The following is a 51,539-nucleotide window of genomic DNA, read 5'->3' on the forward strand; positions in this document are numbered from 1 at the left end:
GCGGCGACGGATCACATTACCCTGTTTCCTCCGGGATGGAGTGCGACGATACTTTTAGTGACTGCTCTGCTGGGGTTCTTAATCAGTCCGAGGGTCTTTGCCAGCGATAAGGCAATGATGCGGAATGTCAACGATTTTTTACCCGTCACCCAATCCCAACCCCAAGCCTTTCGCACCGCCAGAAAACCCGAGGAGCGATCGCTCATTGACTGGGTGCGAACCTTAACCGTTTATCCCGAACCCGATGCTTATACCGGGCAACAGGTCAATGTGCAAGGGTTTGTCATTCATCTCCCAGACTTGCCCGAAGAATACTTCTTAATCTCTCGCTTTGTGATTACCTGTTGTGCGGCAGATGCCTATCCCGTCGGGCTGCCAGTGAAATTATCCCAAAGTCGCAGCGCCTATCCGCCGGATACTTGGTTAGAAATTCAAGGGGAAATGAGTACGGAAGTTTTGGGCGATCAGCGTCAATTAACGATTGTGGCGAATTCAATTCAAGAAATTCCCGAACCCCGAAATCCTTATGAATATTAAGTGATGGGGTTCCCTGAACTAAAAACCGGGTAAGTTAACTCACCCGGTTTTTAACCTGAACTGTTTATATAACAGTCCCAGGTTCGGGGGATTCGGTTGTGTCTTCCCCAGTTTCTGCCCGACAATTTAGGATTTTTGCGTAAATTTTTGAAACAACAGTTGCAGTCCCAGACAAAATAAACCCAAGGCAGCAAAGGCAAAAATAAAGGTTGCCAGGGTACTCACCCCGGTGACTAATGTCCGCACTGCGGCGGAAATATTCACGGCGATGGGATTATCCGAGTGAATCGGTTTGTTGGCAAAGGTGGAGGCGATCGCATGGGTGAGCATCATACAGGCATAGGCAAACCCTCCGGAAATCAATGAACCCATAAAGCACCGCATCAGGGTGGGTTGGACGGTTTCTTCATGGGTCACTGAGAGGGGTTTGGGTTGAGTCGGTGTGGGATTGGTCATGAATTTTTTAGGGTGAATGAACTGTTTAAATTTTAACGTTTTGATTTGGATATCGAGAGAACAGACCCCTCCTAATGGACCCCTGGGGCTAACTGAATCCCGGTATTAATGAATTGAGCAATCCAAAAATCTAGGTCCGGATTTCCTAGGGTGTTTTGAACTTGCGCGCGGATTTGTTCTGCTTTTTCCCGGGAGTCGGTGAGGGCAAATACGGTGGGTCCGGAACCGGACATCAGGGTTCCTAACACATCACATTGTTCAAAGGTTTGCCGCAGTTTTAACACTTGAGGATATTCCGGCAAGACGACTTTTTCTAAGTCATTGTGCAGGAATTGGACTACTTTCATCTCATCTCGCTGGGCGATCGCCTTGACAATAGGTCCGGAATGGACTCGCTGTTGTCTCGCGGCTAAATCGGTGGTTTCTCGAACGTAGGTACTGCCAAACTGCTGGCGATAGGTTTGATACGCCCAAGCGGTAGAAACCCCTAAACTGCGATATTTTGCCAAAATGACATACAATCCTTCTAAATCTGGCAGGGGTTCGAGTTCGTTTCCTCGTCCCGTTGCCAAGGCGGTCCCCCCAGTGATACAAAAGGGAATATCCGAACCCAGTTGACTGGCTAAATCTTGTAATTCCGGTTGAGTTAAGCCGAGGTCCCAGAGCATTTCTAGTCCCACCAAAACCGCAGCGGCATTGCTGGACCCCCCAGCTAATCCGGCAGCAACGGGAATCTGTTTATCGATGAAGATATCGGCACCGCCATATTGCTCAAAAGCGTTGGGATATTCGGTTTTGAGGAGTTCGGCGGCGCGGTAGGCGAGGTTGGTGCGATCGCAGGGAACCTCGGGATGTTGGCAGTGGATCCGAAATTCCTCGGTGCCATTGGCGCGAATCTCCAGGCGATCGCCTAAGTCGATGCTTTGCAGGACCATTGACAATTCGTGATACCCATCGGGGCGATCGCCGATAATTTCCAGATACAGATTGATTTTAGCCGGTGCAATTAAGGAATAAGAGCGCATGGGGGATATTTAAGGGGTGACGGAAGGTTCTAGGGTTAAGAGGTTACTTAAAGCCACCCACTGCGACACACTCAGGTCTTCGGCACGCACTTGGGGGTTAATGTTTAATTGTTCCAGAAACTGGGTCAGTTGATCGCGATCGACCAGTCCTTTTAAATTATTTCGTAACATTTTACGCTTGCTGGAAAACCCAACTTTTACTAAAGTCTCTAACCACCGAGGGCGATCGGCAGGAAGGGCTAAGGGTCGCGGAGACAACCGCACCACCGCAGAATCAACTTTAGGCACGGGGTAAAAGGCTTTGGCGGGAACGGTACAGATATATTCGCACTCAGCGACATACTGCACCCGCACAGATAATGCTCCATAAGTGCGGGATCCAGGTGCGCCCGTGATCCGTTCGGCAACTTCTTTTTGAATCAGCAGGACGACAGACTGATAGGGAATTTGGGGCGGTTGGGAAATGGTGCCGAGGAGTTTTTCTAAAATCGGGCCGGTGATATTATAGGGAATATTGGCAACGACTTTATTGGGATGGTGAAAGTGTTCCGGAGTTTGGGTTAAGACGGACTCTAAATCCAGGTCCAAAAAGTCCGCGCATAAGAGTAAGAAATTCGGGATATCCCCTAATTTTTTGGCAAGTTTTTGGGACAAATTGCGGTCAATTTCTACGGCGACCACAGATTCAGCCCGGGAGAGTAACTGGCGGGTGAGGATGCCGGTCCCGGGGCCAATCTCTAGGATGCGATCGCCGGGAGATAATGCCGCCGCGTTGACAATTTCATTGAGGGCTTTATCGCTTTGCAGCCAGTGTTGAGCAAATTGTTTTCGAGGATAAGGCGAGGGCATTGGATTCAGGGGTGGGTTCGGTGAAACGTTTAGCTTTTTTATTGTACCGGGTTTGGGACGGAAAAATTGCCCTCTCTCTCCCGGAAGATTTGCGGGTATTTCTGGAGGAGGAATTTTTGAGGATTTGCCCCGGATACCGATTTTCCTCCACCTACAAAGAAAGAGATTAAAAACGTTCTACCTTAAGGGAGAGGAAGGTTAGAGTAAAAGTTACTAAAGTTTACATATCGTGTAAAACACCATTAAGGATATACAATTATCATGGCAAATTTAGCAGACAACATCAAACAAGTCAAAGAAACTCTCCCGAATATTACGCCGACTCCACCGGATATAAAACCCCAGGTTACCCCAGGAGAACTCAAGTCTCGTCTGGAGTGGGGAGAACCCGGTTTAACGATTATCGATGTGCGCGATCGCGAATCCTTTAACTACGAACGCATCACCGGCGCGATCTCCATGCCAATGGAAAACCTCGCCGAAACCGTCAGTTCCAGCTTAGAATTCAAGCGGGACATCTACCTGTATGGTGACAGCGACGAGCAAACCAAACAAGCTGCCAGCGAACTCCGCAGCGGCGGCTTTATTAACGTTGCTGAAATCAAAGGCAGTTTACCGGCTTGGAAGGCGATCGGCGGTCCCACGGAAGGGATTGCTTCGATGGAAGGTCCTTCCGGTCCTAGTTCCGTGAAGAAAAGCGAAAGTAACGTGGCTGCTCGTGTTGCCAAGCAAGGGGATTTAGAAGCCAAAAAATCTCAACAACATCGCTAGAGTTAAGTTTTTAACTCGGCGATTGATTGGGTGATTAAGTCTAAATTAAGCTTCTAGGCTTACCATCATCTTTAATTGTAGAGGCGCGATTAATCGCGTCTCTACTCTGGCGTTTTGATCGCGGGTTTTGAGACTACTGAGCGATCGCAGTGAAGGAGTCCAGATTAACGACTTTCCAGGTACTTGCTAACGCCTCAGCAATCGCACCTGTAATAAAGTTATCACTCCAATAGGCGACATGAGACAAAGGATTCCAACTGGTTAATAAATTCCCCACATTCACCGGCCAATCTGTCGTTACAACCTTTTCATATTCAGGACTCAGAGATTTGAGCGGATAGGAAATAATATCATTGGGGTCATAAAAATTAACCCATTCCCCGACTAAATTCGGATGATAATTCGTTAACGGCTTCGCCGGAACCTGGATGGGACGGTCAAACTTTTGATGCAAACTCCACAAGGCGATCGGGCTTCCGAGACTATAAAATAAAGTCAGGGTTTCCCCGCGTTCTAACGGGGTATTTCCCATCTGGTTCCTCACGGATTCAGGCATCAGCACTTTACTCCCCCGGGTCCGCGTAAATTCCTGAAGATCATAAAAGTAATTGCTGGCGATCACGGTCCCCAGACTATGAGCAATGGTGCAGAGGGGGGCGGTGGGACCTGCTTTTTCCGCTAAAGTTCGCAGACTTTGTGCAACCCTGCCGTGAATCCCATCATACAGACGGCGATCGCGTTCCGATGTGACTTGATAGGCGATCGTATCTCCCAAAACATTGATGAAAAAAAACCGCAACCATTCAAACCGCAAATTCTCTCCCTTCACTTTGTCCCATAACTCTTGTTGTTCCGGTTGCAGCAGCGGTGCCCAATAAATATATTCAAATACTAATCGAGATTCAGATTCTTCTGGGGAAATTCCCAACTGCTGGGCAAATCTTTCAATAATTTGACGGGATAACTTACTAAAATATTCCGGTTTTTCTAACTTCCCCTCATCCACATCCGGATCTCCCGACCCCATGCCATGAATGACCGCAACAGCTATTTTTTGAACTGACATGATGCTAACCCTTTTAAAAAAATTCGCAAACTTTTCCCTATCATAAATCCCTTCGCCCTTCTAAACTGCCTCCTGTAGGCTGATCTTGACAATCAGGGGTGGGAACGGCACCCAACCCCCAAATTTCGTCATCTCAAGCGGGTTTAGCCTTTTAAAAAATATCAAACCTGACCCCTTCAGGGGTCAGGTTTGACTGAGATGATTATTGCTCAATCATTTACTCTTCAATCTTTAATTCAGCCACAACCCGCAGCACTTCCGCCACTGTCCAAGCTTGAGCGAAAGCCCCCGTCGGTGTCATCGGCGCATCTCCGTCAAAAATCTCACTGAGATTGCCGATACAAGCTTCTAACAAATGATTGGCAAGGGGAATCAGGAATGTAGCCGCAGTTTTCGGGTCCTTTGTGACCCGCAAATAGGCTGAAATATAAGGTCCAATTAGCCATCCCCAGACGGTTCCCTGATGGTACGCGCCATCCCGTTCTAGGAGGGTTCCCCCGTAATGTCCGATATAATTGGGGTCGGTTGCAGCCAGACTCCGTAATCCGTAAGATGTGAGTAGCGATCGCCCACAAGCCTCAACCACCGCTCGTTGTCGCTTACCCGGTAACGGACTATCCGGCAAAGAGACCGCAAAAATCTGATTCGGGCGCAAGGAGGCGTCATTGCCATTGGCTGTATCAATCACATCGTAACAATATCCCAACTCTTCATTCCAGAACCGCTCAAATCCCGCCAAGGTGCGATCGCCTAACTTCTGATATTCCCCCTCGGGCTTTCCTAACTTCCGCGCAAACTCCCCCATTGTCCGCAAGGCATTATACCACAAAGCATTCACCTCCACGGCCTTACCCTGACGGGGAGTCACCACCCACTCGCCGACTTTCGCATCCATCCAAGTCAGTTGCACTCCCGGTTCCCCGGCATACAGCAATCCATCCGCCTGATCCATTTGAATTTGATATCTTGTGCCTTGTTGATGCCAGTCAATAATCTCTCTCAACACCGGCCATAATTCTTTCAGCAGCTTTTTATCTTTTGTAGCTTGATAGTAAGCCCGGATAGCCTGAAAATACCACAGGGTCGCATCAACAGTATTATAATCTGGGGTTTCTCCCTGATCCGGAAACCGATTGGGTAACATTCCCTGATCCACATACTGGGCAAAGGTTTGGAGAATTAATTTCCCAATCTGTGGACGTCCGGTACAAAGGGTTAAACCGGGGAGGGCGATCGCCATGTCCCGTCCCCAATCCCCAAACCAAGGATATCCGGCAATAATGGTTTTCCCATTGCGATTCTCAGGGTAAGGGCGATCGACAATAAAGCGATCGGCGGCCAATACAAGCTCACGCACCCACTCCGGGGATTTTCGGGACAACTGATACGCTTTCGCTTTTTTACCTTTCAATCCTTTCCCTTTGAGGGCGCGTTTGATTAACTGTTGATCCCACTCCCGACGAGACTGTAAAGCACTTTCCACCCCTAAACTAGCATGGGAGTCCGTACTCACTGCGATCGCCAAAGATTGTCCCGGTTGTAACTCACCCTGAATGGTTGCCACTTGCAGTAAATCTTCCAGACAGTCCCCTCCGCGACTCTTTTCCACCGCAAAATCAAACCCATAATGCCACTGATGCGCCGGACTAACTGCGCCTCCAACGGCATACAAATAGAACGGAACCGCCCCGGGAAAGGCCGTAATACACAGACCCGACTTCACCGACTCCACCTGCATCAACCGGCTATTCCCTTGGGTCGTATGATGGCGATCGCGATAGGTTGCAAACCCTTTTATCATCAAAGTAATCGGCAAACTGGACCTGCGTAGGGTATAAGAAATATAGGTAGTATTTTCCCCCTGCTGCATCCAAATTCGCTTTTCTAACAACGCATCCCCAAACCCATAACTCCACACCGGAATAGAACCTTCTAAATGAAAGCGATCGAGTACCAAATATCCTCGCGGTTCTACCGTCCCATCCGCCCATCGATTCGTAAACAGAGGATAATCTTCATTCCCATAACTCGCCACTTCATCTAGTTTAGAAAACATCAGGGTATGACCCAAAGGCGGATGAAGTGCCGCCATCAGTAATCCGTGATAGCGCCGTGTCAGCAGTCCAGCCACAGTACCGGAGGCATAGCTGCCGGTCCCATTTGTGACTAGCCATTCGCGAGATTCAGCGGTTGCTAACTCGCCACACAATTCTCGACCCAGTTCACTTTTGAGCATAATTTTTTCCGTTTATTTAGATTAAATGATTCTGATTTCAAGACTGAAATATGAACACCGATATCTTAGGGGCAGTCTTAAGATTCTGCCCCGAGAAGTCGGCTGATCTCGCCCAATTTTTATTATTTAATCATCTATTTCCTCAATAAATGTGAGATAAATTATTCCTCAGTAATCCCCTCGCTTCATCCTTCCGTAGAAACCGGACTAGGTACAGAGTCGGATTTAGGGAAAAACTTTTCCGTGACCCCTGCCGTGACCAAATGAGATAACAATCCCATCGGACCTGCAAACAAGCATAACAGCAGGGAGTGAGTCGTCCAATCCCCGGTTTGCTGTCCTTGCCAATAGATCCAGCGACCTACAAACAAGTCCATGACTAAATAATGAACCCACCCCGTAGCGGCAGGCCCTTCATTGCCAAAAAATCGGGCAATATCTGCCAGAGTGGGATTAGACATGGCTTGGGCTGTTTCTGCATCCACTTGTCCGAAAAATAGATAAATATACAAGAGGGCGAGGGGGACAAAGGGCAGATAGGATTCCATCACCTTGCGACTGACTCCCCAATTGGGTAAGACAATCATCAAGAACCAGAAGGGCAAGACAAAGAGGTTCCCGGCATTAAACAAAAGTTCAAGGTTCATGGTTCGCTGTTTTTCTCTCAATTTGACCAAATGTTACAATAAAACCACGGACACACAAAATTCAGCGGGAGAAGTTTGAAGGGGCAATCCCCGGGGGTTGCCTCGGACAAAGGGTTCGGTGCATCGAGGCAAGCCGTGCTAAGATCAGCGAAAACCACCGCTTAACGGTTCCTATCCAATCCCAGGAGAACTCTGATGACTGTTCATGATTTATTAATGCTTGTGCTGTTACTTTCCCCAGGTTTAGCGCTTTCTGCTTTGGTAATGGTCGCTTTTGCGGCTGGGGGTTGAGATCCGGTGAATGGCCTAGAGACGCGATTGATTGCGTCTCTATTTTTTTCTCCAGAGGAATTTCTTTGGGATAAAAACGGTTCTACTCTAAAATAGAATCCTCCCATTTCACGGTTCTCACAAGCCACCCTTTGAGATCTGCCTCTGGGGAAGAGGTGACTCCTTTGCTCCCGGGGCGATCGCCAAGGATAAGATTACCTTAAAGACATTTTGTATCCTCCGTTACAACTTTTGAATCAAGCCCAGGCAAACAGCGAAGAAGACCGTTTTTTTAGGGTGCAGTCTGGTCTTAAAGTTGAGGACAAACCGACAACTGATTTGGCTGAAACTCATTGTTGACAAGGATTCTAGCCCCACACTCTCCTCATTCCTACTCCCCTTCTCGTGGGAAATGTTAATTTTTGTAAAAAGCCGTTTTAGGGGTTCCCATTTTGACCAAAGCGTGCTAATATGTCTGTCGAGAGTGAATTCGGTAGTAGCGTTTGTTTCTGGTATTGAGTAGGTATTTCCCTTTTCGTATTGGCAGCTTCTCTCCGAAATCTCAAACTCTACAACTCGTGAATTTTGGAGACATCCCATGTCTATTTATGTAGGCAACCTTTCTTACGACGTAACTCAAGAAGATTTAAGTGCTGTTTTTGCCGAATATGGTTCGGTTCAGCGAGTTCATCTTCCCACAGACCGCGAAACAGGCCGTCCTCGCGGCTTTGCCTTTGTGGAAATGAAGAGTGAGACTGAAGAAGCTGCGGCAATTGAAGCACTGGATGGTGCAGAATGGATGGGTCGCGATATGAAGGTCAACAAAGCCAAACCCCGGGAAACCCGGAGTTCCTTCGGTGGCGGAGGCGGCGGTGGTCGTCGCAACAGCAACTTTTCTTCTAACCGTTACTAATCCGGGCGATCGCATCACACAGTAATTCAACCCTTTGAATTTTATCTGAAAACGCTGAGGCACTTGATGAAGTGCCTCAGCGTTTCCTGTGCTTGTGAGTTGTATAGCGATTCTTTCTTGGAGGAATTGGAGCCTCTTGTTCCCTTGCTGTAATCCTGATTTTCAATCCGATCATTTTAAAAAATTGTCGCGGCTGATTTCTAGGGACCCACCCAGTCCTTTGTCGGTAAAAATCAGAAATCAGCCCCGAAAAAAGCGGGATGAATTAGGGTTTTTCAGCAGCGATCGCCAATTTGGCCCCTTCAATGCGACGCACCCGATCCATCACTGCCACCACCTGTCCATGTTCAACGGCTTTATCCGCTTTTAACACCACCACAGAAACAGGTTCAGCCTTCATGCGATCGCGCACCGCTTGTTCTAAATCCTCCAGGGCGACTGCCTGTTCATCCAGCATCAACAATCCCTCAGCATCAATAGAAACCGTTAATTTCACCGTCTCCGTTTGCACTGCCGCCGTAGAAGCTTGAGGCAAATTCACCGGCAATCCTTCGGATTTCGATAAAAACATCGACGAAATGATAAAAAACGCCAAAATACTAAAAATGACGTCAATCATCGGGACAATATTAATCTGAGCTTGAGTTTCTGGTTCATCGGGTAGACGCATACTTTTGTTCCCCTCGGTCTCTTTCATAACGATGACGATAGAGTAACTCAAGTTGACCCCCAACTTCTTGAATTAACGCAATCTGTCGCACATAAAAACTGCGAAACGTATTGGCAAACAGCAGGGTAAAAATTGCTACCACTAATCCCATCACCGTAGAAACGAGGGCCTCGCTAATCCCACCCGTGACCCCGGTGGTATCGCTACCTCCCACATCCCCGAGTCTCAGGGAGCCAAACGATTGCATCAAGCCTAAAATCGTTCCTAATAACCCCAATAAAGGGGCGACATTAATAATCGTCTCAAACACCATATTGAAGCGCTTGAGCAGAGGAAATTCCGCCTGGGCCGCACTTTCGAGCGCCAGTCGAAACTCTTCCGGATTGGGGTCATCTAACGCCAAGGCCTCTAAAAAAATTCGGGCGACTGGTAAATCTGCATTCAGTTGCAGCTTTTTCATCGCCAGATCGGGGTCTTGGCGGTAGAGTTGCAAGACTTCTCGGACCATTCTCCCCTGGCGGCGATTCACCCGAAACCAGAAGAATAGACGCTCTGCAATCAGCGCTAATGCCAGAATTGAAGCAATCAGGAGCGGTACCGAGACTATCCCGCCCGCAGCCATTAAATTACCCATGTAGTTTACGTTCCTCGAACCCACAACAGAGACCCTGGCGGGTCCTGATGCTGTTATTTGATAAAGATTCTCAAAAAGCCTATATCAAATTTAGAGAGTTTGTCAAGAGGGGTTGTAAAATTAAGGTGAAAGAAACCGACGAGGGTTGATATCAAGTCAGGGACAGGAGTTTGGAGCGATCGCCAGGTCGTCCCAGCTTGTTTCCCCGGTTTAAAATTATTGCAACTTAGTCCCAATTATTGCAACTGCCCCTCAGAAGCGCTTCCCTGGAACCCTGCTCAAACCCCTCGGTCTGTGCCAGAATAAAACAGGCGATCGCCTCATGGAGCATCCCTGCTCCTGGACTATCGACAAGATAGGGAGATTCACGCTGTGCGACCGGACCTCAAAGACTTGCCCATTCCCAAAACTGAACTCAAACGATTGAGTGGTTTAGATATTGAAGCGGTTAACCACTTTTCTATCCCCACTCTACTCAGTTTAGATCCCGGACCCGATTCACCGGGGTTAATTCGGTATTTACCCTTTCTGGTAGCCTTTGCGATCGGGTTAACTTATCCCGTGGCGATCGCAATTTTAAATCTCACCTTTCCCTTCGAGTGGTTATTCCTAAGTACCCAACTGGTTTGGGGATTATTTCTCACAAAACTGGTCCAGTTTTTCTGGGTGAAAAAACACGTCGGCCAATCTCTCCCGGGATTGTTGCATGAAGTGGAACGATTTAATGATATCATCCGCGTCATTGATATCAACGATCGCCTCGAAGAAGTGGGAAATCCGGACGTTCATTTACGCGATCGAGAACAAGTGCTTGAAGCCCTCCAATTGACCAAAGAAGATTTAATTCGCGCCTTAAGAACCGAACGAATCCTCCGCAAACATCAAACCTTCATCGCCCGAAATCCCGAAATTTTTGCCAACAACTTAACCGCTTTAGCCGCCTTGCAAGTCACCGACAAAGCCAGCGAACATGGACGTCTGCTCAATGAAGCCTTGCAAATTGCCCTCAGTGCGAATCAGGAAATCGGCAAATTATCCCGTCAACCCCCATCCCCTTCTCCTCATAGTCCCGATTCCACCTAAAACAATCTGACATCCGGTAGGGAAAATTAATCCCTAGGTTTGTTAAGATAGCGACCAGTCCAAGGGTACTCTGAGCTAATGGCCCTGACTGGGATGAGCAAGTGGCAATTTTATCCATAGGAGCATCAAACCGTGCGACGAGATTTACAAGGCTTAGAAATTAGCAGAGGAGAACTCAGACGCCTCAGCGGGGTGTCCGTAGACGAGTTAATTCGACCTTCGACGATGGAAAATCCTAACAGAAGGTCAAATTTTTTATATAAAGAGACGTTACTCATTAGTTGTTTAACGATTATTTTATTTATCGCTCTCTTAGCCCTGGGAGATTGGATTGCCTGGGAAATTAGAGGAGTTCCTCTGGATTTAGCCTTTAATAATGCACCATCGTGGATTGTTTTAGGAACCCTAGCGAGTACCACCTGTATGAGTGCGATCGCCACCCGGTTGATGTGGCTGAAAAATAATACCCGGAAGGGGGATTCTCTTCTCGGGCTTCTTGATGATGTCGAAAATTATAATGATTTAATTAAGGCGATCGAACTGAATGACTCCCTGGAAGATGTGGGAAATCCAGGAGTCCGACTGAGCAACCGCGATGACATCATTGATGCTTTGAAACTCACCCGTCAAGATTTAATTCGCGCCTTAAGAACCGAACGGATTTTAAGAGAAAATCGCAACTTTATCGAACGCAATCCTGAATTGTTTGCCAACAACTTAAATGCGATCGAAGCTTTGCAAGTCAGCGACAAAGCCAGTGAACGCGGACGCTTGCTAAATGAAGCCTTGCAGATTGCCTTAAATACCCAAGGAGAGCTTAGAAAATTGCAAGATAGACGGCATCATTATTAACAGGTTTTAAATACAGATCCAAGAGATTTGCCATCTCAAACCCTCGGGTTTGGGTTGTTTTTGGGCCGATCACGTTGGATGGTGTCGCAGACTTTCTCCCCAAATTGCATCCAGATGTGGGGTTGAATCGCGATCGCCGGTTCCCCGAAGATGAGAAAATGGGAACAATCGCGTCAAAAGTAACCATGAACACTCAACCGAAAATTATCGTTCTCGATGACGATCCCACGGGTTCCCAAACCGTCCACAGTTGCCTGTTGCTGACTCAGTGGGATGTAGAAACCTTGCGCCTGGGGTTGCGCGAGGAAGTCCCTATCTTCTTCGTTCTCACTAATACGCGATCGCTGACCCCAGATCAAGCCGATGCCACCACTCGCGTTGTCTGCCAGAACCTCAAACAAGCACTCGCAGCAGAAAACATCTCAGATTTCCTGGTTGTCAGTCGTTCTGACTCTACCCTACGCGGACATTATCCCATCGAAACCGATGCGATCGCCGAAGAACTCGGTCCCTTCGATGCACATTTCCTCGTCCCCGCCTTCTTTGAAGGGGGACGCATTACCAAAAATAGTACCCATTATCTTATCATTGATGGTGTAGAAACTCCGGTTCATGAAACCGAATTTGCTAAAGATTCGGTATTCGGATATCAATATAGTTATCTTCCCGATTATGTGGCAGAAAAAACCAAGGGACGTATTCCTGCCACAGAAGTTGACTGCTTTTTAATCCGGGATTTGCGTTCCTCTGAAACCGGCACAAATTCTTCCCTTCAAGAACGGTTAATGCAGTTATCGGGTAACCGTTGTTGTGCCGTGGATGCAGAAAATCAAACGGATTTGGACAGATTTGCTGCGGAGGCGATCGCCTCCGCCAGCCAAGGGAAACGCTTCCTCTTTCGGAGTGCAGCCAGTCTTCTGACTTCCCTGGCAAATCTAGGACCACAACCCGTTCCCGCCACGGACATGGGTCAATTTGTGCGAGAAGCAAAACCTGGGGCTATTATTGTCGGTTCTCACGTCAAAAAAACTACCCAACAATTAAAACGACTACTGTTAGAAACCTCCGTCACCGGCATTGAAATTGATGTTTCTCATTTACTCGAAGACTCACCCACCCAACGGGAAAAATTATTACAAACCATTCTGAATCAAGTCCACGAAGCGCACCAGGCGGGAAATACTCCCGTAGTTTATACCAGTCGCCAAGAACTCGCTTTCCCTGATGTTCAAACCCGCTTAGAATTTGGCGTAGCCGTTTCTGCCTTATTAATGGATGTTGTGCGCGGGTTGCCCAAAGATATCGGATTTTTAATTAGCAAGGGAGGGATTACCTCCAATGATGTTTTAAGTACCGGATTAGCCTTAACCAGCGCCCGTCTTCTCGGTCAAATTATTGCCGGTTGTTCGATGGTTCAAACTCCCAATCATCATCCTTTATTTCCAAATTTACCTGTTGTTTTATTTCCGGGTAATGTGGGGGATGCCGATGGATTAGTAACGGTTTATCAGCGACTCACTCCCGCTTCTTAACCGAAAATTCCGAGTAGAATTCCCTGATTTCTGACTGCCGGGGAGTAAACTTCCCGGTGGTGAATGCTCGGAAATTTTTCGCAGTTGCTACTTTTTCATCCCGATGAATCAAATTCAGGCAATTTCTATGACTCAATCCGGACAACAAGCGACCTTTCTCTATCAACAAGCTCAAAGGCATCTCCAGCAAGGAAATTCCCACCAGGCAAGGTTACTTTTTCAGGAAAGCATCAAACTCCAGCCGGATTTTGCCCTCAGCTACCAAGGGTTAGGAGATATTTGGCGATCGCAAGGCAAACTGTCCCCCTCTGTGCGATGTTATCTGAAAGTCCTAGAACTCCAACCGGATTTAATTTCAGCAGATTTTTTCCTGGATTTAGGCAGTGAACTTGCTGAGTCTAACCAGATAGATGAGGCAATAATATGTTATAATCAAGCCTTAAAAATTGACCAATATCATACAAAATCTTACTTAAATCTGGGGGTAATGTGGCGAAAAAAAGGGGAGTTAAGTAAAGCGATCGCCTTATATCAACAAGCACTGGCGTTGCAGCCCAACCTACATTCTGCCTATTTTAACTTAGGCAATGTCTTTTTAGAACAAGACCGACTGGATGAGGCAATTGTGGCCTATCTTGAAACTTTAATGAGTCAACCCGATTTTGAATCCGCTTATCTCAATTTAGGACAAGCCTTAATTCGCAAAAATCGCATAGAAGAGGGGTTAGCCTGTGGGATTCATCTCATCACCAACTCGCTACTCACAGAGTTTATCACCGATGTCTCGGATGCGGCTATCTCTTCAAAATTTACCACTTACCGCTCTAGTAAATTTATAGAAATTAATCTCAAAAGTTCAGTCAAGCTTTTGCCACCTAAAACCTCGGAGGAGAAACTTCATTCCTCTTTTAATTGGCCGGTTTATCACAATCCCGAAACATTTGTCACCAGCATTCCTTCCGGACAGGCTTGGGGGGATTCCTACTCCACCGCAGTGATTAACGCAGAGGGTCGTTTTATCGATGAACTCTGTCAAGGCAGCGCCTCAACCCTGGCCATTTCTGAAAAATTACCCCCAGCCACTCCTTTAGAAGGAACGACGGCCTTTTTATCCGTGCGAGGAGGGAACACTTACTATCATTGGATGGCGGATTTATTGCCCAGGTTAAAGTTATTACAGTTAGCAGGCATTCAATTAGAATGGATTAATTTTTTTGTAGTCAATAGCTGTCATTTAGCCTATCAGCGAGAAAGTTTGACTCTGCTGGACATACCCCCTCACAAAATTATCGAGAATTCTAAATTACCCCATATCACAGCCCCAAACTTAGTGGTTCCGTCTTTACCCGGAGACGTGGGATTAATGTCTCCCTGGACTTGTCAGTTTCTCCGAGAGGCATTTTTAGACAAAGTAGCAACCCCGGGACTGCAAACCCCCGCACGCATCTATATCAGTCGTCGCCATGCCCGTTATCGCCGTATCCTCAATGAAGAGGAGACGATCGCCCGATTATCCCCCTACGGTTTCGTTCCCATTGTCCTAGAATCCCTCTCCTTTCTCGAACAAGTCGCCTTATTTGCCAATGCTAAAGCCATTATCGCCCCTCATGGGGCCGGATTAACCAATACAGTCTTTTGCAATCCCGGAACTCAACTGATAGAAATTTTCTCACCCGATATGGTGTCAGTGAACTACTGGCTCGTTAGCAATATTATGGGCTTAGACTATTCTTATTTAATCGGAGAAAGCTTAGACGAGTATAAAACTCCCACATCAATCCCAAGACGGTATTACAATCATCCCCTCTACGAAGATATAGTGGTCAATCTCGATTCCTTGGTACATCTGATGCACTTTTCAGGAATGATTTAGAACTGCAACCCTAAAGGCTGCCACAGGACCCATTGTTCAGGGTGACCCCAATCCGTGGCGATCGCCCCCAGGGAGAGCCACCCCACAATCCCCGACCGCTTAAGTCCCGTCAAATATGTTAAAATCCATGCGGATCAAAAGTACAATCCCATTCACGGGATGGCAATAGGCAATATTTGGCATGAGTTCTGATACGTCACTCTCTCCTATCGAATCAACCCAATCAACCGTTCCCCAGGAGGATCTGGCTGCCAACGCGGACCAGTCCATCCTGTCTGAACAGGTAGAGTCAAAAGAAACCCCTGCCGAGTCCACCGTTTCCGAACAGGTAGAACCCAACGAAACCGAACCCGAAGCGATTTCCGAACTCAAGGCGATCGCCCCTAATGCACAAGTTCGCTTTAAAACCCAAGAGGACGGCACCCTGTTACTCCTATTGCCCAACGAAAGTAGCAGTAACGATGCCAATGCCACAACCCAGGTGACTTGGACCGAAATTTTGCAACAGATTCGGCAGCGCCTAAATGCAGGCGATCGCTTTTGGCAAGCAGACACCCGGGTGCAGTTAATCGCCCAGGACCGCTTATTAGATGGTAGACAACTCCAGGCGATCGCCGAAGCACTCGCCGAATCTAAACTCAAACTAGAACGCATCGAAACCTCTCGTCGTCAAACCGCCGTTGCCGCCGTCACCGCTGGATACTCCGTCGAACAACGCACCACGGTTACTCCTTTTAATCCCAACCCCCTCGCCACAGGAAAAGCCCTCGCCGACCCCCTGTATCTGGAAACCACCGTGCGATCGGGCGTTGACATTCGTCATCCGGGTAACGTCGTCCTCGTCGGCGATGTCAACCCAGGGGGATCCATCATTGCCGATGGCGATATTCTGGTTTGGGGACGCTTGCGCGGACTGGCTCAAGCTGGTGCCAATGGCAACGAGCAATGTATCGTCATGGCACTCCAAATGGAACCCACCCAAATTCGGATCGCCGACTGGGTAGCGCGTGCACCCGAACCCCTCCCAGACTTTTATCCGGAAGTCGCCTACGTCTCTCCTGAAGGGATCCGAATTGCCAAAGCCGCTGATTTTTCTAAAGCCTAGTTGGAATTAAAATCCTAAGCGATCGCATTCCACTCAACCAAGGGTTCCGCGATCGTGCTAAATTAAATCGGCTCGTTCGATCATGACAGCCTTCCAAAAGGTCCGTCGCTTTGCCTCTCTTCTTTTAAGATCCCGGAGAGTCAGACATACCAACCGATCCACTAGCAGTTACTTGTAGAGTCGTCTTCATTACATGAGTCGCATTATAGTCGTCACATCGGGTAAAGGGGGAGTGGGCAAAACCACCACCACAGCCAATCTAGGTATGGCTCTAGCCAAACGGGGTCGCAATGTTGCTGTCGTGGATGCCGATTTCGGCCTGCGAAATTTAGACTTGCTTCTGGGATTGGAAAACCGGATCGTCTACACTGCCGTCGAGGTGCTCGCCGGTCAATGTCGGTTAGAGCAGGCATTAGTCAAAGATAAGCGGCAGCCCAAACTCTCATTATTACCGGCAGCCCAAAACCGCATGAAAGATGTGGTTACCGCCGATCAGATGAAGCAAATTGTCGCCCAATTAGTCGGAAAGTATGACTACATTGTGATCGACTCTCCCGCTGGGATTGAGATGGGCTTTCAAAATGCGATCGCCGCCGCCACCGAAGCCATCATCGTCACCACCCCCGAAATCGCCGCCGTTCGCGATGCCGATCGCGTGGTAGGCTTGCTCGAAGCCAATGGGGTCAAGAAAATTAACCTCATTGTCAACCGCATCAAACCCGCAATGGTCGAAGCCAATGATATGATGTCTGTCGAGGACGTCCAGGAAATTCTCGCCGTTAACCTCATAGGGGTCATTCCCGACGATGAACGAGTGATTGTTTCCACCAATCGCGGCGAACCCTTAGTATTAGCTGATCAGCCCTCCGTGGCTGGAGTTGCCTTCGACAACATTGCTCGCCGCTTAGAAGGTGAAAAGGTTGATTTTCTCGATATGCGCGTTCCTCAAGAGAACTTTTTTAGCCGTCTGCGGAAACGGATTTTCGGGTAAGATAATGTAAGGCTCTACCACACCCCAAGCACCATGATTAGCGAACTTATCGAAAGACTTTTCCCTCGAACTGGCGACGACAATAGTCGTGAGGAGGTCAAGCGTCGTCTGAAACTGGTGCTGGCTCACGATCGCGCTGACCTCGACCCGGATACCGTCGAGGCAATGCGAAAGGAAATACTCCAGGTGGTCTCTCGCTACGTCGAACTCGACCTCGAAGGGTTGGATATTTCCCTGGAAAACAACCAGCGTGCCACAGCCTTAATTGCTAATCTCCCCATCCGCAGAGTCAAAGAGGAAAACTCATCCCCCCCACCCCCCTCATCTCCCGAATCCCCCCCATCCCCCCCATCTCCCGAATCTACCCTATCCCCCGAATCTACCCCCTCCTAATCTCAACCTCTCCCTATTCCAATGGGCGATCGCATCCCCCTCCCAGTTGGCCTCTTGATAGAGACCCGCTTTTTTTTAGTCTCTATCAGCAGGATTCATGATTCTCTATCTTCTTCCCATCCTGTTAGCTTCTGATCACAGTCTTGACCCACATCCTCCCCTCCCAAATTCCCCTGATAGAGCACCTCTGGCAGCAGTCTGAGCAGAGAATTGAGGAGTGGGAGCAAGATGCTCCCTACTCCTGACTCCTGCTGTCACAGTCTTTACCCAACTTCGCACCGAATTAGGATAAAAACCTGGGTTCTTGTCCGAGCCACCTCATCCTGTAGCAATGCTCCAAAAGCGGATTCAGTCTCGGGATGGAGATTTAACCCGATTTGAACTCAGCAGAACCCATCCATTCAGGCCAGCATTGGGTAGGCTTCTTCTCTCAACTTTAAACGAATTTCAGCCTGAGATCTAGGATCCGGTGGATTCATAAATCATCAACGTATAGCGAGTCTCTCTCCATCATTCTGAGAAGAAAATTAAGGAGTGGGAGCATCTTGCTCCCTACTGCTAATTGGGAGCAAGATGCTCCCACGGACAAAACTGTAAGCGAATAACAGCGGGAATCGCTATATTGAGGGCTAAAACTCAATAAAAATTGGCCTCAGTTCTATTAAGTTGAGAGGACCCTCCAAAATCCGAGGGACAAAAGGTTTTTAAAAGTGGCCACAGGGTAGGTGAGCATTCTTTCTATAGCTACCCTCTTTTCCCTTTAAGATGAGCCTATTTAATCCACAGACAGTTCTCAACAACATCCTTAAACCCTCCCCTTTTTATTTCTCGTCTTACCCGGATTTTTTAAAGATTCTGTGAAGACTTTAAATCACCCCTTCGATGGACATAGGTGGACATTAAACTAAGCCGGGGCAATTCCCAGAGGCCCTGTCCTCCATTTTGTAAAGTTTTGATGTTGCTATTATATTTTTTTTGTAAAGTTAAGACCGAAAAACTCTAGCGTGCAACTCCGTATTTTCCCGGAAATATGAAGAAAAGTAAACTTTTCCAGACCAATTTTTTTTTTCCTTAAAAGGACACTCCCTCAAAGCCTTCTCAATCCAAGGTTTGAACTGAAATCCCTCAAGTGGGGATAGTTTAAGTTACGATCGAGGTGGGAAACAATTCACCCAACCTTTAATTCTCAATCTCAATCCACAAAGGGTGTGTCAACAGGTATCCCAGGTTTCTGTGAGTTGCCACACATACTATCTGATGCTTCCACTTTTACTGTCTACCTGGCTCCTGATGGGTTTGGGGGTAGATGAACCCAACATCAAACTCTGCTGGTCCGATTGGCATCAACCCCAACTGGATCACCCCTCATCTTCTCATCCGTACATCGAAGAACCCATTTCTTCCCACTATCGCGGCAGTGCTAGGGATCGCGATTAACTCGCCTGTTTTGCCCCATTTCGGTCTCGTTCCGTCGAGTATCACTGTCACAATCCCACAGGTTAACCCCTTTTTCCACCGGCCATCTCTCTAAAACTGGAGGGTTAGAATCGGTTGACTCTGACATCAGATCCGAATGATAACTGGGTCAAGCCCGCTAACCTTTCTACATTCTTAAATTTTCAGTAAATCTATTGAGTTTGAGGTACACTAAAATTAACCCAAATTTGAGTCATCTATTCCCCAACCCTGATCATGAATCTTTACAGAAACTTTACAATTGGATCAGCAGTTACATCAATCGCTGCTATCACGCTCTTGAGCCCCTCGGCTATAGCGTTTACGATTACTCCCAACAATCATAAAGACCTGTTGTTGGAGGCACTGCTTGGCACAACCTATGGATTGAGTAATTTCTCAATGGAGATTAAAGCCAATTCAACAAAAATGGGTTTAGAAGCCATAGGTTTATTTGAAAATGACCCATTTGGCTTAGGTTCAGGCATCGTTTTAAGTACGGGTCGAGTGAAGGCAATACCAGGCGAAAATACCCGAGATGGCCAACTCCTCCCCTCGGATGATAGCTCTCCTCACGACCTGAGTACCGCTTTTATCTCTTCAGGCAGCCCTGACTCCCTTTCTCTACAAATTAGCTTTGATGCTGACCAGACTGCCAGTAAGTTGTTCTTTCAATATGTGTTTGGTTCTGAGGAATTTGTCGAATTTGGAGGGGATAAATTTAATGATTCCTTTGAGTTGTTGCTTAACGGAATCAATCTAGCCAAGCTGAGTGATGGTCAAAATGTCACGATTAATAATCTAGTGCCTAACCCGGCTGGGCCTTTTCACCGGGACTATATCAACAATCCGGCTGGACCTGGTATCTTAACTAAACTGGATGGCTTTACCCGAGCCCTGACCTTTGAGGGACTGCTGCGGCAAAATGCCCCAAATACCCTCACGATTAATATCAAAGATGTCGAGGATGGCCGACTGGATTCTGCTGTTTTCTTGAAGGGGGGGTCTTTGGGAACGGCCCTACTCCCGGACCCGGAGAAAGTGCCGGAACCGGGTTTGGCGATCGCCTCCTTGGTTATGGGGGGTCTCATCCTCCGCAAGGGTCGCAAATCCTCCTCCCGTTCCCGGGACTAAAATACCCTATCAATCTGAGTTGATAGTTAACGGTTGAATCCACCAGGGATTGCTTCATCTCTCAGGGTGCAACAACTATTAAGGGGTGATTTTTCTTAGGGTTTCAGTTCAGGGCGATCGCACTCCTTCCCATCTGCTCACGTTCTAAGTCATTGTTTCCCACAACACTCTCATAACCCACCGCAATATCCAGACGCTCCAGATCTAAGCTCCGATTTCCTCTATTTAAACTATTTATTGACTTGTTGTATTTCTAATTAATAACTTGCAACACTTGAGTGCCACCCCCCGAAATATGCCCAGCCCCTTGGTCCTTACCCGGACTAAAAAAATGACTTTAATTCGCCAAAAATATCACCAAAAATAGAAGTGTCAGGCGATCCCAATTAGTGATACCCTTGAGGATGGCAAAAATAACGCTAACTCAGAGCGTTCAGAGCGGATCCCTTTAGCTAGAATTATCGAGAAAGACCCAAGCATGGTAGCCACCGCAGAAAAAACCAACGTAGGACACATCACCCAAATTATCGGTCCCGTTATAGATGCAAAATTTCCCGCCGGGAATATGCCACAGATCTACAACGCGCTGAAAATTTCGGGCAAAAATGATGCCGGACAAGAAGTTGCCGTCACTTGCGAAGTGCAACAGCTACTTGGTGACAACCAAGTTCGTGCCGTTGCTATGAGCGGAACCGACGGATTAGTTCGCGGCATGGAAGTCGTGGACACCGGCAAAGCCATCAGCGTTCCTGTAGGAACCTGCACCCTAGGCCGCATTTTCAACGTCATTGGCGAACCCGTAGATAACAAAGGGCCAGTCAATGCCGAGCAAAGTTTATCCATTCACCGTTCAGCCCCCGCTTTCACCGAACTCGAAACCAAACCTTCGATTCAAGAAACGGGCATCAAAGTCATCGACTTACTCGCTCCCTATCGTCGGGGTGGAAAAGTCGGTCTGTTTGGTGGAGCCGGAGTCGGCAAAACCGTGATCATCCAAGAGTTGATCAACAACATCGCCAAAGCCCACGGCGGTGTATCCGTCTTTGGTGGGGTGGGTGAGCGCACCCGCGAAGGAAATGACCTTTACAACGAATTTATCGAATCTAAGGTCATCAACATCGATAACCTCCCCGAATCGAAAGTGGCCCTAGTGTACGGTCAGATGAACGAGCCGCCGGGTGCCCGGATGCGCGTCGGTCTCTCGGCCCTGACGATGGCGGAATATTTCCGTGACGTTAACAAGCAAGACGTGCTGTTGTTCATCGACAACATCTTCCGCTTCGTGCAAGCCGGTTCCGAAGTGTCCGCCCTTCTAGGCCGGATGCCTTCTGCTGTGGGATATCAGCCCACCTTGGCCACGGAAATGGGTGAACTCCAAGAGCGGATTACCTCCACCACCGAAGGTTCCATCACCTCGATTCAGGCGGTTTACGTCCCTGCGGATGACTTAACTGACCCCGCACCGGCGACCACCTTTGCTCACTTAGATGCCACCACCGTGTTATCTCGGGGCTTGGCATCTAAGGGGATTTACCCGGCTGTGGATCCGTTGGATTCTACCTCCACCATGCTGCAACCCAGCGTTGTGGGTGCAGAACACTACGATACCGCCCGTGCTGTCCAAGCCACCTTGCAGCGCTATAAAGAACTGCAAGACATCATCGCCATTCTTGGTTTAGATGAATTGTCTGAAGATGACCGTTTGACTGTGGCTCGTGCTCGGAAGATGGAGCGTTTCTTGTCGCAACCGTTCTTTGTGGCAGAAGTGTTCACCGGCTCTCCGGGTAAATATGTGAAACTGGAAGACACCATCAAAGGATTCCAGATGATTCTGTCAGGAAAATTGGATGACCTGCCGGAACAAGCCTTCTATTTGGTGGGCGATATTAACGAAGCGATCGCCAAAGCCGAAAAAATGAAAGGCTAATTGCTCCAACGCGCGCTCTTGCTAGTGGTTAATAACCGTTAGACGCTATTAACCATTAGCTCGGGTCAATTCGCGAGTAACTCTTGACAATTGAAAACTGGAATATGACATTAACGGTTCGCGTGATTTCCCCAGATAAAACGGTCTGGGACTCTAAGGCTGAGGAAGTGATTCTGCCAAGTACCACAGGGCAACTGGGTATTCTCAGCGAACACGCTCCTTTGCTAACTGCCCTCGATGTGGGTGTAATGCGGGTTCGTGCCGATAAAGATTGGGTGGCGATCGCCCTGATGGGTGGTTTTGCTGAAGTGGAGCAAAACGAAGTCACAATCTTGGTTAACGGTGCTGAACAGGGCGACAAAATTAACCTAGAAGAAGCTAAAAAAGCTTATTCAGAAGCAGAAACCCGTCTGAATAGCTCGACCACGGGTAGCCGTCAAGAGCAAATTCAGGCCAAACAAGCCCTTAAACGAGCTAGAGCTCGGGTCCAAGCCGCAGGCGGCATGGTTTAACAGCTTAACGGTTTAACTGATTCAATCAAAATCGATTGGGGTGAAGGCAGCAACAGTGATGACTGGCTGCTTCACCCTTCACCTTTTTTATACCCTAAATTAGACTCCCACACTGTCGAGTAAAGGCTGAATCGTCTCCCAAGTCAGTCCTTGTTCAATATAGTCGGGGTTTTCTGGATTTAAGGGACTTTTGATGCGATCGATTTTAATAATTTTACCCGAGTCCGGTAAGATTGGCACATCGGGATCGAAAGCTGTGGGACGGGTTAAAGAACTGGAAAATCCCTTAAAAATTGTAATTTCATCGAGTTCTTGATCAATTTCTGCCGTCACAATCAAGACTTCCTGGGGACGTTTTTGAGTATATTTTTCGAGACGTTGACCCGCAGAGGGAGTGATTGCCATCGTTCAAGTTTCAGTCGAGTTGAACATCAGTGGAGTTTTCAGAATCATCTTGAGGTGAGCGCCAGGGGAAAAATCGCCCCTTGCGCTACAACTCGGTCCAAACCAGCCAAAACAGCATTATTGACCTGTTGCCGATCGCCCTTGCTTACCCAGACGAATCAGGACAAAGTAAGCAAAACAAACCACATAAATCACTAAACCCACCAGTCCCCAAAACCCTAATAAACTGGCGTCGCCATTGGGATGTAAAATTTGTTTAAAACCCCAGGGGGGATCGAGCCAAACTCGGCAGGAAGCGTTATTTAGGAGTGCCGATTGATTAGAGAAGGCACAACCTAAAAAGGGGATTTGAATTAAAGTGCCGACTGCCATATAAATGGAAATCGCCCAACGCCAGGAGGTAAAAACTAGCTTTAACGGAGACTGGGGGCGATCGTCCAAATCTTCATTGAGATCGACCCAAAACCAGAGAGAAATCGGAATCAAAAAGCGAGCTGCGAACGCCGAAATAAAGCTCAGAGGCACTGCCCCAATCATCAGATAGACCGTAATGGCAAGTAAGCTTGAAACCCGCCAATAAATCATCATTAACCGCTGAATGGAATCTGCATTCTGAGTCAAAGACCAGATTAGGAGAATCAGCGGAAGGATTACGGTAAATAAGACAGCTAGTCGGTAATCCATCCAGACTAGCGGTTGAAACCAAGGTTGCTCCATTGTGGATTTGATGACCATCGAACGTTAGCATTGTACCGTTGGTTAAGAGACGACCCCGGGCGATCGGCTATTTTTAACACCAACAAGCAGAAGCAACTGGACCCTCTAGCTAGAGAGTTCCAGTTGCGAAAAAAAGAAATTGCAATCGAGGTTAAAGCCCTTTATCCAGAGTTATTCCCTTGCAAACCCTCATTTATTCATCATAGATCCGGCATTCAGCAGCATCCGGGTTGTCATCACAATACTTCTCTAATGAGCTCTTGGGTTTTTGTTGGCGCTGATGGGCGGCTTCTGCTTGCACTTCTTCAACCGCATCCCAGGCTGCCGCACACTCTTGGGAGTTAGATCCACTGGTGTCGCAGACAGCGCGGGCATTTTGAAGCTCTTGTTCGATTTGTTCTTTGATATTGCTCATAGCTTTTGTTTTCTCAACAACTTTGGCACTTTTGGCACTATATTCAAGGTTTCCGCTCAATCTTAGCGCTAACTTCTTTGAGTGGGTCTAGTAGAGGGCCCGGGACCAACAGGGGACCGCAGAAGGGGCCTGGTTTGGACAGAACGCTAATTTCTTTTACCAGAGATACAGGAAACCAGGTCGGTGTCATTGTATCCGTTGTTATTTTTTAAGATTCTGCGGTTGGACCCATTTCCCCCCCAGTAGATACTCTACTGTCTTATTCCCTAGAAATGTTAAATTATTTTAACACAAGCCTCGATAGCCTGGTTGATCGGAGCTTGGAGGGGGCGATCGCCACAGGTCAGTGGGTTCAGGTAGCCGCTTTAGGGCAGTTGGCCCCCCAAAATCCGCTAAAAAATAAATATCTTTAACATTCAAAGTTTGAGCAGTCTCGCAAAAAGGTGGAACCCGTGGCAGACCAGATGAAGTGGGCCAATGCATTGTCAACCCGTCCTTCATTGGAAGGGGCGGTATTCGAGGTCGTAGAGCGATCGCAGCAGCTATTATCAGCCCCAGCCGATCTTGGCTTTGTATTTATTTCCTCCGCTTTTGCCAGCGAATATTCGCGGCTGATGCCCTTACTGCAAGAGCGATTAGGGGTTCCCGTTCTGATCGGCTGTTCCGGTAGCGGCATTATTGGCATGGATGGACAAGACGCCGCCAGGGAATTGGAAGAACAGCCCGCCTTGAGTCTAACCTTAGCCTGTTTGCCTGGAGTCAAAGTCGAAGCCTTTCATCTGGATGGGGAAGAACTGCCGGATTTGGATAGTCCTCCCGATGCCTGGGTAGAGGCCATTGGGGTCCCCGCAAGTAGTCACCCCCACTTTGTCATTCTGGCTGATCCGTTTACGTCAAAAATCAATGACTTATTGCAGGGGTTAGATTTTGCTTACCCTGGGTCGGCTAAAGTCGGGGGATTAGCCAGTGGGGGAGCGATGGGAAACACTATGGCATTATTTAGCGGCGATCGCCTCTATCGAGAAGGGGCGGTTGGCGTGGCCTTAAGTGGCAATATTGTCTTAGAAACCATTGTCGCTCAGGGTTGTAAACCCATTGGCCATCCTTTTACCGTCAAAGAGTGTGAGCGCAATATTCTCCTCGCCCTCGATGACGGTCCCTGCGGTTCAGGGGTATCCCAAAGACCCCTAGAAGCCCTCAAAAGCGTCATTGAAAGCCTCAGCGAATCAGACCGGCAGTTGGCCCAGCATTCCTTGTTTATTGGCATTGCCCGAAATGAATTTAAAGAGGAATTGGAACAGGGGGACTTTTTAATCCGCAATGTGCTCGGAGTAGACCCCAGAGAGGGAGCTATTGCCGTGGGCGATCGCCTCCGTCCCGGCCAGCGCATCCAGTTCCACCTCCGGGATGCCCAAACCTCTGCCGAAGACCTAGAAATGCTCCTGCAACGGTATCAGAGCAGTGTTTCCGCTTCAAATTCTTCCGTGGGAGCATTAATGTTTGCCTGTCTCGGGCGCGGTGAACAACTCTATGGTGAGCCTGATTTTGACTCTCGTCTGTTTAGGCAATATGTCGGGAACATCCCCGTGAGTGGCTTTTTTTGCAACGGTGAAATTGGCCCAGTGGGGGGTGGAACCTTCCTTCATGGCTATACGTCCGTATTTGGAATATGTCACCCACTCTAAAATCTGTCGATTAACTGAGTGTTCGCTCACCCGTTAGGGGAAACGCCATTGCAGTTCTCGATTTCTTGAATGCTGACTGGGGCTGACCGTTATTGCATTCCTTCAAGGGAGGCAAATTCTGGCCATTAGAGCAATTCTTTCACCTCTTTTCTAAAGTCAAGTTGGGAAATTAAGCGCAGGAAACGGTTTGGACACCATTTGGGTAGGAGGGTTTACTTTTTTAAGTCTCTATACTAGGGCTAAAAAAAAGAAAACCTGCCTAAATTTACGGAGAGTTGAGGAGACAAAAATTAACAAAAAATTTCAGGGTCAAAAAGAACATTGGGTCGATTCGTTTTGTGCTATGTTAGCGATTAGCAGATAAAGATTCTGCTTTCAGATTCGTCTAGGCAACCCGCATTGATCCGGGAGTTTAAGTTTAAAAAAATAAAAAAACTCTAGGATTGGCATCCCTGTATTGGATGTCCGGCTTTTCTTTCCCATCCATCCCATTCTGTGATCCCATGCTGTGGATTTGTCTGCCAACCCCTGCCTTTTTAATCCAAACCTGGGGGGGTGAAAACGATTTCAAGACAAACCAATGGGAAACAAATGAGCAAGTTTCCTCATCGAAAATTTTATGAAGATTTGCCCTGTCCAACCTGCGATACTCGCGATCGCATTATTAGGACCCCTCGGATGGACCACCGGCGCGATCGCGCAAACTCTAAGCCCCTTAGACCTTGACGCTCCCACCGAGGACTGTCAAGCCTGCTTACTCGATCGCCTGACAACTCCCTCCCTGGGTTTCCCCCTTGCTCCCAATCATACCGAATCATCCTGGACCGATCCGGAGATGATTTCCCAAACCCCAACTAATTCCACCGCCCAAAACGTCAGAGCCCAGACCCAGCAACTTCAGCAGCGCCTACAAACCCTGCAAGAAGTGCCACTGCAACAAATCTATTTGGGCGCACCCGGAACCAGTTCCAATACCCCCACCGCTTATGGGGGAAGCTTTGGCTCCGTGGGAGTGGGCTTTAGCTATCAACAGCGAACCCGCTACACCGACGAAAGCGATGGCACCACCGGACTCGTCATGAGTTTTGGAGACCCCCAGAACCTCGTTGGCCTTGATGTCGGCGTGACCCTCTTGGACTTGTCCAGCATCAACGATCGCGGAGGGTTTGGCGAACGCGGCTCCTTTAACTTCAAAGCGCACCGGGCCTTTCCCGGTGATTTGGGCGTCGCAGTTGGACTGGAAAACGCCTTAATCTGGGGCTTTTCCGATGCCGATACCAGCGTTTATGGAGTCGTCAGCAAACGATTTCGCCTCAGCGAAAATAGCCAAGACCCCTTTAGCCGACTCTCCGTCTCTGCTGGAGTCGGAAACGGACGCTTTCGCACCGAAGACCAGGTGCAAGAAGACGAAGGGAGCATCGGCGTATTCGGTAGCGTTGCCGTGCAAGTCATCCCCCCAGTCAGCGTTTTCACCGAATGGACTGGCCAAGACTTAAACATTGGAGCATCAGTCCTGCCCTTTCGCAACCTGCCCCTTGTGATTACCCCAACCCTAAGCGATATCACCGGAACCGCTGGTGATGGCACTCGCTTTACTTTAGGTGTTGGCTACGGAATGTCCTTTTTTTAACCCAAACTCAGGAGGGTGAACGTGAAAGTTCTCTATTTCTTACTCAAAACTGGTCTGTGTCTGAGCCTGCCTCTCGGGTTTTCCCTAGCGGCCACTCTTATCGCCCCAATTCCAGTCCAAGCACAAACCAATCAATCTGATATTACCGGCGACGGGAATCAAAATGCCGGCTCCGGAATCAATATCAACTCCAATATCAACGTCATCACCACCATTATTACCAACCAATCCGATATCACGGGGAGCAATACAGTCTCAAACGGGACAACGATTGTTCGAGAAATTACCGTTTCGATTACCCGGATTTTAATCGACAGCAATTTGAGCCTGCTTTCTCCATTTCCAACCCAAACCCCTCCTGGGGAAAGCACACCCATTGCTACGCCAACGCCAACGCCAACCCCCACTCCCCCTCCGACCATTGAGCAGGTTCCTACCCCGGAACCGGCACCCGTTCCGGAATCCACGGTTCCTGAACTCCCCCCTCAAGCTCCACTACCGACAGTCCAACAGCCAGAACCCCCACAACCTGTTCCTGTTTCCACGAATCAATCGGATTCTACAGGAAATACTCCGACACAACCCTCTGTCCCCGGAGCAGGCAATCCCCAAAACCCCGCGATTCAAATTGTGGAACTGCCCCTAGGACCTCAACGGTTTGTGATGATGATACCTTCAGGGAACAATGGACGCGGCAATGCTTTCGGGACCCTGGTTGCATTGGCTAACTTAGGCGAACAGGCTCCCATGCGCCTTTTAGCACGTTGGACCTGGGGTAGCTGGGGGGGAATGCTTGTCCGCATCGGCAATCAGCGGGTGTTTATTAGCCTCGCCGGGATTTCTCCGGGTTCCTCTCAAAATAACCCAGTGTTACCCGGTGGTATGGCCAATGGAGCCTTTAGCTTTGTGGGCGTAGTCACTGGTGCTTGGGTTGACCCGCCGATCGCGGAAGGATTCCGCTACACCATGAACTCGGATTCTCTGTTTACGGAGATTCAAGACTTCCCCACAGGTTTCCCCAATCCATTTACTGTCTCGGTCAATGGTCAAGAACTGGGTGAATTTGGTCCTGGCGACTCGGTAGATTTTACCCAGTTTCCCGGCGGTGGCGTCAAAGAGTTTACGATCACGGGTCTAACCCCCTTAGTCGATCCAGAAAACCCAGTGGCTTTCCCCTTGAAAGTTGGGTTTAATACCGAAACCGCTGATTTTACAATGGGTGCAATTCTCGATCCCGAAGCGGTGGCGTTCTATGAGGAAAATCCGGTCGGACCGCAACCTTTCACCTTTAATATCCTCAGCGATGGCGGACAGATGGAAATCGTCCCGGCTTCTACATCGGAAGTCTTGCGGGAAAATGCCGATCGCATTGCTGAGGGAATCACCGATTCCAGCAAACGTCAGCAGTTCTTAAGCACTGTCGCATCGGTTGAAAGCGATTTGAACCAACTCTCCTCCACCTTCCAAACCTTGTTACCTGTTGGTGGTGGACTCAATGCTCCGGGACTGAATCCCTCGATGACTTCAGCCGGCCGTCTGCGTCAGTCCCTACCCCTGTTGCTGGAACAGTTGGGTAATCTCTCCGATGATGCTTCCGAATCTGAGGCAGTGGCGATCGCCAATATGGTCAACGAAGTCGAAGGCATGACTACCTTGCTCGAAGCCGTTACCCCGATGCTGTCTCAGATGCGCGAGTCCCTCGCCATTGCTCGCTAGGACAAAAACCGGGTTTTTGTACCAAAAACAGTTGCTCAGAACTGGCATTTTTGTCAACAAACCCGGTTTTTCTGACTCTGAGGATGCCCGAAACTAGGGATTCTCTGGACAGGATTCTGGTCAAAGGATCCGCCAATGAACGGCTTTTTTCTAAAAAGTGGGTTCATTGGCGGATTCTCTGTAGAGATGGAAAATTTCCCCTCCCTCTCCAGAATTTACGGTCTAATTGGTATTTCGACTCATGCTAAATTCGACAAAACTAGGGTCCCGTGGTTGTCCCTTGCCCCAAATTGTGGGGAATCTGCCCGATCGCCATTTTGGGAATTTCCCCCTGCACTAAAGCTTTGAAAATAGCGACGGACCTGGGGTGGAAACTCGGGAAAATCAAAACTGCCATCTCCACAGGCAATATCTGCCCAAAAATAGCGTAAAGTTGGGGCTAAAATTTCCGCTTGAGACTTGGGTAAATTTAGCGGGGAAGCCATGAGTAACTGCATCATAAACGGATGAGAGCGATCGCCCATCCACTCTCGCGACAGTTCCAGCAATTGCGGCCATCCGGGGACCGCCTCAATCCGATGGGTGCAAATATCTAAACAATGCTGTCCTTCCTTATCCGTGCGATAGTGAAACACTCGGTAGGGGTGAGGATGACTCACTAAAGACCCAGTCGTGATATCATAGATGCCATGATCCGAGGCGACATCCTGGACGTGCAAATGTCCCGTTAACACAAGCTGTACCCCTGCCTGTTGCAGCATTTCCACCAGAGTCGGTGCATTGTCTAACATATACCGCTGTCCCATCGCGTGTTGGGATTGTCCGGGTAAATGTTCTAAAACATTATGGTGAATCATCACCATCACCTGTTCCTCTGGAGTAACCTGCTCCAATACCCCTTGCAACCATCGCAATTGCTGTAAATCCATCCGCCCGAGTTGCTTGCCATTTTCGTCAAATTGGTTAGAATTAAGACCAATGAGGCGGACTCCAGGTAAGACTTCATGGCTGTAGTAAAGTTGCTCGGGATTTTGATAACCGAATTGACGATAATAATAGGGAAAATCAGCCAGACCAATCGACTTTTTATCTGCGATCGCCACTGGCACATCATGATTTCCGGGAACTACATAAGCAGGAAATGGCAATTTTGTCAAGCGGTCTGCTAACCATTCATGATTGGCGGGTTCTCCATGCTGAGTTAAGTCCCCAGGTAGGAGTAAAAAATCAAGATCCAATTGAGCTAAATGGGCCAAGGCAGCTTCTAAAGCCGGGATACTCACTTCAACCAAATGAAACCGGCTGGGGTGATCTAAAATGGTTTCCGGAACAGCAATGTGCGGATCGCTGATCACGGCAAATTTAAAATCTCGAACTGTTTTCTTGTTCAAAAATTTCCCAGTCATAAGTTATAAAATAAAAAACACAGAGTTGAAAAATAGAGGAATCAAAAAATGGCTATCACTTTCCCAGGGGATTGACCTCTAATTCAGGTTTTTAAGGACCCTTAAAATTCGGATTCCCAGGCCCAATTTTGTTGTTTTCCCCTGGGTTTGATAGCCTCCAAGAGGAACTCAACTGGAGTTTAAACTGTATTTAGTTTACCAAGGAAAGCAATGAGTGACGCGGAAAATCCCACCAACAATAACCCAGAACCGATCGCACCCCAGGAATTGAGCCAGATAGAACCGGCGTCTCAACCGAGCGATCCCATCGTCAACCCGGAGATATCCCCCAAGGATTTAGGCCCAGAAGAAGACTGGGAAACCGTAGAATTTCCCAATGCCATCAGTATTGATGCCTTATTGGTAAACAGTGAGCAAGAAGAACCAAGCACCGAGATCCTGAGAAATGCAGAATCGATTGGGGAGGCGATCGCCCGCATCAACGCCCCCTCTGTCTCCTCAGCAGCGTCACCCGAAGGGGTACTTGTAGAACAACTGCAACAGGAAAACTTGGAACTCGATGGCAGAGTTGAACAACTCGAAACCCTGCTGCATGAATGTAGACAATCCTTGCAACAGCAGCGATCGCAAGCCTTAGATCGCCAAAAACTATTAGACCGGCGTACCCTAGAACTCAAAAGTATCACTGGACAAATCGAGCATTTGTCTGAACATATCCAGTCAGCGACCAAACAGATCCAACAGCAGCAACAACAAATTGCCTATTTAGGGACTCAACTGCAAACCAGCCAAGAAATTAGAGCGAAATTGGAACGGGAATGCGCCCTCACCCAGCAACGGTATCAGGAACAGTCGCAGATTTTAGTTCAAACCCAAACCACCTGTCAGGACCTGCGAGCTCGCCTGCATCGCCAGCAACGCCACACCTTGCAATTTAAAGCGGCCCTGGAAAAATGTATTGAGACCCCCCTAGAAAAAGCCACTGCGATCGCCTCCCTGCGGCAGTCCACCCTAGAAGAACCCACGGATGTTGTCGAAACCGCAGCAAAAGAAGCGATCGCCAACCCGAATCCCGCCAACACCCTATTCCCGAAAGCGGACCCTATTAAACCTTGGTCCATTGCGGATGCCGATGAAGCAGAACCCCGTCGGCAACCCATCCCCGAAGTCAAATCTGGGCCAGACTTATCCAAAATTCGCCTGCCTTTGTCCGCCAAGGCAGAGCATTTGCAACCCTTTCCCACCCACATTCCAGCCCCGGAACCTATCCTTGGGCAACCTTCTACTCAAAACGGAACCCAACCCAAAAACGCTGAAACTGAGCAACCCGTTTGGGAAGATTTAGATTCGTTGATTGAGAAGCCTCATTTAGAACCCAAACGCGATCGCCCGGTGATTTTGGCCCCGGCAACTCCTGCCTTATCCCTGCATCTCCCCTCAGTCCCTGTGGTTTCTCCCTTAACCGACAGAATAGGCGATCGGGCTACCGAGTCCAGCATCAAGGGTTCTCAACCCCCGACCCCTGTCCAACCCGAACCCCTCCTCACCGGCAACAGCGAGGTGCAACTGTTGTTACAAGCTAAAGCCTTCTCGGAACAATCCCAAAGCCAGACTCCTCCCCCCATCCAATTGCCTGGGGAATCCCCTCAAACGGGGCAGGAACAGGCCCATTTAGGGTCAAATACCCCCGGGGGAGGGTCAACCGAATCCAGTTGGCCTGCACCCATCGTCTATCCGGTGCGATCGGCCCAGAAAAAACGGAACTCCTTCTCAGCGGTAGAATTACCCAGTTTTTCCAATAAAAAATAAGCAGCAGATTAGATTGACTCAGGTGCAAACCTTCACTGGGTCAAGGTAGTTCAATCTTGGAGCCTCAATCAAGGAGTCACTACGAACGTTCGTAGTAACCCCTTTAGGGGTTAAATCTTAAAGACTCTGGAAGGAGTCACTACAAACGTTCGTAGGAGTAACGTGGGCCGGGGCCACCCGACAAGGGCACCTGGGATGACACCTTGATAGGGCTAGAGTTCAAACCCCCGTCACCCGTCACCCACTCACCCCTTCTTCTACCGTGTGATTTTTTTTGCCCAGATTCCAGCGTTTTAACTCACCCTGGGGGCGTCCCAGTCCATCAGTTAAGGCATAACTTTTGGCTAATAACCACAGCCATAACCCAGGAAATCGGGGTTCTAATCCGGGTTGAATATTACGGACAAATCCCGGTAACCAACCCAATAACCAACCGAGTAGAGAAATCAGAGTAAAGTACAGATAACTGCCCACCCAGCGCAGCAAATCTTTCGGTCCCGCTAGTTCCCAAATCCACAATAATAGGGATGGGTTTTGCCAAGCGGCTTTGAGTGCGAGTCGATGAAAAGTCAGCCAGTCTACGCGGTCTTTAATAAACGTATCAGCCACGGGTCCCGGTTCACCGGCTAAGACTCCAAAAAATGTATTCAACATGGAGTTAATCCGTTCGGGGGGTAAGAACCGACCCGTGGGTACCATCATGCCTTTAGAAAACAGCCAAGTTACGGCAACATTGCTCTGAAAGGCGCGAATTTGGTTTAAGTGGCGCGACTCCAATAAATCATGTTTGAGGGCCGTATCCAGCAGCGTAGTTAACCGGGCCATATTGCGAACCAGGGAACCAAATCCGGTGAAGACGAGGGGAGATTGCAACGAGGCAGCATCCCCGATCGCCATCAACCGATCCACGGCCACCCGGCGATCGTGACTCGCCACACTAAAATATCCCGGAATATAGCCAAAGGTGGCTTTTTTCCACTCTAGGCGATCGACATCGCAGCGTCGATACTCCGGTAGAATAGTAAAAAAGTCCTCATACATCTCTAATAACGAACCCGGGTTATCGGGGTGAACCTGATGGTAGTGAAACAAATAAAAGGTGAGTTCTGAACCTGCTGCGGGGAATAACTCCCAAATCAGTTGTCGTCCCCGGGAAATATCCCCATGACTGTTGAGCACATCTCCATATTGGGAATCCCAGACTCCCGGTTCAAACCCATCAGCAATCACCGCACCCACCGTGGGACAGACACTATCAAAGGTGCGACTGCCATTGAGTTGCCATGCGATCGGGGAAGCCGTTCCCATTGCATCCACCAACAGGCGACCCCCAGCCACTCGTTCCGAGTCCGTCGGGAGATGTTTTGCCTTGACGACTGCTTGCTGGGGTTCAATTTCAGCGGTGAGAAATTCCGTTTCATCCCAAATTTCTCCCCCCGCTTCCCGGAGTTTGGTGCCACAAAGTTTCAGCAGTTTTTCCGCATCGATCGCAATATTCAGAACCGTCGGCGTATGCAGAATTGCAGCTTTACATTGGGGGGGATTGTTGGCATCAAAAAATTTATGAAACCCATCTTTATATTCACAAGCAATCACACTTTCAAATTCTGTTGGGGTGAATAAACCCAAGTCAATCAAATTTTGAAATTCACCCCGGGAAATATTCCATTCCCGGTTCATCCGACCAAACGGTAAGCGTTCCAACAGCAGGACCCGATACCCCAGTCGCGCCATGACTGCGGCATGAATCACCCCCAAGGCCCCGCCAATGTAAATTAAATCGTAGGGGGGAGGAGTTAAAGATTCACTTTGGGGTTTTTGAAACAGCACCTGTTTGGGTTGTTGGGGATTGCGAACACCTTCGCGCCACCGTTGTTCCCACCAGTAAACTCGTTTGAGGTCGTATTCTCCGTTGGGAATTTTTTGAAAGTATTTAGCCGTGAGGGGGTAGTCTGAGGCTAATGCTTCAAAGATAGTTTGCTTGGATAAGTCGATTTCCGGGGGTTCGGGATAGTGGCAGGGAAACCGATGTCTGATCTGGCGAGTCAACCGGGCTATGATTTGTTTTTCCCCGGCAATGGGTCGTTCAGACCATCGGAAAACTTTCAGGTAGGCGGTTCTCTGAACCGTCCAGGTAAAGATAGACAGTTCCGGCGGATCTCCCGGTTCTGTGGCGGATGGGTTGAGCTCTTGACAAAATTTGATTCTTATGCCATCACGGGTAAGGAGTTTTTTTCCGAGGTCTGGAGTAAAGTCCTGGTGCAACCAAGTCCGAACGGCTGCGATATCCGGTGTGGGAACTTCTAAATAGAGGATTTCTTTCATGATCAGCGATATTTACTCCGATAAATCGGCTAAAAATAGGGTTGACAAGGGGGAAAAGTGCGCTAAGATTCCGGTTACAGAATTAAAATTCCTTAAAAAAAGTTAAGAAACTCATCCTATTGATTGATACCCAGGAGATCTGCGGATTAACCATGAATTATCCCATTCCCACGAGTCCACAAGAACTGGTTGCGCTGCGGCAACAGCCCATTGATGAAGAATTAGTGGCATCAGCGATCGCGGGGGTGATAAAAATCGCACGAGCACAGGGGAAGTCCTTGGAGGAAGTGACGGCAGAAGTTTTAGCCGACGACTCGCTACTCGACTTACATCAGCGACGGTGGCTGAGTGAATTAGTCTCTCAAGCCTGGGATAGTCTAGGGTAGCTAGAAATACTACCCACCTTTACCCTATTTTAGGTCGCAGGATGACCAAGGGTCTCCCCCATCCGATTCCGGATGTCTAGCGGGTGGACCCTGAGCCTTGCCGTTTCCCTTGTTGTCGCCCTAGCCTTCTTCAAGGATTGTGATCCGTTAGAATAGCTGACTCTAGTTGATTGAACAGACTTCTGGGTTCGGTGTCAACTGCAACCCGCCAGAGTTCTACAGAATACCCGCGATCGCAGCACAAGGGCGATCGCGGGTATAATTTCATCCCCCATTCAGCATAAAATCATCTCCAGTTCATTCGTTCATTAGACAAGATCCGACCTTGGATAAACTATTACGCCTATCCACCCTGATCGATCGCCTGAATGAATATATCGGACGGTTCATGAGTTGGCTGGTCCTGTTGATGGTCCTCGTTGGCGTCTGGAACGTCGTCGGTCGCTATCTGGGACGTGCAGTGGGTCAAAATTTGACCTCCAATGCCCTGATTGAAACCCAATGGTATATTTTTGACCTGATTTTCCTCTTAGGTGCTGCTTATGCACTCAAACATGACGAGCACGTTCGGGTTGATGTTTTTTATAGCAATTGGCCACCCAAACGGAAAGCCTTATTAGACTTAATCGGCACCCTGTTATTCTTGATCCCCTTCTCCATTCTGGTGATATTTTTCTCCTGGAATACCATCGCCGCATCTTGGGCGATCGGTGAAATTTCCCCAGACCCCGGGGGATTACCCCGCTACCCCATTAAAACCGTTATTCTAATCAGCTTCTTCCTGCTGATTCTCCAAGGAATTTCCGAAGCGATTAAAAAGTTTGCTATTTTTAAAGGCTGGCTACCCCCCCACGAGGAACGTCATGAATCTGAGTTATGACTATCAATGGCTAGGCCCTGCCATGTTTGCTGGTGCCTTAGTCCTCTTATCCTTTGGCTATCCCGTCGCCTTTTCTCTCGGTGGCGTCGCCATCATATTTGGGCTAATCGGGATGGCTTTAGGTGTTTTTGATCCAGTCCTGTTAAATGCGATGCCCTTGCGAATCTTTGGCATCATGGAAAACTATACCCTCCTCGCCATCCCCTACTTTATTTTTATGGGGGCGATGCTGGAAAAATCCGGCATTGCCGAAAACCTCTTAGAAACAATGGGGATTCTCTTCGGGCGTTTGCGCGGGGGATTAGCCCTAGCCGTCGTCTTAGTCGGGGCATTATTAGCCGCCACCACCGGAGTTGTGGCTGCAACAGTCGTAGCGATGGGATTAATTTCCCTGCCAATTATGCTGCGATATGGCTATAACAAACAACTGGCAACCGGGGTCATCGCCGCCTCGGGAACTCTTGGACAAATTATCCCCCCTTCCGTCGTATTAGTAGTCCTTGGGGATCAGTTAGGAATTTCCGTCGGTGATTTATTTATCGGCTCATTAATCCCGGGATTAATGATGGCCGGGGCTTTTGCCTTGCACGTGATTATCATTGCCTTTTTACGGCCTGATTTAGCCCCCGCATTGCCCGCAGAAGTTCGCACCATGACCGGGACAAAATTGTTGCTGCGTGTCGTCACCGTCATGATTCCCCCGACGCTGTTAATTTTACTCGTTCTCGGGAGCATCTTTTTTGGAATTGCCACCCCCACCGAAGCTGGGGCCGTTGGTGCATTGGGTGCAGTCGCCCTAGCCGGGGCCAACCGCAGACTCAGTTGGGCATCCGTCCAAAGGGTTTGTGACATCACCCTCCGGACCACCACAATGGTGATGTTCATCCTCATTGGATCTACCGCCTTTAGCCTAATTTTCCGAGGCTTACATGGGGATAGTTTTATGTTTGATTTACTCACCAACTTGCCTGGGCAAACCACTGGCTTTTTGTTGGTCAGTATGCTGACGGTTTTCATCCTGGGGTTCTTTATCGATTTCTTTGAAATTGCATTTATCGTGGTTCCCCTATTTGTCCCCGTCGCCCAAACATTAGGCTTAGATTTAGTCTGGTTTGGAGTAATTTTAGGCGCAAATCTCCAAACCTCTTTTCTAACTCCCCCATTTGGTTTTGCCTTATTTTATCTGAGGGGGATCGCCCCACCGGAAGTCACCACGGGAGATATTTATCGCGGGGTCATACCGTTTATTTTGATTCAGATTTTTGTCTTGATTCTATTGATTGTCTTTCCGGGGATTGTTAACTTTTTACCCTCTCTCTCTTAAACTGTTATCTTGAACTGGAGTGCGCAAAAAAAACACCCCCAAAGGGGTGTTTAAAACTGTTAAAAATTGCTGAATCTAGTTCAGGAACCTTTGATTAACTTAAGGAAACGGAACTGCGGGAATAGGAAGCTCGAAAAGTCGGATGAACTTTGCCTTGGATGCGATTCCAGTAGTTGGAAATATCGGTAGATAGTCCCACTTCAGCGGCCACTCGACCCAGCATCGCCTGTTGACGTTTCTTGATAGCAAGGCCATTGGAAAGGGTCAAAGCCCGAGCTTTTTCTTCTAAATTCGCCACCCATAATTGATCCACAGGTGCGGTGGGAATGCAGGCGGGAGTCTCGTAGCTTTCTTTAACAACCACTTCGGCAGTGCCTGTAGAATAGGTGGCACCGCGATACATCAGTTCAGCCGTTGGTTCTTCCATCGGATACGTTAGGGCATTGCTCAACCGCCAGTGTACGCCTCGATATTGACCTGTCAGTTCCAGTGGGGTCTTGTTGGGGGTGGGAACGGGGTTGGATTCATAGCTAATCCCACGATAGGTAAGTTTCATGCGCGTCTTCTACTCCTAAAACAGTGTCGTGATTGAGTAAGCCGCGTTCCTTCGGGACAACTCCCTACTTCCGTCCCTGCCGGGGATCTAACAATCAGGTAGTTCGCAAAGCCGGTAGAGATGAACGGATCAATAAATTCTGTATTAATTTTTACAGTTTTGCAAGTCGGTGTCAAGTATTTCAGGATACCTTTACAAAACTTGACGAGACCCAGTAGGGGGGAGAACCGGAGCGATCGCCCATTGCCTCTGTCTTGAGTCATTTCCAGTTATTCCGCCATAAAAAAGACACCCTCGGCAGGTGTCTTTTTTAAACGAGAATTGCAGCGACTCAGACTAATTAGTGCGCTGATCCGTTCCCATGATAGTTATCAGAATCGTAAAAGCCGTTTTTGGTGCCAAAAAACAAGCAGGATACGATAAAAACAATGCTCAGAATCGGCAGAATTAATTTGATATCCATAAATTTCCAATCACAACAAACCAGGATGAATGAAACCAAGCATGACTATTGTAGAACCTGAATGGCTGGCCCGTCCATCAACCGAAGTCGCACCGGCTTTAATCGGTTGCGCTTTAGTCCGGCAACTGCCCGATGGACAACGAATTCGGGGGACAATCGTTGAAACTGAAGCCTACGAACCGGGAGACCCAGCTAGTCATGCCTACCGACGGCGCACCCCGCGTAATCAGGCAATGTTTGGGCCACCGGGCACGATTTATGTCTATCTGATTTATGGAATGTACTACTGCCTGAATATTGTCACCGATCGCCCAGAGGTTGCCAGTGCAGTCCTGATTCGCGCCTTACAACTGGATATCATGCCCCCCGGGTTCCAGACGAAGGAAAAATTAGCTCGGATTGCCGCAGGACCGGGTAAACTCTGTCGCACCCTGCAAATTGATCGCAGTTTAAACGATCGCCCCTTAGAGCTAGAGGGTCCCCTGTGGTTGGAACATCGGACCCCGGAATTTCAGCAGCAGTTAGACCAGGGGACCCTGAGCTTAGTTCAAACCTACCGGATTGGCATATCCGTAGGAACCGACTTGCCTTGGCGGTGGTACTTAGCAAATAGTCCGGCAGTCTCCAAACCTTAAAGATTTGATGAAGAACCGGACCACCACAAAAAAACCGGGTTGCTGCGAAATGGGCTCAGGACTGGACCCAACTCTCAATTCAAAACCCCGGTTTCCTCCTTGCTAGACTAGCCTGAGTCTTAAATCTCCAAGGGTTCTCCGCGCTCAGTAAATTCCACAGTCTCAATTTGCCACTGGGGATTTTCCGTTAAAGTTCGTTCCAGACTGCCGAAGAGGGACAACCGCTCACAACTAGACAAGGAGACAAATTGCCGTTGCGAATTCGGGTCGGCCCGCAGATCTACCGTAGCAACTCCCGTGGTGTTATCCACCGTGACCCGATAACCGATGATATCAAAATCCACCGTCCCGGCATTTTGAATCACTTCACCGACTGCCGCCTCAATGGGGCGATCGCTGGGAACCGACACCGTTTGCGGCAGCAATTCTTGACACTGAGCGTCCGCTTCGTAAATCGTTACGTTCGCCCTCGCCACAGACTGGGGTTGTTGGGTATCGGGAGATACCGCCCCATTGGAAGGGGATGAGGGCATCCCCGGGTCCGTGGTGGTGGGTGGCGTCCCACACCCCGTCACGGACAATAAAATCACGAGAGTGATGCCAACGATCGGCTGGGCTATATATTTTTTGATGATAGAATTCGAGTGAAAAACTTCTTGCATGGCTACTACCTGGACTCGCCGCCACATTATTTCTTTGGCTGATTTTGTTTCTTCAGAATACGATACGGTGCTGCAAACTGCCGCTAGTTTTGGGGAGGTCCTCTCCCGACGGATGAAAAAAGTGCCGACCCTGCAAGGGCAGGTGGTGGCTAATTTATTTTTTGAACCCTCTACTCGCACCCGCAGCAGTTTTGAACTGGCAGCCAAACGACTTTCCGCAGATACCTTGAATTTTGCTCCCGGATCCTCTTCTCTCACGAAAGGGGAGACGATTTTGGATACTGCCAAGACTTATTTGGCAATGGGAACGGATTTGATGGTGATTCGCCATCGGGAGGCGGGAGTTCCCCAGGCGATCGCCACGGAAATGGACCGTCTGGGTTCCCGGGTGGGGGTCCTGAATGCCGGGGATGGGCAACATGAACATCCCTCCCAAGGATTGCTGGATTTGTTTACTATTTGCTCCCTGCTGGATCGGGACCGCCCTCGCCTGGAACTGCTGCAAGGGAAAAAAATTGCGATCGTTGGGGATATTCTACATTCGCGGGTGGCGCGATCGAATATTTGGAGTCTGACGGCAGCTACAGGGGCTGAACTGCATCTGGCGGGACCTCCGACTCTTCTGCCCCAACTCTTTGCAGAAATGGGAGTAGGGAGAGCGGGTCAGTTATTGTTGCATTGGACTGTAGAAGAAGCCCTGGAAAATGCCGATTTTGTGATGACCCTGCGATTACAAAAAGAGCGGATGAGCCAGCATCTGTTGCCCAGTTTGCGGGAGTATCATCAGCATTATGGGATTACCCGCGATCGCCTCAAACTCTGTAACCCCAATGTGAAAGTGTTACATCCGGGTCCCGTGAATCGAGGGGTAGAAATCAGTTCTGACCTGATGGATGACCCCCAGTTTAGCCTAATTTCCCAACAAGTGACTTCTGGGGTGGCGGTTCGGATGGCGTTGCTCTATCTGATGGGGGGCGGCAAGGTTCAGTAGAATGGACCCGGGGAATTTTAAAATGAGGGGTAACTGACCCTAAGAAATTGCATCAACCATGACCAACCCAACGTTATCAACCCCGGTCCCGGATGCGATCGCCTCCCCAAAGGGCGATCGCTTTGCTCTGACTTTCGCCCCCTTATCCCTAGAGGAAGTTTATGCTCTGGCTGATGACCCTGGCAATGGGGCGGTAGTCGTCATGAGTGGCATGGTTCGCAATCAAACCGATGGGAAACCCGTGGTTGCCCTGGAGTATCAAGCTTATGCACCAATGGCGGTGGCAGTTTTTCAACAAATTGCTGCCTCGATCCGGTCTACTTGGCCCGATGTGAAGCGGGTGGTGATTTTTCATCGGACTGGGCGCTTACAGATTGGCGAAATTAGTGTCTTAGTGGCAGTGGGTTCTCCGCATCGCGGGGAAGCTTTTGAAGCCTGTCAGAATGCGATCGATACCCTCAAGCACAACGCCCCCATCTGGAAAAAAGAACATTGGGCTGATGGTTCTAGTTCTTGGGTCAGTATTGGGGCTTGTGAAACCGAGGAGAAGTAAGCAGAACTCCGGTTGTTAAGAGGATACAGAAGCGATCGCAGTTTGGGATCGGGGTTTTCCCGGATAAATGGTTCTGAGCGATCGCTGAACATTAAGAACCCGGGGAAACAATTGACTTGTTCAGGAGTCTTGCACTCCATAGAGACAAAACCAAAAGTGCCACTCCCCCAACTCCCGGAAACGGGAACTTTTGCTAGGATAAAAGCGTCTCCAGTACCTGGAATGTTATAGCACTCATTCCAACGCCATCAGCACCCTTTCAGACTGGAAGGGGCTTCGGGCAATCATCCGGAACTTAAACGCTGAGAGTGCAAATCATGCCGTTACCGGGTAAACAGTTGATGAATACCCCCGTAATTCGGAGGATGTGAAAGTCTGAATTGCCAGACTCGTCTAAAAGGCGGACATCACGGTAGCGGTCAGCAAAAAGAGCACCTAAGGGTTTCGGAGAGTTCCAGCGGATTATGATTTATCCAGGAAAAAAACTCTCCACATTCTCGCCGTAAATGACGGGGTTTCCGACCCGTTTTTAATAGATGAGTTACACTCCTTCTACATCCTGGCAAACGGGTGAGGCCACTAATTCTCAAGCCTCAGTGCAACCAGATAAACTGTCAAATTACGATTTAGTCCTGCGCTGTCAGGAGGGCCTGAGCCCTGACCGTTCTGCGTTTGCTGAACTGCTACGCCGTTATCAGTCTCATGTGGATAAAATTTTGTACCACTTGGCTCCTGATTGGCAAGACCGGGCAGATTTAGCACAGGAAGTTTGGATTCGGGTTTACCGGAATGTCAAACGGTTAAACGATCCGGTTAAATTCCGGGGTTGGTTGAGCCGAATTGCCACCAATTTGTTCTACGATGAACTCAGGAAGCGCAAGCGGGTGCGCGACCCCCTCTCTTTAGATGCCCCTCGGATGTTAGAAGATGGGCAAATGGATTGGGAAATAGCGGCGGATGAGCCCGGTCCCGAAGATGACTTGACTACTCGCGAATTTTACGACCAATTACGCGCCGCGATCGCTGATTTACCTGAAGTATTCCGCACGACTATCGTCTTGCGGGAAATTGAAGGATTAGCTTACGAAGAAATTGCTGAAATTACCGGCGTTTCTCTCGGCACTGTAAAATCCCGAATTGCCCGCGCCCGTCAGCGTCTGCAAGTTCAACTTCAAAGTTATTTGGACAGTTAGGCGTCGGGTTGCGGTGTTGTTTTAAACGCCTGTTTCTCATGTAACTTAACGTTGTATTTCTCAACGTTAGACGCCCAATCTATTCAGATATGATTATTACTAAACAAGCTTGCAGTTGTGATTATTATTCAGGGTGCATTATCCAGTTTGATTTGGTGGTGGTGTTGACATGAATCCTAACTATGAATCCCATCACGCTCCCCAAAAACCAGCCCTAGGGGGTTCACGATTTTTTAACTTAACCGATCGCAATCAGCCAATGGCACTATGGAATTCCGTGACCCCAGATTCAGCCCAGCTCGACGATGATCTCACCGCCGATCAATTTGAATTACTCAGTGCTTATCTCGACGGTGAAGTAACTGACACCGAACGTCAGCAAGTTGAGGGCTGGCTAGAAAATGATGGCTCACTCCGAGACTTACATTCGAGACTCTCAACCCTGCATCAGGGATGGACGTCCCTCCCGGCACCGCCGGAGAGCCAGCCTGTAGATGCCTTGCTCAAGGGTGTTTTTAGTCGGATTGACGAAATCGAACAACAAGAATCTTTCACCGCCATCGTTACGGATCACACTGTTGCCGCTATTTCTGCCGATCGCATTGAGTTGCTGAGTGCTTACCTCGATGGTGAGGTTTCTGAAACTGAACGTCAGCAAGTGGAAACTTGGCTCTCCACTAATGCCTCACTCAGAGACTTACATTCGAGACTCTTATCCCTGCATCAGGGATGGACTTCGCTCCCAGCACCGTCAGAGGTACAACCTGTCGATTCCTTGCTCAATGGTGTCTTTAGTCGGATTGAGGAAATCGAACAACAAGAAGCCGTCACGCCTTTTGTTGCCGATCGCCCGGTTGCCGCGATTCCTGTAGATCGATTTGAGTTACTCAGTGCTTACCTCGATGGTGAGGTGACTGAAACTGAACATCAGCAAGTCGAAGCTTGGCTCTCTAGTGATCCTTCATTCCGAGACTTACATTCGAGACTCTTATCCCTGCATCAGGAATTCGTCTCCCTCCCGGCACCGTTGGAGGCGCAACCTGTCGATGCCTTACTCAATGGCGTCTTTAGTCGGATTGACGAAATCGCACAACCAGAAGCCGTCACCCCTCTAGTTGGCGATCGCGCCGTTGCCGCGATTCCTGCAGATAGATTTGAGTTGCTCAGTGCCTATCTCGATGGTGAGACAACACAGACTGAATCGGAACAAGTTGAAAGCTGGCTCTCCAGTGATGCGGCACTTCGTCAGGTCTATGCGGGACTCTTAACCCTGCATCAGGAATGGGTTTCCCTCCCGGCACCGTTGGAGGCGCAACCTGTAGATGCCTTGCTCAGTGCGGTCTTTAGTCGGATTGACGAAATCGCACAACCAGAAGCCGTCACGCATCTGGTTGGCGATCGCGCCGTTGCTGCGATTCCTGCGGCGCAATTTGAGTTACTCAGTGCTTACCTCGATGGTGAGGCAACTTATGCTGAATCTCAGCTCGTGGAAAGTTTGCTCTCCAGTGATGCCACATTCAGACAGGTCCATTCGAGACTCTTAAACCTCCGTCAGGAATTAGTTTCCCTCCCGGCACCGCTGGAGGCACAACCTCTCGATTCCTTACTCGCTGGGGTCTTTAGTCGCATTGATCAACTCGAACAATTGGAAGCTAAAATTCCGATGGTTTGTGAAGGAGAAAATGTGGCACTTGCTGCGGGACGCTTTGAATTGGTCAGTGCTTATATCGATGGTGAAGCAACTCAGAGCGAACGTCGTCAGGTTCAAGAGTGGCTCGCTCGCGATCCCGAGGTGAAACGCCTGTATTTGAACTTGATTAAACTGCGTGAAAGTGTGCAAGTTTTGCCAGTTCCTGCGCCGGTGCAACCTGTGCAAGAAACGGTGCAGAACTTGTTCCGACGCCTCGATCGCCAGCGTCAGCGGCGGGTTTTATGGGGTGGGGTGGCGATCGCTGCCTTGGTTTTAGCAGGGCTATCGAGTCTTATCTTCCGAGATCGCACCTACAGCCCTCAAATGGCAACGGTCCCAGCAGAAACCCAAACGCCTTCCGAACGCTTGATGATTGCCTTGAATGGTTCAGTGGTCGAAATTCCGGAAGCTCCGGAAGCCACAGAACCCAAACCCATTGAATCCCGCGCTCTGTTTGTGGAATAATGGGATGCGCTCCATCGGTTGACTGAGGTGTTTCCACCGGATGATCAACATCCCGAATCTGAAGGTTAATTCTAAAGTGGATTACCCCAGGGCTCAGGTCTCGTTGATGTGAAATGGGCAAAGATAATACAAAAATACCAGAGATTGGGTGAAAAGAACGAATAAAACGGGTGTTCCGATCGGCGATCGCCCATAGCTAGAGCTACTCCCTTCTTCAAAGGATGAGGCTCGATCTAGCTATGGGCTTTTGCTTGAAACCCTCTATACCACCCCTAAATCCCAGGGAACATTCGGGAGGGCCAAAAAACCCCCAGAATTTGTAGGAACAATTTGATAAAAGATACTGACCCGAATGATTGAAACTTGTTATAACTCCGGTTTCTTCCCCTGTCTAAGCGGCTGGATATTTTTTGTAGCACCGTCAAACCAGAAGAGTTTTCCTTAGAGTTAGAAAGGAATCCGATAGGAGAAACCGAACTATTTATCTAGGCTCTCCGTACAATCTCGGAACCCAGTTTTGGGATGAAACTGAGGGATGACAGCCAAAAACTGAGGGTGAAAACTGAATTGCTAATTCCTACGAAATTTTAGGATACGGATAAGAGAGTGCGTCAGAAGAGGAAAGGTTAGAAACCTGGTTTCTTTACCCAGTCTCGACCCATTCGCCACCCAATAGGACCAGAAGGCCAGTTTCCGGTCCTCTGAATTGAAGAAGCCTGAATTAATCCCCTAAAGCATCGGTTCAGCCATTAGAAAAAATCTGTCTTAACTCCTTCATGAGCTGCGATGAAGGGTTTTTTCTCCGTAATTTCACGGAAGCCCTAGCGCTCCCCAAACCCGAAGTCTAAACCGACTAATCCGGGTCAATGGAATCCCGACCCGGGGAATATTCCCGGAGAGATTTACCCTCTGTAGATAAAACTTTACCCAATTTTTATTCTTCCTGCTTCTGGGTTCATTGGTCCTTGCCCGGTCCGGTTATATAAATTGTTTAGAGGGAATCCATAGAGCAGTAACTTTACTAAAGATTTACACACATTTCCCTGTTATATAGGGAACAATAGGATTGATATCATATCAATGACTTTATAGCATCCTCCTTTAGAGATAAGCTCTAAATGGGAATTGCACCGATTGTAGATGCTCTACAGGGGATGACGATCGTAGATCTGGAATCCCATACTGTAAAGAAAGCGAAACCCTTACAGAGGTTTTCCGTCTTCGAGCAGGTAGGGGGGGAGTTTAGGGGTGATTGGCTTTCGAGATCTTCCGTTTTTGGAGGGATGGAGAGTCATAGAGTCATCGAAGCATAACCCGTCTGAGTCTGAGTTACCCGGTTACATCCAGCAGTTTAGAAACCCTTCCTCGCCGATAGAGCAATCACTCTGGCGATCGCGATTATTCCCTCGCGGACCAATTTTTTGAGGGGGCTTCATAAAAGTTAACCTCCGGTTGAGGGAGACTGGAGAAATTGAGGGGTGAAGTTCCGGATAATTTTGAAGCATTTAAACGTCATTCTATTTAGTCTATAACAGGAGAGGAACCCATGAATCTTAAACAGCTATTACAACTCGCGATCGCTGGGGTTGTAGCAATCTCTGTTCCCCTGATCAGCGCCCAAAAATCTGTAGCCCAGTCGGGAGCACCCTTGAGTTCCTTTCAGTGTCAGATTTCTGCGGATCAACTCTTCGTCACCCTAGCGGTTCGCCAAAATGGACAGGTGTCTGACCCCATGATCGTCTGGAAAACCGAAGAATTTAGTGGTGCAGGATACACCCCGGAACGCCGCTGTACAGAAGTCACGAACCGTCTCAATTCCTTGTTACAAGAAAATAACCAGAGTTTACAGGGACTGTACATGACCGCTGGATTAGTTAATGGTGAGGCGGTCCTCTGTGCCGTTAGCAGCACCCGAGCCGGTTGTAATACCAGAAATGTCCTGTTTACCCTCAACCATGCCAACCGTCGCAACCCCAGCCAAATGTTAAGAAATCTGGCAAGTGCGGGGGTTGTGGGTAGTGGGAACGCGATTCAAGAGTCCGGAGGACAACCCTACGTTGATTTAGATATCTTAGTCAATCAACTCTTCTAATCCTCCTATTCTTGGAACTTGTACAAAGTATTTTGCTGGAAATCGCCGAGGCTTGGCGAGCTGGAATGGCAAGATTTCAGTGGATTGGTCCAGTCAGGAAAGAGAACCAAATTATGAGTCTGAAAAAAATGGGCCGATGGGTTGCAGCCCTTTTACTGGCAACCCCAGGAGGTTTACTCCTATCCCCCAGCAGTATGGCGTCATCCCCCACTTCAGTGGTGTCTTTTGAATGCCAGCCCTCGGATAACTTTTATACGATTCGAGCGGTCCGAACCGATGGTTCTGTCTCAGAGTCGATGATTTCTTGGAAAAATCAAGACTATCGCAGTTCCGATGAATCGCGGGCAACCTGTCAGCAGGTGTCAAACCAACTGAATGCGGTGTTGCGTAATAATGGCAACAGCCTGAGTGGGTTATATCTCACCGTTGGACGAGTCAATGGGGAGATGGTCGTTTGTGCCGTGAATGGCACTGATGTCGGCTGCAATCGCCAGAATGTTTTGTTTGCCTTCAATGGCAATAACCGCGCCGAACCCGCTAGATTGTTGGCGGGATTGCTCGGGACCGAAAGCTTAATTAACCTAGTCGTAGTGGGGAATTTGTTGCAGGATTTTTCCCCCCTGCCTACGCTAATTTCGACCGGGTAGTGGAGATTCTGTTTGAACCCCAAGGAGAAAAGAAGTGAGGAAAGCGTATGAGCTTTATCCAGATAGCCCGCGATTTGTGCGGAACGCGGCGCGATCGCCAAGCTTTGCACCGCCCGATCGCGCCGGTTGGTCACTCCTTGAGAGTGCCTATTTGTAAATAACCTAGAGAGAGGTGAAACTTTCTCTAGGTTTTTTATTCAGAAAAATAGAGAGAAAATATCAAAGGTTACCGGAGCAATTCACGCTCTCGGCAGATCCCATCACCAAAGCGCTATCATCCTTCAGGTTCCCCCCGGATTAAAATTCCTGTGCCGGGGTCTAACCTATCAGGAAAACATGGGCTTGAAGGGTTAAAAATTCTCCGGTCAAACCGCTCGATTCAAAACTCGATATTACCCATTTTTATGCTATTATTTGGTCGATTTCCGACTTATTTGTTCGCCACAACTGGCGCTCTGGCGATCACCTTGGCGGTGCGGATGAACCTGGCCCTCCCCCTAGTGGCGAGTCGCTCTTTAGCCCCGGAACAGGTGAATGCGATCGCCTCCCAAACTACGGTGATTATTGCCCAAGGTTTACAAGAAGGAGACATCGAAGCCCGCCAAGAATGGAATCCAGGATCTGGGGTGATTGTCGCCCGGGATGGCAATACTTACTCCGTCTTAACCGCCCTCCATGTCGTCAGAACCCGCGAAGTGGTTTATGGGGTCAGGACCAGTGACGGCAAAGTGCATCAAGTGGATGATGTGGAGACCCAACGTAATATTATTCCCCTGGGAGAAGAACTAGGGGAGTTCGGCGAGACGATTCAGGGACTCGATCTGGCGATCGTCACCTTTACCAGCACTCAGGACTATCCCATTGCGGTGATGGGAGACTCCCCCCACATCGATCTCGGTGCACCCGTCTATATCTCCGGTTGGCCGAATCCTGAAGACGAAAGCGCCCGCCGAGTCCGTGAGTTCCGGGAGGGAAATCTTACGGACATTGCCAATCCTCCCTCGGATGATGGGGGATACAGCTTGCTCTATACCAACGAGACGAAGCGGGGGATGAGCGGAGGACCCGTTTTTAACCAAGAGGGCGAGTTAGTCGGCATTCACGGACGGGGACGCGCTCAGGAAGACCGCTATTGTGTCGATCCCGAGTTAAGCCAAAACAATAGTTGCGGGATCCAAACCCTGCATTTTATCGATCGCGTCCAACGGGAGCAACTGGCCCTCTCGTTTGCGGAACCTCCTGTGGATCCAGAGGTGATCGCCCACGGGATGACCAATATGGAAGAGGCGGACACGATTGAAGATATTTATAAAGATTTTACTTTCTTGCGATCGCTCCTGCGGGATGGCCCCTCTGGGGGTTGCTCTAGCCTCTTACTGGGAGAACCTTGCAACTGAGACGCCTGAAATTTCCCCATTTTGGGACTGCTTCCGAGAGAATGAGATGGGAAACACCCTACCCCCTTTCCTCCCTTTATGTGGCATTTTATCCCAGAGACCTTATCCACAGCTTGTTTTATCTGACTCGCATGAAAACCGCTATTGCTGGTGTTGTCGTCTTTCTCATTACGTTGCCCTCCATTAGGGCGATCGCTTCTCCTGCCTTGATGCTCAGGGTAGAACCCTCCCAGGCAAAGGACCGGCAACGGATTGAACCCCCAACAGAAAGTCCCAACGCCCTAGCAAACAGCCGCACCCTAAAGGGTGGGGCTATACAGACGAAGCCTGCGAAGGCAGGCTCATGGGGAAAACAGGTCTCTGATGACTGGATTGGGGAGCAACTCCCCCTCTCCCAGGGACTTGTGGATGGGGACCCAATGGCTCAAACGACCTCAGTCTCGCAACTCTCCGATGTTCAACCCACGGACTGGGCATTTCAAGCCCTTCAATCCTTGATTGAGCGCTACCGTTGTATTCAAGGGTATCCCGACGGGACTTTTCGGGGAAATCGCGCTTTAAACCGCTATGAGTTTGCTGCCGGGTTGAATGCCTGCCTGGAACGGATGAATGAGCGGATCGCCAGTGCAGGGGAACTGATTTCCCGAGACGATTTAACGGTCCTCGAACAATTGCAACGGGAATTTGCCGCAGAATTGGCGACGTTGCAAGGGCGGGTGGAAAATTTAGAACTGCGAACGGCTCAATTAGAGTCCCAACAATTTTCCCCCACGGCAGTGTTGGGGGGAGAAGCAATTTTTGCCTTAACGGGAGGAAGTGGGGGAGAACCGCCAGGAGAGGGAGATAATAATCTAGTTTTTTCTTATCTTGCTCGCGTCGGGGTGGTGGCTTCTTTTACGGGGAGAGATAGACTCCGACTAGAGTTATCTTCGGGCAATTTTAGCGATCGCGGTTTTGCCAATCCGGAGTCTTTTAATACGGATATGGCATTGCTATCTTATCAAGGTGGATTTAGCGATCGCGTGGTTTTGGATAAGTTAGAATATCGTTTTGCCCTCAGCGAGCGCGCGGTTGTTACGCTGCGTCCAGTGGGCTTTAGTTTAAGTAGTGTTCTGACGGCTAACTCCGGCTATTTTGATGCCGGTCGAGGTGCGCTGTCCCGGTTTGCCGAAGCGAGTCCGATTTTTAAAATTGGCAGTCTCGATGCCGGTGCCGGGGTGGATTTGTTACTGAGCGATCGCGTGCGACTACAGGCCGCTTATGGCACGCGCAATAGTAGCAGTCTCACCGAAGGCGGTGGGTTTGTCGGCGCTGACCATAGTGCGACGGGGATACAACTGCTCCTCAAACCGACCAATACTGCGATCGCTGGTTTAACCTATGTGAATGCTTACGCCAAAGATGGACGCCTGGATACTTTCACCGGCAGCTTTCTGGCTGATACGGGCGGGTTTATGGATGAACCGGCCCAGATTAATGCGATCGGGGGTTCCCTGCAATGGCGCTTTCATCGCAATCTCACCTTTGGTACTTGGGGAGCCTGGATGTTCACCAACTCCACCGTCTCCGATGCCTCTGCCACTACCACCACTTACCTGTTTTCCCTGGGATATTCCGACCCCTTTGGCAGACCCGGAGATTTGCTCGCCTTGCTCGTCGGTCAACCCCCGAAATTAGTGGATAGCACCGATTTATTTTTAGAGGAAGACCCGGATACCTCCTTGCATTTTGAAACCTTTTATCGCTGGCGCGTCAGCGATCGCATTTCTATTACCCCCGGCATTATGTACATCACCAATCCCGAACATAATGCTAATAATGAAGATATTTTTATCGGCACCATTCGCACCACCTTCCGCTTTTAGGAGACTCCTGATTATGTCTAAATCCGTTTCAAATTTAATCCTTTCCTTAACTGTATTCCCCGTCCTGCTGGGCATCCTGTCATCCACGAGGGTGATGGCCCAAGAAACCGAACCCTGTCTCGTTGAAGCGAGACCCGGCCCCAGTCTTGTTCCCGCTTGTCCCCCCAGACTCCGCACTCCTATTCAACCTACTTTTTCCGAAGAGGAAAGACGCGGATTTGAACAGCGCGGATTTGACAATTTTTTACGGGATGCTCTGAATGGAAATAGTGACCCGATGGGTGGCGGAACGATTGGTGGGGCAGTGGAAAGTGATGGGGGACTTGTACCGATTTCTCCTGAATCTCGGGGAATTGGCCCGACTTTTGACCCGACTGATGTCATTATTCCTCGCGGTGGGGTGAGGGGACGGTGAAATTTTTAACCACTGATTTCACCGATTTTCACTGACTTGTTGCAAAACTTTACAAAATTTTCTTTAAAAAAAGGGAAATCGGCTTGACAGGGGGGATTGACTCTGATAAATTTTTAATTATAATCGGAGGCTTTGCATAATTATTATTAGAGAGAATATTTCCATTATGAATATAATATGACATCAGGTCAAGAATTGCAATACCCCTCCAGCAATTCTCATTTTGGCAAAAACTGTTCAAATCCCCTTGAGCCGTGTATGGTAATGATATCTGCAAAACCCAAGA

At 48.9% G+C, this 51,539-nt stretch carries 50 protein-coding genes and 1 riboswitch (1 of these 51 running past the window's edge); of the genes, 32 read left to right on the forward strand and 18 right to left on the reverse strand.

The features are described from left to right. On the forward strand, positions 1 to 537 hold the 3' portion of the coding sequence (locus tag NG795_RS02570; RefSeq protein WP_367287093.1) for a TIGR03943 family putative permease subunit. Its footprint begins 264 nt before the window's first position; 537 of the gene's 801 nt are visible here — the last part of the coding sequence; the start codon falls outside the window, past its left edge; the stop codon is at positions 535 to 537. Positions 538 to 663: 126 nt separating this feature from the next. Here the strand turns inward: NG795_RS02570 and NG795_RS02575 are convergent, their stop codons facing one another. From NG795_RS02575 to rsmA, 3 genes are all read right to left on the reverse strand, one after another. Further along, positions 664 to 993 carry a DUF3082 domain-containing protein gene (locus NG795_RS02575; protein ID WP_367287094.1) on the reverse strand — a complete coding sequence of 110 codons (330 nt, stop codon included), beginning with the start codon at positions 991 to 993 and terminating at the stop codon, positions 664 to 666. Between the two features lie 71 nt (positions 994 to 1,064). Beyond that, the gene (gene ispE, locus NG795_RS02580) at positions 1,065 to 2,018 is read right to left on the reverse strand and encodes a 4-(cytidine 5'-diphospho)-2-C-methyl-D-erythritol kinase (protein ID WP_367287095.1); all 954 of its coding nucleotides are present in this window, start codon (positions 2,016 to 2,018) and stop codon (positions 1,065 to 1,067) included. Positions 2,019 to 2,027: 9 nt separating this feature from the next. Then, complete coding sequence (rsmA, locus tag NG795_RS02585; RefSeq protein WP_367287096.1) at positions 2,028 to 2,867, reverse strand: 16S rRNA (adenine(1518)-N(6)/adenine(1519)-N(6))-dimethyltransferase RsmA; 840 nt, start codon at positions 2,865 to 2,867, stop codon at positions 2,028 to 2,030. A gap of 261 nt (positions 2,868 to 3,128) precedes the next feature. Here rsmA and NG795_RS02590 point away from each other — a divergent pair, with 261 nt between their 5' ends. Further along, complete coding sequence (locus NG795_RS02590) at positions 3,129 to 3,638, forward strand: rhodanese-like domain-containing protein (RefSeq protein ID WP_367287097.1); 510 nt, start codon at positions 3,129 to 3,131, stop codon at positions 3,636 to 3,638. A gap of 133 nt (positions 3,639 to 3,771) precedes the next feature. Here NG795_RS02590 and NG795_RS02595 read toward each other — a convergent pair whose 3' ends face one another. The 3 genes from NG795_RS02595 to NG795_RS02605 all read right to left on the reverse strand — a co-directional run bounded on the left by NG795_RS02595 (position 3,772) and on the right by NG795_RS02605 (position 7,587). Then, positions 3,772 to 4,704, reverse strand: coding sequence for a hypothetical protein (locus NG795_RS02595; protein WP_367287098.1), 933 nt, complete (start codon positions 4,702 to 4,704; stop codon positions 3,772 to 3,774). A gap of 217 nt (positions 4,705 to 4,921) precedes the next feature. Further along, positions 4,922 to 6,940, reverse strand: a complete 2,019-nt coding sequence (locus tag NG795_RS02600; protein WP_367287099.1) for an amylo-alpha-1,6-glucosidase — start codon at positions 6,938 to 6,940, stop codon at positions 4,922 to 4,924. A 185-nt stretch (positions 6,941 to 7,125) separates the two neighbouring features. Continuing rightward, positions 7,126 to 7,587 (reverse strand): ABA4-like family protein, encoded by a 462-nt coding sequence (locus tag NG795_RS02605; protein WP_367287100.1) that lies wholly within the window; start codon positions 7,585 to 7,587, stop codon positions 7,126 to 7,128. An 868-nt stretch (positions 7,588 to 8,455) separates the two neighbouring features. Between NG795_RS02605 and rbp the strand changes: the two genes are divergently transcribed. Next, positions 8,456 to 8,770 carry an RNA-binding regulator gene (gene rbp, locus NG795_RS02610; RefSeq protein ID WP_367287101.1) on the forward strand — a complete coding sequence of 105 codons (315 nt, stop codon included), beginning with the start codon at positions 8,456 to 8,458 and terminating at the stop codon, positions 8,768 to 8,770. 265 nt (positions 8,771 to 9,035) lie between these two features. Here the strand turns inward: rbp and NG795_RS02615 are convergent, their stop codons facing one another. Continuing rightward, positions 9,036 to 9,440: an ExbD/TolR family protein gene (locus NG795_RS02615; RefSeq protein ID WP_367287102.1), complete on the reverse strand. Its 405-nt coding sequence runs from the start codon at positions 9,438 to 9,440 to the stop codon at positions 9,036 to 9,038. Then, positions 9,424 to 10,074 (reverse strand): MotA/TolQ/ExbB proton channel family protein, encoded by a 651-nt coding sequence (locus NG795_RS02620; RefSeq protein ID WP_367287103.1) that lies wholly within the window; start codon positions 10,072 to 10,074, stop codon positions 9,424 to 9,426. The genes NG795_RS02615 and NG795_RS02620 overlap by 17 nt, the downstream gene beginning before the upstream one ends. 372 nt (positions 10,075 to 10,446) lie before the next feature. Here NG795_RS02620 and NG795_RS02625 point away from each other — a divergent pair, with 372 nt between their 5' ends. The 11 genes from NG795_RS02625 to atpC all read left to right on the forward strand — a co-directional run bounded on the left by NG795_RS02625 (position 10,447) and on the right by atpC (position 22,931). Next, positions 10,447 to 11,157 carry a hypothetical protein gene (locus tag NG795_RS02625; protein ID WP_367287104.1) on the forward strand — a complete coding sequence of 237 codons (711 nt, stop codon included), beginning with the start codon at positions 10,447 to 10,449 and terminating at the stop codon, positions 11,155 to 11,157. Positions 11,158 to 11,289: 132 nt separating this feature from the next. Continuing rightward, positions 11,290 to 12,009, forward strand: coding sequence for a hypothetical protein (locus tag NG795_RS02630; protein ID WP_367287105.1), 720 nt, complete (start codon positions 11,290 to 11,292; stop codon positions 12,007 to 12,009). 185 nt (positions 12,010 to 12,194) lie between these two features. Further along, positions 12,195 to 13,541, forward strand: a complete 1,347-nt coding sequence (locus NG795_RS02635; protein WP_367287155.1) for a four-carbon acid sugar kinase family protein — start codon at positions 12,195 to 12,197, stop codon at positions 13,539 to 13,541. Between the two features lie 103 nt (positions 13,542 to 13,644). Then, positions 13,645 to 15,414 (forward strand): glycosyltransferase 61 family protein, encoded by a 1,770-nt coding sequence (locus NG795_RS02640; protein WP_367287106.1) that lies wholly within the window; start codon positions 13,645 to 13,647, stop codon positions 15,412 to 15,414. A gap of 181 nt (positions 15,415 to 15,595) precedes the next feature. Then, a complete protein-coding gene (gene minC, locus NG795_RS02645; RefSeq protein ID WP_367287107.1) occupies positions 15,596 to 16,519 on the forward strand; it encodes a septum site-determining protein MinC in 924 nt (307 codons plus the stop codon). Between the two features lie 193 nt (positions 16,520 to 16,712). Further along, a complete protein-coding gene (gene minD, locus NG795_RS02650) occupies positions 16,713 to 17,510 on the forward strand; it encodes a septum site-determining protein MinD (protein ID WP_367287108.1) in 798 nt (265 codons plus the stop codon). A gap of 33 nt (positions 17,511 to 17,543) precedes the next feature. Further along, complete coding sequence (gene minE, locus NG795_RS02655; RefSeq protein WP_367287109.1) at positions 17,544 to 17,903, forward strand: cell division topological specificity factor MinE; 360 nt, start codon at positions 17,544 to 17,546, stop codon at positions 17,901 to 17,903. A gap of 1,257 nt (positions 17,904 to 19,160) precedes the next feature. Next, on the forward strand, positions 19,161 to 19,340 hold the full coding sequence (locus NG795_RS02660) for a hypothetical protein (protein ID WP_367287110.1): 180 nt from the start codon (positions 19,161 to 19,163) through the stop codon (positions 19,338 to 19,340). A 255-nt stretch (positions 19,341 to 19,595) separates the two neighbouring features. Then, positions 19,596 to 20,492 (forward strand): choice-of-anchor L domain-containing protein, encoded by an 897-nt coding sequence (locus tag NG795_RS02665; RefSeq protein WP_436836022.1) that lies wholly within the window; start codon positions 19,596 to 19,598, stop codon positions 20,490 to 20,492. Positions 20,493 to 20,970: 478 nt separating this feature from the next. After that, positions 20,971 to 22,419 (forward strand): F0F1 ATP synthase subunit beta, encoded by a 1,449-nt coding sequence (atpD, locus tag NG795_RS02670; protein WP_367287112.1) that lies wholly within the window; start codon positions 20,971 to 20,973, stop codon positions 22,417 to 22,419. Positions 22,420 to 22,523: 104 nt separating this feature from the next. Continuing rightward, a complete protein-coding gene (gene atpC, locus NG795_RS02675) occupies positions 22,524 to 22,931 on the forward strand; it encodes an ATP synthase F1 subunit epsilon (protein ID WP_367287113.1) in 408 nt (135 codons plus the stop codon). A 99-nt stretch (positions 22,932 to 23,030) separates the two neighbouring features. Here the strand turns inward: atpC and NG795_RS02680 are convergent, their stop codons facing one another. The 3 genes from NG795_RS02680 to NG795_RS02690 all read right to left on the reverse strand — a co-directional run bounded on the left by NG795_RS02680 (position 23,031) and on the right by NG795_RS02690 (position 24,468). After that, on the reverse strand, positions 23,031 to 23,336 hold the full coding sequence (locus tag NG795_RS02680; protein ID WP_367287114.1) for a DUF7734 family protein: 306 nt from the start codon (positions 23,334 to 23,336) through the stop codon (positions 23,031 to 23,033). A 117-nt stretch (positions 23,337 to 23,453) separates the two neighbouring features. Beyond that, positions 23,454 to 24,071, reverse strand: a complete 618-nt coding sequence (locus tag NG795_RS02685) for a DUF3177 family protein (RefSeq protein ID WP_367287115.1) — start codon at positions 24,069 to 24,071, stop codon at positions 23,454 to 23,456. Positions 24,072 to 24,246: 175 nt separating this feature from the next. Next, positions 24,247 to 24,468, reverse strand: coding sequence for a Calvin cycle protein CP12 (locus tag NG795_RS02690; RefSeq protein ID WP_367287116.1), 222 nt, complete (start codon positions 24,466 to 24,468; stop codon positions 24,247 to 24,249). 464 nt (positions 24,469 to 24,932) lie between these two features. On the opposite strand from NG795_RS02690, the gene NG795_RS02695 reads away from it, so the two are divergent. The 3 genes from NG795_RS02695 (at position 24,933) to NG795_RS02705 (ending at position 29,499) form a co-directional block, all read left to right on the forward strand. Further along, positions 24,933 to 26,153 carry an FIST signal transduction protein gene (locus tag NG795_RS02695; protein ID WP_367287117.1) on the forward strand — a complete coding sequence of 407 codons (1,221 nt, stop codon included), beginning with the start codon at positions 24,933 to 24,935 and terminating at the stop codon, positions 26,151 to 26,153. 619 nt (positions 26,154 to 26,772) lie between these two features. Next, positions 26,773 to 27,783 carry a hypothetical protein gene (locus tag NG795_RS02700; protein ID WP_367287118.1) on the forward strand — a complete coding sequence of 337 codons (1,011 nt, stop codon included), beginning with the start codon at positions 26,773 to 26,775 and terminating at the stop codon, positions 27,781 to 27,783. A gap of 21 nt (positions 27,784 to 27,804) precedes the next feature. Beyond that, positions 27,805 to 29,499 carry a hypothetical protein gene (locus NG795_RS02705; protein ID WP_367287119.1) on the forward strand — a complete coding sequence of 565 codons (1,695 nt, stop codon included), beginning with the start codon at positions 27,805 to 27,807 and terminating at the stop codon, positions 29,497 to 29,499. 239 nt (positions 29,500 to 29,738) lie between these two features. Here NG795_RS02705 and NG795_RS02710 read toward each other — a convergent pair whose 3' ends face one another. Further along, the gene (locus NG795_RS02710; RefSeq protein ID WP_367287120.1) at positions 29,739 to 30,905 is read right to left on the reverse strand and encodes a metallophosphoesterase family protein; all 1,167 of its coding nucleotides are present in this window, start codon (positions 30,903 to 30,905) and stop codon (positions 29,739 to 29,741) included. A gap of 210 nt (positions 30,906 to 31,115) precedes the next feature. On the opposite strand from NG795_RS02710, the gene NG795_RS02715 reads away from it, so the two are divergent. Continuing rightward, a complete protein-coding gene (locus NG795_RS02715; RefSeq protein WP_367287121.1) occupies positions 31,116 to 32,714 on the forward strand; it encodes a hypothetical protein in 1,599 nt (532 codons plus the stop codon). Positions 32,715 to 32,951: 237 nt separating this feature from the next. Here the strand turns inward: NG795_RS02715 and NG795_RS02720 are convergent, their stop codons facing one another. Then, positions 32,952 to 35,039, reverse strand: a complete 2,088-nt coding sequence (locus NG795_RS02720; protein ID WP_367287122.1) for a flavin-dependent dehydrogenase — start codon at positions 35,037 to 35,039, stop codon at positions 32,952 to 32,954. A gap of 152 nt (positions 35,040 to 35,191) precedes the next feature. Here NG795_RS02720 and NG795_RS02725 point away from each other — a divergent pair, with 152 nt between their 5' ends. Then, positions 35,192 to 35,425, forward strand: coding sequence for a hypothetical protein (locus NG795_RS02725; protein WP_015149974.1), 234 nt, complete (start codon positions 35,192 to 35,194; stop codon positions 35,423 to 35,425). A 130-nt stretch (positions 35,426 to 35,555) separates the two neighbouring features. On the opposite strand, the gene NG795_RS02730 is transcribed toward NG795_RS02725, so the two are convergent. Beyond that, on the reverse strand, positions 35,556 to 35,693 hold the full coding sequence (locus NG795_RS02730) for a hypothetical protein (RefSeq protein ID WP_367287123.1): 138 nt from the start codon (positions 35,691 to 35,693) through the stop codon (positions 35,556 to 35,558). A 57-nt stretch (positions 35,694 to 35,750) separates the two neighbouring features. Between NG795_RS02730 and NG795_RS02735 the strand changes: the two genes are divergently transcribed. Further along, the gene (locus tag NG795_RS02735; RefSeq protein WP_367287124.1) at positions 35,751 to 36,305 is read left to right on the forward strand and encodes a TRAP transporter small permease subunit; all 555 of its coding nucleotides are present in this window, start codon (positions 35,751 to 35,753) and stop codon (positions 36,303 to 36,305) included. Beyond that, complete coding sequence (locus NG795_RS02740) at positions 36,289 to 37,629, forward strand: TRAP transporter large permease (RefSeq protein ID WP_367287125.1); 1,341 nt, start codon at positions 36,289 to 36,291, stop codon at positions 37,627 to 37,629. The genes NG795_RS02735 and NG795_RS02740 overlap by 17 nt, the downstream gene beginning before the upstream one ends. 94 nt (positions 37,630 to 37,723) lie before the next feature. Here NG795_RS02740 and gifA read toward each other — a convergent pair whose 3' ends face one another. Then, on the reverse strand, positions 37,724 to 38,185 hold the full coding sequence (gene gifA, locus NG795_RS02745; RefSeq protein ID WP_367287126.1) for a glutamine synthetase inactivation factor IF7A: 462 nt from the start codon (positions 38,183 to 38,185) through the stop codon (positions 37,724 to 37,726). Positions 38,186 to 38,225: 40 nt separating this feature from the next. After that, a riboswitch (Glutamine riboswitch) is annotated at positions 38,226 to 38,314 on the reverse strand. Positions 38,315 to 38,525: 211 nt separating this feature from the next. After that, positions 38,526 to 38,648, reverse strand: a complete 123-nt coding sequence (locus NG795_RS28490) for a DUF8629 family protein (RefSeq protein ID WP_494337210.1) — start codon at positions 38,646 to 38,648, stop codon at positions 38,526 to 38,528. Between the two features lie 29 nt (positions 38,649 to 38,677). Between NG795_RS28490 and NG795_RS02750 the strand changes: the two genes are divergently transcribed. Next, entirely contained in the window at positions 38,678 to 39,283 is a 606-nt protein-coding gene (locus NG795_RS02750) for a DNA-3-methyladenine glycosylase (RefSeq protein WP_436836023.1), read from the forward strand. Positions 39,284 to 39,402: 119 nt separating this feature from the next. Here NG795_RS02750 and NG795_RS02755 read toward each other — a convergent pair whose 3' ends face one another. Continuing rightward, on the reverse strand, positions 39,403 to 39,945 hold the full coding sequence (locus NG795_RS02755) for a GerMN domain-containing protein (protein ID WP_367287128.1): 543 nt from the start codon (positions 39,943 to 39,945) through the stop codon (positions 39,403 to 39,405). Between NG795_RS02755 and NG795_RS02760 the strand changes: the two genes are divergently transcribed. The 10 genes from NG795_RS02760 (at position 39,944) to NG795_RS02805 (ending at position 51,253) form a co-directional block, all read left to right on the forward strand. Beyond that, positions 39,944 to 40,936, forward strand: a complete 993-nt coding sequence (locus NG795_RS02760; RefSeq protein ID WP_367287129.1) for an aspartate carbamoyltransferase catalytic subunit — start codon at positions 39,944 to 39,946, stop codon at positions 40,934 to 40,936. The two genes, NG795_RS02755 and NG795_RS02760, sit on opposite strands and share 2 nt — an antisense overlap. 58 nt (positions 40,937 to 40,994) lie before the next feature. Beyond that, complete coding sequence (locus tag NG795_RS02765) at positions 40,995 to 41,489, forward strand: molybdenum cofactor biosynthesis protein MoaE (protein WP_367287130.1); 495 nt, start codon at positions 40,995 to 40,997, stop codon at positions 41,487 to 41,489. 536 nt (positions 41,490 to 42,025) lie between these two features. Beyond that, positions 42,026 to 42,682 (forward strand): sigma-70 family RNA polymerase sigma factor, encoded by a 657-nt coding sequence (locus NG795_RS02770; protein ID WP_367287131.1) that lies wholly within the window; start codon positions 42,026 to 42,028, stop codon positions 42,680 to 42,682. Positions 42,683 to 42,851: 169 nt separating this feature from the next. Next, positions 42,852 to 44,837, forward strand: a complete 1,986-nt coding sequence (locus NG795_RS02775; protein ID WP_367287132.1) for an anti-sigma factor family protein — start codon at positions 42,852 to 42,854, stop codon at positions 44,835 to 44,837. 1,546 nt (positions 44,838 to 46,383) lie between these two features. Beyond that, a complete protein-coding gene (locus NG795_RS02780; protein WP_367287133.1) occupies positions 46,384 to 46,929 on the forward strand; it encodes a COP23 domain-containing protein in 546 nt (181 codons plus the stop codon). A gap of 113 nt (positions 46,930 to 47,042) precedes the next feature. Then, positions 47,043 to 47,576, forward strand: a complete 534-nt coding sequence (locus NG795_RS02785; protein ID WP_367287134.1) for a COP23 domain-containing protein — start codon at positions 47,043 to 47,045, stop codon at positions 47,574 to 47,576. 34 nt (positions 47,577 to 47,610) lie between these two features. Next, positions 47,611 to 47,733: a hypothetical protein gene (locus NG795_RS02790; protein ID WP_367287135.1), complete on the forward strand. Its 123-nt coding sequence runs from the start codon at positions 47,611 to 47,613 to the stop codon at positions 47,731 to 47,733. A 247-nt stretch (positions 47,734 to 47,980) separates the two neighbouring features. Further along, a complete protein-coding gene (locus NG795_RS02795) occupies positions 47,981 to 48,973 on the forward strand; it encodes a S1 family peptidase (protein WP_367287136.1) in 993 nt (330 codons plus the stop codon). A 41-nt stretch (positions 48,974 to 49,014) separates the two neighbouring features. After that, positions 49,015 to 50,838: an iron uptake porin gene (locus NG795_RS02800; RefSeq protein WP_436836024.1), complete on the forward strand. Its 1,824-nt coding sequence runs from the start codon at positions 49,015 to 49,017 to the stop codon at positions 50,836 to 50,838. A 13-nt stretch (positions 50,839 to 50,851) separates the two neighbouring features. Then, complete coding sequence (locus NG795_RS02805; RefSeq protein WP_367287138.1) at positions 50,852 to 51,253, forward strand: hypothetical protein; 402 nt, start codon at positions 50,852 to 50,854, stop codon at positions 51,251 to 51,253. A gap of 49 nt (positions 51,254 to 51,302) precedes the next feature. Here NG795_RS02805 and NG795_RS02810 read toward each other — a convergent pair. Beyond that, positions 51,303 to 51,539 (reverse strand): hypothetical protein (locus NG795_RS02810; RefSeq protein WP_367287139.1); only part of this gene is annotated, 237 nt, incomplete at its 5' end.

Origin of the sequence: Laspinema palackyanum D2c, from assembly GCF_025370875.1 — a bacterium.
Lineage (GTDB): Bacteria > Cyanobacteriota > Cyanobacteriia > Cyanobacteriales > Laspinemataceae > Laspinema > Laspinema palackyanum.

What these genes read in the sequence shown, in the direction of transcription:
- NG795_RS02770 (WP_367287131.1), top strand. Translation starts at nt 42,026, where the DNA reads ATGAGTTACACTCCTTCTACATCCTGGCAAACGGGTGAGGCCACTAAT.
- minD (WP_367287108.1), top strand. Translation starts at nt 16,713, where the DNA reads ATGAGTCGCATTATAGTCGTCACATCGGGTAAAGGGGGAGTGGGCAAA.
- NG795_RS02590 (WP_367287097.1), top strand. Translation starts at nt 3,129, where the DNA reads ATGGCAAATTTAGCAGACAACATCAAACAAGTCAAAGAAACTCTCCCG.
- NG795_RS02765 (WP_367287130.1), top strand. Translation starts at nt 40,995, where the DNA reads ATGACCAACCCAACGTTATCAACCCCGGTCCCGGATGCGATCGCCTCC.
- gifA (WP_367287126.1), bottom strand. Translation starts at nt 38,185, where the DNA reads ATGAAACTTACCTATCGTGGGATTAGCTATGAATCCAACCCCGTTCCC.
- NG795_RS02775 (WP_367287132.1), top strand. Translation starts at nt 42,852, where the DNA reads ATGAATCCTAACTATGAATCCCATCACGCTCCCCAAAAACCAGCCCTA.
- NG795_RS02600 (WP_367287099.1), bottom strand. Translation starts at nt 6,940, where the DNA reads ATGCTCAAAAGTGAACTGGGTCGAGAATTGTGTGGCGAGTTAGCAACC.
- NG795_RS02660 (WP_367287110.1), top strand. Translation starts at nt 19,161, where the DNA reads ATGCTTCCACTTTTACTGTCTACCTGGCTCCTGATGGGTTTGGGGGTA.
- NG795_RS02690 (WP_367287116.1), bottom strand. Translation starts at nt 24,468, where the DNA reads ATGAGCAATATCAAAGAACAAATCGAACAAGAGCTTCAAAATGCCCGC.
- NG795_RS28490 (WP_494337210.1), bottom strand. Translation starts at nt 38,648, where the DNA reads ATGGATATCAAATTAATTCTGCCGATTCTGAGCATTGTTTTTATCGTA.
- NG795_RS02755 (WP_367287128.1), bottom strand. Translation starts at nt 39,945, where the DNA reads ATGCAAGAAGTTTTTCACTCGAATTCTATCATCAAAAAATATATAGCC.
- minE (WP_367287109.1), top strand. Translation starts at nt 17,544, where the DNA reads ATGATTAGCGAACTTATCGAAAGACTTTTCCCTCGAACTGGCGACGAC.
- NG795_RS02695 (WP_367287117.1), top strand. Translation starts at nt 24,933, where the DNA reads ATGAAGTGGGCCAATGCATTGTCAACCCGTCCTTCATTGGAAGGGGCG.
- NG795_RS02575 (WP_367287094.1), bottom strand. Translation starts at nt 993, where the DNA reads ATGACCAATCCCACACCGACTCAACCCAAACCCCTCTCAGTGACCCAT.
- NG795_RS02720 (WP_367287122.1), bottom strand. Translation starts at nt 35,039, where the DNA reads ATGAAAGAAATCCTCTATTTAGAAGTTCCCACACCGGATATCGCAGCC.
- NG795_RS02750 (WP_436836023.1), top strand. Translation starts at nt 38,678, where the DNA reads ATGAAACCAAGCATGACTATTGTAGAACCTGAATGGCTGGCCCGTCCA.
- NG795_RS02595 (WP_367287098.1), bottom strand. Translation starts at nt 4,704, where the DNA reads ATGTCAGTTCAAAAAATAGCTGTTGCGGTCATTCATGGCATGGGGTCG.
- rbp (WP_367287101.1), top strand. Translation starts at nt 8,456, where the DNA reads ATGTCTATTTATGTAGGCAACCTTTCTTACGACGTAACTCAAGAAGAT.
- NG795_RS02780 (WP_367287133.1), top strand. Translation starts at nt 46,384, where the DNA reads ATGAATCTTAAACAGCTATTACAACTCGCGATCGCTGGGGTTGTAGCA.
- rsmA (WP_367287096.1), bottom strand. Translation starts at nt 2,867, where the DNA reads ATGCCCTCGCCTTATCCTCGAAAACAATTTGCTCAACACTGGCTGCAA.
- NG795_RS02605 (WP_367287100.1), bottom strand. Translation starts at nt 7,587, where the DNA reads ATGAACCTTGAACTTTTGTTTAATGCCGGGAACCTCTTTGTCTTGCCC.
- NG795_RS02665 (WP_436836022.1), top strand. Translation starts at nt 19,596, where the DNA reads ATGAATCTTTACAGAAACTTTACAATTGGATCAGCAGTTACATCAATC.
- NG795_RS02805 (WP_367287138.1), top strand. Translation starts at nt 50,852, where the DNA reads ATGTCTAAATCCGTTTCAAATTTAATCCTTTCCTTAACTGTATTCCCC.
- NG795_RS02620 (WP_367287103.1), bottom strand. Translation starts at nt 10,074, where the DNA reads ATGGGTAATTTAATGGCTGCGGGCGGGATAGTCTCGGTACCGCTCCTG.
- NG795_RS02730 (WP_367287123.1), bottom strand. Translation starts at nt 35,693, where the DNA reads ATGAAATTATACCCGCGATCGCCCTTGTGCTGCGATCGCGGGTATTCT.
- NG795_RS02680 (WP_367287114.1), bottom strand. Translation starts at nt 23,336, where the DNA reads ATGGCAATCACTCCCTCTGCGGGTCAACGTCTCGAAAAATATACTCAA.
- minC (WP_367287107.1), top strand. Translation starts at nt 15,596, where the DNA reads ATGAGTTCTGATACGTCACTCTCTCCTATCGAATCAACCCAATCAACC.
- atpD (WP_367287112.1), top strand. Translation starts at nt 20,971, where the DNA reads ATGGTAGCCACCGCAGAAAAAACCAACGTAGGACACATCACCCAAATT.
- NG795_RS02785 (WP_367287134.1), top strand. Translation starts at nt 47,043, where the DNA reads ATGAGTCTGAAAAAAATGGGCCGATGGGTTGCAGCCCTTTTACTGGCA.
- NG795_RS02700 (WP_367287118.1), top strand. Translation starts at nt 26,773, where the DNA reads ATGAAGATTTGCCCTGTCCAACCTGCGATACTCGCGATCGCATTATTA.
- NG795_RS02635 (WP_367287155.1), top strand. Translation starts at nt 12,195, where the DNA reads ATGAACACTCAACCGAAAATTATCGTTCTCGATGACGATCCCACGGGT.
- atpC (WP_367287113.1), top strand. Translation starts at nt 22,524, where the DNA reads ATGACATTAACGGTTCGCGTGATTTCCCCAGATAAAACGGTCTGGGAC.
- NG795_RS02725 (WP_015149974.1), top strand. Translation starts at nt 35,192, where the DNA reads ATGAATTATCCCATTCCCACGAGTCCACAAGAACTGGTTGCGCTGCGG.
- NG795_RS02760 (WP_367287129.1), top strand. Translation starts at nt 39,944, where the DNA reads ATGGCTACTACCTGGACTCGCCGCCACATTATTTCTTTGGCTGATTTT.
- NG795_RS02685 (WP_367287115.1), bottom strand. Translation starts at nt 24,071, where the DNA reads ATGGTCATCAAATCCACAATGGAGCAACCTTGGTTTCAACCGCTAGTC.
- NG795_RS02800 (WP_436836024.1), top strand. Translation starts at nt 49,015, where the DNA reads ATGAGATGGGAAACACCCTACCCCCTTTCCTCCCTTTATGTGGCATTT.
- NG795_RS02740 (WP_367287125.1), top strand. Translation starts at nt 36,289, where the DNA reads ATGAATCTGAGTTATGACTATCAATGGCTAGGCCCTGCCATGTTTGCT.
- NG795_RS02795 (WP_367287136.1), top strand. Translation starts at nt 47,981, where the DNA reads ATGCTATTATTTGGTCGATTTCCGACTTATTTGTTCGCCACAACTGGC.
- NG795_RS02715 (WP_367287121.1), top strand. Translation starts at nt 31,116, where the DNA reads ATGAGTGACGCGGAAAATCCCACCAACAATAACCCAGAACCGATCGCA.
- NG795_RS02640 (WP_367287106.1), top strand. Translation starts at nt 13,645, where the DNA reads ATGAATCAAATTCAGGCAATTTCTATGACTCAATCCGGACAACAAGCG.
- NG795_RS02615 (WP_367287102.1), bottom strand. Translation starts at nt 9,440, where the DNA reads ATGCGTCTACCCGATGAACCAGAAACTCAAGCTCAGATTAATATTGTC.
- ispE (WP_367287095.1), bottom strand. Translation starts at nt 2,018, where the DNA reads ATGCGCTCTTATTCCTTAATTGCACCGGCTAAAATCAATCTGTATCTG.
- NG795_RS02710 (WP_367287120.1), bottom strand. Translation starts at nt 30,905, where the DNA reads ATGACTGGGAAATTTTTGAACAAGAAAACAGTTCGAGATTTTAAATTT.